We start from the raw sequence: 55645 nt of genomic DNA, 5'->3' as shown, positions 1-55645 counted from the left end.
GTGCCCGCTGCCGCCCTGAAGTCCAAGCCGTTGCCGACTCAGTCCACCGCCAAGCGCGCCGTCCGGCTCGACTCGCCCTACGCGCCGGTGGAGAAGCGTCCGCTGCCCGCCGGGCGGCCCCGCGAGTGGTACGTCACCCACAACCGGCGCCTGAAGGCCATGCGCCTCGCCATAGCCCTGCTCGACACCGGCGTCCACCTGCCGAACCAGGCCCACGACGAGGCGATCCGCGGCACCGCCGAGCGGATCGGCGTGCGCCCGCCGTCCGCCACGACGTGCCACATGGTGCGGGCGCTGATGCGTTACACCCGGTGAGAACCGGTGCCGGGTGCCCCGGGCCGGCGTGGGGCACCCGGACCGTCAGGCCGACAACTCCCGCTCCAGCGGGGTGCGGAACCGCGGGGTGACCCTCGTCGTGCCCAGCCACCCCCGCAGCCGCTCCGCCTCCACCGCCACCACCGGCTCCGCCTCCCGGCGCACGCCGGCGTCCGGGATCCGCCAGACGATCCCGCCGTCCGCGCGCTGGGCCCAGCCGCCCACCACCCGGCCGTTCCACCACACGGTCGGGCCCACGTTGCCACTGCGGTCGAAGAGCTCCGGGCGCAGCCCGTCGGGCAGGTACCAGTCGCGCCGCTGCCAGGCCATGGCCGTCGGGTCCAGCGCCGGCAGCAGGGCCGCCCACGGCCGGCCGGGAGCCGCCACCGGCTCCACGTCACCGGCCGCCACGAAACCCGTGCCCTCCTCAAGGGCGACCTCGTGCGCGCCGATCGCGGCCAGGGCGCGGCGCACCTCCGTCACCCGCCAGCCGGTCCACCACTTCAGGTCCGCCTCCGTGGCGGGCCCGCAGACCCGCAGCCAGCGCTCCAGCAGACCGGCCTGCGCCCGCGCCGGATCCAGCTCCGGGTGCGGCGGTGCCGGCGCCCAGCGGAACTGGCTGGACGTCCAGGAGCCGAGCGGGCGGCCCCGGACCACCTTGCCCTCCACGCCGAGCACCCGCAGCAGCCGAGAGGAGACCGTGTGGACCCCCTCGTAGCTCTTGCCCGCCGCGTACACGAACTGCTCGCGCAGCCGCGGCTCGTGCGCCGTCAGCTCCGCCGCCGTCGCCTGGCCGCGCCGGGCCAGCGCCGCCAGCGCGGACGCCTCGACCTCCGCCAGCCAGGCCGCGTCCGGGGCGCCCGCCCTGGCCATGTCCTTGACCAGCGAGGCGCGTTCCCGCGCCGCCACCGTGAGGCCCGTGGACGCGTGCACGACGGCGGTCAGCTCCGTGGGGAACACGAACACCGTGTGCCGCATGCCGTGCATACGGACGAGCGTCCGGTCCCCGTACAGCGCCCGCTCCGTCTCCGGCACCGCCTTCGCCGCGTCGGCGAGCCGCGCCGCCACCGCCAGATACACCGTCGCCGGGTCCGTGCCGTGCAGGGCCACCAGGGCGGCGGCCACCTCCTCGGGGGTCGCCGCCCGCGCCGTGTCCGCGAGACGGTGGCGCAGCGCCAGCCGCGCCCGCCGCTCCGCCGTACCGATGTGCCGCCGTCCGTCGCCCATGCCGACCTCCCCGTCGCTCACCGTGCCACTCCCAGCATGCTCGCCGGTACCACCGACAACCGGTGTCCGGCGCCCGAGGTTCAGCCGTACCGCTCCATCAGCCCGCCCACGTAGGCCGCCAGCCGCTCGCCCAGCACCCCGGGCGTCAGATCCGTGCGGCCCAGTTCACGCCAGGGCCCGGCCAGCTTCGCTGCGTCGGGGGAGTAGGCCAGCGCGTCGAGCAGCCGCCAGTACAGGTGGTCCGGCCCGTCCGCCAGACCGTCACCGCCGTGCCGCTCGTACCGGTCCCGGAAGGCCAGCCCGTGCTCCGGGCCGTGCAGCAGGGCCAGCGCCGTGGAGCAGTGGGCGACGTCCAGGTCGGCCGGGCCCCAGGAGGTCTCCACCCAGTCGACGACCCCGCTCACCCGGAGCCCGTCCCCGGCCCCCGTGAACAGCACGTTGCCGGGGTGGTAGTCCCGGTGCAGGAACCGGCCGCGGTACGGCGGCGGGTCGCGCCGGATGACGTCCACCGCCCGCTCCCACAACGCGCCCTCCGGCGCACGCACTCTCCCGGGCGAGGTCCACGCCTGGTACGGACGCGGGCGCTCCGCCGGCTCGACCGCGTGGATACGGACCAGCTGGGCGGCGAGCAGGTCCAGCCGCCGGTCCAGGAACTCCCCGTCCTCGTCGTCCACCCGGACCAGACCCGGCATCCGGGTCATCAGCAGGCTGGGGTGGTCGCAGTGCTCCGCGGTGGCGTCGACGGCGACCAGGGCCGGTGCCGGAACGCCCTCCTGCCCGGCGAGCAGACCGAGCACCGCCGCCTCCCGGGACAGCAGCCCCGGGGCGTGCCGCCGGAAGAACGGCCGCACGAACGTGCGCAGCACCAGCTCCTCCCCGTCGTCCAGCGTGAGCCCCCGCATCTGCGCGGACCAGCCCCCGGAGAGCGGACGGGAGTCCACGACCTCACGGCCCCGCGGCAGCCGCTCGGCCAGCCAGCCGCGCGTCGACGCCCAGGCACCGTCCTCGAGCCCGTCCAGCAGCGCGGCCGCCAGGTCCCGCCGGTCCTCGGCGTGGTCCTGGAGCCACAGGCCCAACCGGTGCCCGGCGTCCGGGAGTTCGAGCCGGGTGTACTGGGCGCGTGCCGACAGCGCGTCCTGCACGGCCTCCGTCACCTCCGGCGGGATCACGTCGTCGGTGCCCGGCACCGCCAGCACCGCCCGCCCCTCGAACGCGCGCAGCACCTCCAGCGCCGGGGAGGTCCGCCAGCTCCCGGACGTGCGGATGATCGTGCTGAACCGCCGGCTGCCGTCGTCGAAGGGCTCGTCCCAGGCCTCCGGCGCGTACACGGCGGGCGCGCACAGACCCACCGCCACCACCCGGCGCCCGTAGTGCCGGACCAGATCCGCGACCGTCTGCCCGCTCATGCTGAACCCGACCAGCACCAGCGGATCGCCCGCCGGGGCGTGCGCGTCGATCACCGCGACCGCCTGCGCGAACCGCCGTCGCAGGCTCGACTCCGCGAGCGCGCCGCTGCTCTCGCCGTGCCCGGAGAAGTCGAAGGCCAGGGCGTGCGCGCCACGGGCGGCGAACTCGGCGGCCAGCGGCAGCAGCCGTTCCTTGCTGCCGGTTCCCGCGCCGTGCAGGAGCACGGCCGTCGCCCGTCCGGGCGGACCGGCGCTCACCCCGCTGATCCGCTCGCCGTCGTACGCGTACACGAAGTCCTTGTACTCGCCTGTGGGCGCGGGGAGTTCGCTCATGAGCGCCATTCACTCACACGGGCCGGACCGCGCGGAAAACGAGGTGCGTACCGGGATGCGGCCTCTCTACGCTGAACAAACGGCGCGAAGCCGACACCCCGTCCCCACTCACCTCATGGAGGAGGTCCGTCATGCGTGGCGTCGTCAGCACCGGGACCGTCGTCCTGGTGATCCTCGGATTCGGAAACCACACCTGGTGGCTCGGCGCCGCCGTGCTGCTGTACCTGTACGCGAAGTACGGCCGGGGCTCGCCCGCCGCACCCCCGCCGGGCGGCGCGGGCCCGGTGCCCGACTCCTACCGGGCGTACCGCGAGCGCCGTGACCGCCAGGCCAAGTGGGAGCGCCGCTACCGCCGCGAGCGCCCCTTCGAGACCCGGCGCCAGGCGCGCGCGAAGAGCAGGTGAGCCGAGGCGCCCCCGGTCGTCACAGACCGGGGGCGCCCCACACCGGGAACCACCGGCCGAGGTCCGGCTCGATCCGCAGATCACTTCCGAGCGCCGCCTTCACCCGCAGCTCCAGCGCGCTGTCCCGGCGTTCGGAGCCGCCGGGCAGCGGGGCGAACGGGAAGAAGGTCCCCCGTTTGTACAGATAGACGAGGGCCAGCCGGCGGCCGGTGTCGTTCGTGAAGGTGGCCAGTGAGCACAGGAGCTGGGGGCCGAAGCCGTTGGCCTCCAGGGAGGTGTTCACCGCGTGCAGGTCGTTGACCAGCTCGGGGAGCTGCTCGGGGGGCCGGCGGGAGATCAGCCAGGAGTAGCCGTAGCCGTCCTGGGTGAGCTCCACCGGACTCCCCGCCCGGTCGGCGTCCGCGTCGAGCAGTGCCTGGATCTCGCGGTGGGTCTGCTCGAAGGCGGCGCCCTCGACCGTGGCGAAGCACACCGCGCCGACGCCGGCCGGGGTGAACCCGGCCGCCGCCTCGAGCGTGATCGCCGCCGAGGGCAGCGCGAACAGCCGGTCCAGATCGGGCGCGACCGGCTTCGTACGGCCGAGCAGGATGTCCAGCAGCCCCATGCTCAGCCCGCCTTCCCCGGCGTGGCCGCCTCGCCCAGCTCCGCGGAGATCCGCCCGAGCTGGTCGAGCCGCTGCTGCAGGGTCGGGTGGGTGGAGAAGAACCGCTCGATGCCGGGCTCCTTGCCGGTCGCCGGGGTGAAGTAGAAGGCGTTGAAGGCCTGGGCCGTACGCAGGTCCTCGGTCGGGATCCGGGCGATGTCCCCGGAGACCTTGGTGAGCGCCGACGCCAGCGCCGACGGCCGGCCGGTCAGGTGCGCGGCGGCCCGGTCGGCCGCCAGTTCCCGGTACCGGGACAGCGCCCGGATCAGCAGGAAGCTGATCGCGTACACGGCCGCGGAGACGGCCATCACGGCGGCGAAGACGGCGGCCGTGTTCTGGTCCCTGCGGCCGCCGCCGAGGACCTGCGAGTAGAAGGCGAACCGCACGATCAGTCCCGCGATCACCCCGAGGAACGACGCGATGGTGATCACGGCGACGTCCTTGTGCGCCACGTGCGACAGCTCGTGCGCGAGCACGCCCTCCAGCTCGGCGGGCTCCAGCCGGCGCAGCAGCCCGGTGGTCACGCAGACCACGGCGTGATCGGGACTGCGCCCGGTCGCGAACGCGTTCGGCATGCCCATCTCGGAGACGGCGATCACCGGCTTCGGCATGTCCGCGATCGCGCACAGCCGGTCGACCACGGCGTGCAGTTCGGGGTACTCCTCCCGCTCCACGACCCGCCCGCGCATGGCGAACATCGCGATCCGGTCGGAGAACCAGAACTGCGCGACGAACATCGCCCCGACCACCGCGACGACCAGCAGCCAGGACTTGAGCAACACGATCAACGCGGCGACGAAGGCCACGTACAGCAGTCCGAGCAGGAACAGCGTGACCGTCATCCGTACGGTCAGCCGCCGATCGCTCCGGAAGCGGCTCTGCATCTTGCACCACCCCACGGTCAGGCACTCGTCCCGCTGTCCAGTGTGCACCTGGATACCCCCGCGGGGGGCCCTGGACGGCCGTTCACGCGCAGTGGCGGGCTAGTACGGCGAGTGCATCTGCGCGTAGCCGAGCAGGACTATCACCGCGACGACGCAGCCGAGGACCACGACCGTCGATATCCACGAGGACCGGCGCGGCGCCGAGCGCTCCGGGTCGGCACGGAAGGGCGCCGGGTCCGGAGGGTTCTCCTTCCAGCGGGCGGCGAGCATACGGGCGCGGGCCGAAGGCTCCTTGTGCTCAGCCGAGTTCGCCCACCTGTGATCGAACTCTTTCTCCCAGTCGTCCTGTTCGGACATCCCCGTTGCACCTCTCTCGTCGGACAGAGCCAGGGTGATGATCTCCCGGGAATAGGAGTCATGAGAAGCGGTAAAGGTTGCCCAGGATGCTGGGTGACCGGCGGACGGCTAGCATCGAGATGAGAAGCCGCACTGCGGGCTGCGTCATGGTGACGCCCTGCTACGACATTCGTGCGGCCCCCCTACGACCGCGCCGGACTCTCGCTCCGAGACCGCGGCCATCCGACTCGTGCCCGGAAAGCCGCACGAGGGGTGGAAGGAAGGTGGATCCATGAAAGCACATCGCGCGAGGCGTCTCGCCGCAGTGTCCGCCGTCGGCGTCCTGATGGCCGGCGGAGCCGTCGTCAGCTCGGCGGCCGCGGCATCGGCGGCCACCCCGAACCACGTCACGCAGGTCAGCACCAACCGGGGCTGCGGCTGGTGGGGCAACTGCTTCGACCGCTTCGACCGGGGCGACTTCTTCCGCAACAACTTCAACAACGGCGGAGTACCGGTCGTCATCGTCGTGGTGAGCTGACGGACGCACGGCGGAGGGCCGCCACCCGGACGTGTCCGGGTGGCGGCCCTCCGCACGGAACCCCTCAGGACCGCTGATCCCGGGGGCGCCTGTCACACGTCGAAGTACAGCTCGAACTCGTGCGGGTGCGGACGCAGCTGCAGCGGCGCGATCTCGTTCGTGCGCTTGTAGTCGATCCACGTCTCGATCAGGTCCGGCGTGAAGACGTCGCCCTGGAGGAGGAACTCGTGGTCGGCCTCGAGGCGGTCGAGCACGGCACCGAGCGAGGTCGGGACCTGGGCCACGTTGGCGTGCTCCTCGGGAGCCAGCTCGTAGAGGTCCTTGTCGATCGGCTCGGCCGGCTCGATCTTGTTCTTGATGCCGTCCAGGCCCGCGAGGAGCAGCGCGGAGAACGCCAGGTACGGGTTGCCCGAGGAGTCCGGGGCGCGGAACTCGACGCGCTTGGCCTTCGGGTTGGAGCCGGTGATCGGGATGCGCATCGCGGCGGAGCGGTTGCGCTGCGAGTACACCAGGTTGATCGGCGCCTCGAAGCCCGGCACCAGGCGGTGGTAGGAGTTCACCGTCGGGTTGGTGAAGGCCAGCAGCGACGGGGCGTGCTTGAGGATGCCGCCGATGTAGTAGCGGGCGGTGTCCGACAGGCCCGCGTAACCCGCCTCGTCGTAGAACAGCGGGTCGCCGTTGCTCCACAGCGACTGGTGCACGTGCATGCCCGAGCCGTTGTCGCCGAAGATCGGCTTCGGCATGAAGGTCGCGGTCTTGCCGTTCTTCCAGGCCACGTTCTTCACGATGTACTTGAAGAGCATGAGGTCGTCGGCGGCGGCGAGCAGCGTGTTGAACTTGTAGTTGATCTCGGCCTGGCCGGCGGTGCCCACCTCGTGGTGCTGGCGCTCGACCTTCAGGCCGGACCGCTCCAGCTCCAGGGAGATCTCGGCGCGCAGGTCGGCGAAGTGGTCGACCGGCGGGACCGGGAAGTAGCCGCCCTTGTAGCGGACCTTGTAACCACGGTTGTTCTCCAGGGCGCCGGTGTTCCAGGCGCCGGCCTCGGAGTCGATGTGGTAGAAGGACTCGTTCGCGCCCGTCGCGAAGCGGACGGAGTCGAAGACGTAGAACTCGGCCTCGGGACCGAAGTACGCGGTGTCCGCGATACCGGTCGAGGCGAGGTAGGCCTCCGCCTTCTTCGCCACGTTGCGCGGGTCACGGGAGTACTGCTCGCCCGTGATCGGGTCGTGGATGAAGAAGTTGATGTTGAGCGTCTTGTCCCGGCGGAACGGGTCCACGCGCGCCGTGGACAGGTCGGGACGCAGGGACATGTCCGACTCGTGGATGGCCTGGAAGCCGCGGATCGACGACCCGTCGAAGGCCTGCTCGTCGTCGGGGTCGAACGCCTCGGCGGGCAACGTGAAGTGCTGCATGACGCCCGGCAGGTCGCAGAAACGGACGTCGACGAACTTGACGTCCTCGTCCGCGATGAACTTCTTGGCCTCGTCGGCGTTCTGGAACATCCAGCTCCTCCTACTCCCGACCATCCCGCCGGGGTGGTAGATCGTTCGTGCGGCCCGTGCGGTGGCACACGCTGCCCTCGACCCTAGGGACGGGTGATTTCTCGGGCGTGACCCATTTGTTTCGCAGAAGTTAACCGGCCACGCCTCCACCCTAGCCCCGACACACCCCTGTGCGCCCTGCCCGAATCCGGGCGCAGTACCGTGGTCGGGTGGACAACAGGCAAGCAATGGGATCGTGGCTCTCCGGGCCGCGTGCGGCGCTGGAAGACGCCGGCGCCGACTTCGGATACCGGGGCGAGCAGCTCGGTCTGCCGGAGGAGGGGCCGAACTCGATCGCCCGGCCCGGCAGGCGCCTGGGCGCGCTGGCCGTGGACTGGGGTCTGTGCGTCTTGATCGCATACGGTCTCATCACGCACGGCAACAGCCCCGCCACCAGCAACTGGGCCCTGCTCGTCTTCTTCGCGATGAGCGTCCTGACCGTCGGCACGATCGGCTTCACGCCCGGCAAGCGCCTCTTCGGCATCCGGGTCGTGGCCCTGGAGACCGGCACCGTGAACCCGGGGCGCGCGCTGCTGCGCTCGGTTCTGCTCTGTCTCGCGATCCCCGCGCTGATCTGGGACCGGGACGGCCGCGGCCTGCACGACCGGCTCGCGAAGACCGTCGAGGTCCGCCGGTAGCTCCCGCGCCCGCCCGGCGGCACGGTCACGGGGCGCGGCACACCGCCACGGGGCGGCGGGGCCCGCCCACGACGAAGACGGCGCCCGAGGCGCCGAGCACGCCACACGACGAAGGGGGCGCCCGGACCAGGTCCGGGCGCCCCCTCTCTCGTACGAGGAGTCCTAGCGGGTCTTCGGCCCGCCCTTCGGCATCCGCATGCCCTTCGGCATCGGGCCCTTGGGCAGCGGCATGTTGCTCATCAGGTCGCCGAGGGCGCGCAGCCGGTCGTTGGTGGCGGTGACCTGCGGGCCGGTCAGCACGCGCGGGTACTTCAGCATGGTCGTGCGCAGCTTCTTGAGCTCGACCTGACCCTCGCCGGTGCCGACGATCAGGTCGTGCACCGGGATGTCCGCGACGATGCGGTTCATCTTCTTCTTCTCGGCGGCCAGCAGGCTCTTCACCCGGTTCGGGTTGCCCTCCGCGACCAGCACGATGCCCGCCTTGCCGACCGCCCGGTGCACCACGTCCTGGCTGCGGTTCATCGCCACCGCCGGAGTCGTCGTCCAGCCCCGGCCGATGTTGTCCAGCACGGCCGCTGCGGCGCCCGGCTGGCCCTCCATCTGCCCGAAGGCGGCCCGCTCGGCCCGGCGGCCGAACACGATCGCCGTGGCCAGGAACCCGAGCAGCAGGCCCAGGATCGCCAGGTAGTACGGGTGGCCGATCAAGAAACCGATCGCGAGGAAGACACCGAAGGTGCCGATACCGACAGCCGCGAGTACAAGACCGAGCTTTTTGTCGGCCTTGCGGGTCATCTTGTACGTGAGGGCGATCTGCTTCAGTCGCCCTGCGTTCGCGGCGTCCGCCGCGTTTTCCTTCCTCGCCATGCCACGAAGTCTACGTGGCCCCGGGAGCGCCCACGACGGCAGTGCCCGTGGGGGACGAGGTTCAGGGGCGGCCGGCGGCCTGCTCGAGCACGCGCTGCGCCTCGACCCGGTCCTTGGCGCGGCGGCGGTCCTCCAGGACGGAGTTCCAGGCGTTGCGGCGGGCGGTGCGCTGCCCACTGCTCATGAGCAGGGACTCGACGGCGCGGAGCGCGTCGGTGAAGGACGGAATCGGTGTGGCGCGAACGGGCGCGGCCTGCATGATCGGGGTCCCCTTCGTCACTGGTGGGATACGGGGCGTGATACCAGAGTCACTGAATGGTGTTACCAGGGCATGACCGGCCGGTCAAACGCCCGTGAAGCCTCGATGTGGAACCCCGGAACGCCGACGCGGCCCCGGCGGCGTCCTCATCAGCGAGGACGGCCGGGACCGCGTCGACTCGGCCATTACTGGCCAGTAGTAACTTGTGCGTGAATTCACACGCTCGGCTCACACGGCCTGGGCGGCGATGTAGGAGCCCCGCTTCTCGACGGCCATCTGGTAGAGGCGCCCCGCGCGGTACGACGACCGCACCAGCGGGCCGGACATCACGCCGGAGAAGCCGATCTGCTCGGCCTCCTCCTTCAGCTCCACGAACTCGTGCGGCTTCACCCAGCGCTCCACCGGGTGGTGGCGCACGGAGGGGCGCAGGTACTGGGTGATGGTGACCAGCTCGCAGCCGGCGTCGTGGAGCTGCTTCAGCGCCTCGCCGACCTCCTCGCGGGTCTCACCCATGCCGAGGATCAGGTTGGACTTGGTGACCAGGCCGAAGTCGCGGGCCTCGGTGATGACCTTCAGGGAGCGCTCGTAGCGGAAGCCGGGGCGGATGCGCTTGAAGATCCGCGGCACCGTCTCGACGTTGTGCGCGAACACCTCGGGCCGGGACCCGAAGACCTCGGCGAGCTGTTCCGGGACCGCGTTGAAGTCGGGGGCGAGCAGCTCGACCTTGGTCCGGCCGCCCTCGCGCTCCGCCGTCTGCGCGTGGATCTGGCGCACGGTCTCCGCGTACAGCCAGGCGCCGCCGTCCTCCAGGTCGTCGCGGGCGACGCCGGTGATGGTGGCGTAGTTCAGGTCCATGGTGACCACGGACTCACCCACGCGGCGCGGCTCGTCACGGTCGAGCGCCTCGGGCCTGCCGGTGTCGATCTGGCAGAAGTCGCAGCGCCGCGTGCACTGGTCGCCGCCGATGAGGAAGGTCGCCTCGCGGTCCTCCCAGCACTCGTAGATGTTCGGGCAGCCGGCTTCCTGGCAGACCGTGTGCAGGCCCTCGCTCTTCACGAGGTTCTGCATCTTCGTGTACTCGGGACCCATTTTCGCCCGGGTCTTGATCCACTCGGGCTTGCGCTCGATGGGGGTCTGGCTGTTGCGGACCTCCAGGCGCAGCATCTTGCGTCCGTCGGGTGCGACTGCGGACACGACCGGCTCCCTGTGACTTCGATTCCTCGGCGTACACCAGGGTACGCCCGTATTTACTGAGCCCTACCGCGGAGCCCAACCCCGGGGCCGCAGGGCGCATTCCTGGATCAGGCGGAGGCCTTCTCCACGACGCGCGGCTTGAGGTCCGCGTTCTGCAGCACGTCCCGCAGGTGCCGTTCGACCACCGGCAGGACGTCCTCGACGGTGATGTCCCGGCCCAGTTCGGCGGCGAGCGAGTCCACGCCCGCGTCGCGGATGCCGCACGGGATGATCCGGTCGAACCACTTGTTGTCGGGGTTCACGTTCAGCGCGAACCCGTGCATCGTGACGCCCTTGGCCACGCGGATGCCGATGGCGGCGATCTTGCGGTCCTCGCGGCGCTGGCCGGCGTTGGAGGGAGCGTACTCGGGGCCGTTCAGCCGGGGGTCGAACTCCTCGTCCGTCAGCCTCGGGTCGAAGTCGAGGGAGAGCCCTCCGAGCGCCGGCCGCTGTTCGACCGGGTCGCCGAGCACCCACACCCCGCTGCGGCCCTCGACCCGCGTGGTCTCCAGGCCGAACTCGGCGCAGGTGCGGATCAGGGCCTCCTCGAGACGGCGCACATGGGCGACGACGTCCACCGGGCGGGGCAGCTTCTGGATCGGGTAGCCCACGAGCTGGCCGGGTCCGTGCCAGGTGATCTTGCCGCCGCGGTCCACGTCGACGACCGGGGTCCCGTCCAGCGGGCGCTCGCTGTCCTCGGTGCGGCGGCCCGCCGTGTAGACCGGGGGGTGCTCCAGCAGGATGACGGTGTCCGGGACCTCGTCGGCGAACCGGGCCGCGTGCACCCGGCGCTGCTCGTCCCACGCCTCCCGGTACTCGACGGCGTCCGCGCCGAACCCCATGTGGACGAACCGCAACTCACTCACGGCAAGCGCCTCCCTCAGCGAACCGGTGTCAGGCGCGTGACGCGCCCACGCCACTGTACGACCGTCCGGCGTACGTCAGCCCTGAGGGCAATCCTCACACGATCGGATGAATGAATGGGGAACTGTGCGATCGTCTGCTCACTCTCCGCTACATTCGCGCCGTCCAACGAGGCCATAAGGGCTGCTCACCGGCAATCCGGGTACTTCAGCAGAGCCGTAAGGCAGGAGAACGCACCGCAGATGACGGACCGACCCGCGCAGCGCACCCCCAACCGCCAGCTCGCCGCGCTCATCGCAGAAGCGGGGTTCTCCAACGCGGGTCTGGCCCGTCGCGTCGACCAGCTCGGCCTGGAGCACGGGCTGGACCTCAGATACGACAAGACCTCGGTCACCCGCTGGCTGCGCGGCCAGCAGCCCCGGGGGACCACGCCCGCGCTGATCGCCGAGGTGTTCACACGCCGGCTCGGGCGCCGGCTCACGGCCCAGGATCTCGGTCTGGACGCGTGTGCGCCGGTGTACGCCGGGCTCGAGTTCGCGGCCACCCCGGAGGAGGCCGTCGACATCGTCAGCGGGCTGTGGCGCAAGGACTCCGGCAGCCACGCCGAGCTGCGCAAGATCGCCTTCACCCCGGCCGGCCTCGTCGTGCCCAGCCGGGACTGGCTGATCGGCAAGGCCGACGACCGGGTGGCCCGCGAGCCGGTGGCCCGGGTGCCCGCCCAGGGCCGCCCGGCCGCCGTCAGGAGCCGGCTGGAGGCGGTGACCGCCCCGGCCCGGCCGCGCGGCCAGGCCGAGCGGGCGCCCGGCCACCGGGTCACCGGCGGTGACATCGCCGCGCTGCGCTCGGTCGGCGAGCTGTTCCGCACCCTCGACGACGCCTACGGCGGCGGTCACGCCCGGCAGGCCCTCGTGCGCTACCTGGAGCACGAGTGCGAGCCGCTGCTGCGCGGCGCCTACGACGAGCAGACCGGGCGGCGCCTGTTCGCGGCGTCCGCCGACCTCACCCGGCTCGCCGGCTGGACCTCGTACGACATCGGGGCGCACGGGCTCGCCCAGCGCTACTTCGTGCAGGCCCTGCGGCTCGCCCAGGCGGCCGGCGACCGGGCCTACGGCTCCTACGTGCTCGTCACCATGAGCCGCCAGGCCGTCTACCTCGGGCACGGCAGGGAGGCCGTGCAGCTCGCGCGGGTGGCGCAGCAGGGCGTCGGTTCCGGCGCCCCGTCGGTCGTGCAGGCGCTGCTGCACGCCGCCGAGGCCCGTGCGCACGGGGTCCTGGGCGAGGTGCGGGCGTGCACCGGGGCGCTTGTGCGGGCCGAGCGCGCCCTGGAGGCGGCCCGGCCCGGGGACGAGGTGCCGTACTGGGCCCGGTTCTTCGACGAGGCGCAGCTCGCCGACGAGTTCGGGCACTGCCACCGCGATCTCCAGCAGTTCCGGGCGGCGGCGCAGCACGCCGAGCGCTCCCTGCAACTGCGCGCCCCCGCCTACGCCCGCAGCCGCCTGTTCTGCCGGGTCGTCCTCGCCACCGCCCGGCTCGGCCTCGGCGAGCTCGACCAGGCGTGCGCGCTGGCCGCGGAGGCCGCCGGCCAGGCGGCCCAGATGCGGTCCGTGCGGGCCGTCGAGTACGTCAAGGACTTCGAGCGGCGCCTGGAGCCGTACCGGGACGCGGCTCCCGTGCGCGGCTACCGCGAGAAGGTGGCCGCGCTCGGCTAGGCCGGATCCGCGAAGTCGCGTCGCAGGCGTGACTTCGCGGACCCGGCCCAGGGGCCGCCCGGCGGATCAGGCGGCCCTCGGCAGGGTGGGCGCGGGATCCGAACGGTGCATCGACCCCGCCGCGCCCAGGTCCGCGAGGACGGCGGCCGCCGCCCGGTGGGCCGAGTGCAGGGCGCCCTGGACGGTGCTGGTGTCGCGGTGGTCGCCGCAGACGTAGAGGCCGGCCAGCAGCCGTACCGGGCGGCGCAGGTCGTGCGGGGGGCGCATGGCCGGCACCGCCTCCGGGGTGTGGTGCACCGCCAGCGTCTCCCAGCGCCGGGTCGAGGTGCCGTACAGCCGGGACAGATGGATGCGCACGGCCGTGTCGATCCCGTCGGGCGGGGTGCCCAGCACGGTCGAGGAGATCAGCACCCGGCCGGCCGGTGCCCGGCTCGGATCGACGTTGCTGAGCACCGCCGTGTGCGCGACCGGTCCGCCGCGGTCGGCGTCCAGCAGCAGCGAGGTGCCGGTCGCCAGGGCCGGCGCCGGATCGTCCGTGGTGTGGTGCAGAACCGTCACCGGGTGGAAGTCCGGGACCCTCAGGCCCGGCAGCAGCTCCGCCGCGGCCCGCGCGTCGGTCGCCAGCAGCACCGCGCGGCAGTGGATCTCGCCGTGCTCGGCGGTGGTCACCGACGTCGTGGACACCGAGGTGACCCGCACCCCGGTGTGCACGGTGCCGGGCGGCAGCGTCTGGGCCAGCGACTCGGGCAGTGCCTCGGCGCCGCCCTCCGGCACGCACAGCCGGCCGCTCGCGAAGGCGCGCAGCGCCAGGTCCGCGCACCGGCTGGACGTGGACAGTTCCGGGTCGCACAGCAGCGCGGCGAGCAGCGGACGCAGGAAACCCTCGATGGTGCGCGCCGGCACTCCCCGGGCCGCGAGCGCCTGCGCCGCGGGCAGCTCGGGCCGGGACAGCAGGCGTTCGACCGGGGTGGCGGCGATCCGGCCCAGTGCGGTGCCGAGCCGGGCCTGGTCGACCGCGCCTCCGGCCGGCGCGCCGCCCCGGCCGGGTGAGGCCGCCGGACCGCGGGGGGCGCTCGCCAGGGCGCGCACCACGTGAAGTGCGCCCCTTGCGCTCCCTGTGGCCGCCGGTGCGCCCGCGTGGTGCGTGCGCCCGTCGCGATGCAGCAGCACGCCCGGCGCGAACCGGCGCAGGGCGAGCGCGCCGAGCCCCGGCGTCAGGCGGAGTTCGGGGTACGACGTGGACAGCAGCTGTCCTATGCGGTCGAGCCGGAAGCCGTCGACCTTCTCGGTCGACATACGGCCGCCCGCACAAGGGGCGGCCTCCAGGACTGCGGTGGTTACTCCTGCGCTGGTGAGCCGGTGAGCCGCCGAGAGTCCGGCGATCCCGGCTCCCACGATGACGACGTCCACCTGGTACGCGGGCTCAAGCACGAGGCCCCTCCTGTGGTTGCGCGGCCGGTGGAGACGTCATGCCCCCAACTGGCTCCAGGGATACCCGAGTTCGGGTCGAGGTTAGGTCCCTGACCGATCAGGGGCAGTCGCGCATCAGCAGGGCACGGTCGCACGGCGGTCGCATTCGGTCACAAGAGGACTCAACAGATCACACGAGACCTCAGGAGACGCCGACGGGCCCTGACCGCCGGTCAGGCCGCGCGGATCGCGTCCTCGATGCCCGGGAACGCGAACGTGAACCCCGATTCCAGCAGCCGCTTCGGCAGCACCCGCTGACTGCCCAGCACGTCCCCGGCCATCTCGCCCAGCGCCGCCCGCAGCACCGGCTCCGGCACCGCGAACACCGTCGGCCGGTGCAGCACCCGTCCCATCGCCTCCGTGATCTCACGGTTCGTCAGCGGCCGCGGCGCGGTCAGGTTGAACGGCCCGGACGCGGTGTCGTGGTCGATGAGATGCCGGATCGCGGCGACCTCGTCGTGCAGCGCGATGTACGACCAGTACTGCCGCCCGCTCCCCAAACGCCCCCCGAGCCCCGCCTTGAACAGCGGGAACAGCCGGCCCCAGGCCCCGCCGCCCCGCGCGACCACCAGACCGGTGCGCAGGAACACCGTCCGCACCCCCGCCTCCTGCACGGGCGCCGCGGCCTCCTCCCACTCCACGCACAGCGAGGGCAGGAAGCCGTCACCGGGCGGCGCGTCCTCGTCCACCGCACGGTCACCGGTGTCGCCGTAGATGCCCATCGCGCTGCCGTTCACATAGACCCGCGGCGGGGTGTCCAGCGAGGCCACCGCCTCCGCCAGCGCGGCCGTGCCGAGCACCCGGCTGTCCCGGATCAGCCGCTTGTACTCCGGCGTCCAGCGGCGGTCGCCGATGCCCGCCCCGGCGAGGTTGACCACCGCGTCACAGCCGGCCAGCCCGGCCGCGTCCACCTGCTGTCGCTCCGGGTCCCAGCGGACCTCGCCTCCGTCCCGGGGCGCGCGGCGGACCAGGCGCACCACCTCGTGCCCGTCCGCGGTCAGGGACCGCACCAGGGCGCTGCCGATGAGACCGGACGCACCGGCCACCGCGATTCGCGAACGTTCCATGCGCCCATCCTTCCCCGCCCGGCCCGTTCCTCCCCGGTCTGCTTAAGGTGACCCCCATGCCGTCCATACGCATCGCCCTGCCCGCCGACGAGGAGGAGCTGGCCCTCCTCGACCGGGCCGCCTGGTCCCCGCTGCACGCCGTACTGCCCGCACCGAGGCCGCCGTACCCGCCCTTCTTCGACGAGCGTCACCGGCCGCAGGACTACCTCGTCGCCGAACTGGACGGACGCATCGCCGGCTACATCCGCCTCGTCCTGCCCACCGCGCTGGCCGCCAACGCGCACGTCCGCCAGATCCAGGGGCTGGTCGTCTCCGACGCGGCCCGCGGCAAGGGCGTCGGCGGCGCGCTGGTCCGGGCCGCCGTCGAGGAGGCGCGGACGCGGGGCGCGCGCCGCCTCACCCTGCGGGTGCTCGGGCACAACACCCCGGCCCGGCGGCTCTACGAGTCCCAGGGCTTCGCGGTCGAGGGCGTGCTGCCCGGTGAGTGGCTGATCGAGGGCGCCTTCGTCGACGACGTGCTCATGGGACGCGCCCTCTGAGGCCCCTGCCCCCCGAACGCGTCCGGGCCGTGCGACCTACGACGTGACGATGTGGCCGGTGTCGACCGGCGCCGTCGCCGTGGCCGCCGCCGAGGCGTCGCGCGCCACCTCGTCCGCCGTCAGCGCGTAACCCGTCTCGGCGTCCGAGGTGGAGCGGGCGAAGACCATGCCGAACACCCGGCCGCCGGCCGACAGCAGCGGGCCGCCGGAGTTGCCCGGCCGGACCGTCGAGCGGACCGAGTAGATCTCCCGGGTGACCGTACGGGTGCCGTAGATGTTCTGGCCCCGTGCCCGCACCCGGTTCGCCACCGTGGCCGCCTGCAGATCGAGGCCGCCGTCCTGCGGATAGCCCGCGACCACCGCCGGCTCGCCGCGCACCGCGCTGTAGTCGAACCGCAGCACCGGGGCGCGCAGCCGGGGCACGTAGAGGACCGCCACGTCCCGGTCCGGGTCGAAGAGCACCACCCGGGCCCGGTACGCCGGCCCGACCCCGCCCACCCGCACGCCCGGGTGGTCGATGCCCGCCACCACGTGCGCGTTGGTCATCACATGCCGGGCCGCGAACACGAAGCCGCTGCCCTCCCGGCCCTCGGTGCCGAAGGCGCCCTCGATCTTCACCGAGCTGCGTCTGGCCGCGTTCGCCGCCGCGGACGTCACGCTGTCGCCGGTGGGCCGGGCCACCTGGGCCGTCGACTCGTTCTCGAACGGGTTGAAGACCTGCGGGAAACCCGCTTCCGTCAGCGCGGAGGTGGCCCGCGAGAACCACACCGGGGTGGTCCGCGGCATCGCCTGCTGCACCGCGCCCAGCACCGCCGAGTTCCGGATCGCCGTGGTCACGGTCTGGGAGGAGGAGGCGCCCAGCACACTCGCCGCGACCCAGGCCACGGTCAGCACGGCGACCGAGTTCGCCAGCGCGCCCCCCGCGCCGTCCGCCACCCGCAGCGGGCCCCGGCCCTCCTGGTCCAGCCGACGCCGCAGCCGCAGCGCCGGCCGGGCCGCCAGCTCGTGCCCCACCACGCCCGGCACCAGCACGGTCAGCACCGCCAGCACGGTCGCCGTCGCCGATCCGCGTTCGGCGAGCCCGGTCACCCACGGCAGCGCCCACACCCCGACCGCCGCGCCGCCCACGAACCCGGCCAGGGACAGGCAGCCGGCCACCAAGCCGCGCCGGTAACCGGACGCCGCGTAGACGACCACCACCAGCGCGAGCACCAGGTCGAGCAGGTCCACGGAGCCGCCTTTCTCTCGGACCCCCTGAGATACGGGCCGGGCGGCCCCGGTGATCAGTCACGCGCGCGCGTGAGCGGCCACCCGGGCCGCCGACCGGCCACGTGTGCGTATATCCCCAGAAACGGCCTGGACAAGGACGATGGTTCCACCAGGTGGCACACCCCACATCGCGAGCACGGCGCGGCGAGCCGACAGTGGGACCATGCGCGTCCCCCGAAGAACGCCGGGAACACGCGGCGGACGGCGGCCCGCCCGCGTCCCCGGCGCCCTGCTGGTGCTGCTCGGCTGCCTCCCCGGCCTGACCGCCGTGCTGGCGCTGGCCCTGTGCGCCCGTGGCGTCGAGAGCGCCGCCCCGGTCCGCCTCGCCCGGCCCGGCGCGGACCGTGCCGCCCCGGCCCACCACGCCGCCCGGCCGCGCATACTGTCCCGCTCCGTCTGGCTGGACCAGGCCGCCGCCCCGCCCGGCCAGCCGCCCCCGCGCTACGACGACAAGGTGGTCGCCGTCTTCGTCCACCACACCGACTCGCCCAACCGGTACGACTGCGCCGACGCGCCGCGCATCATCCGTGCCCTGTACGCCGGCCAGACCGGCGGCCGGAGCTGGGACGACATCGGCTACAACTTCCTCGTCGACCGCTGCGGCACCATCTACGAGGGCCGCGCCGGAGGCGTGGACCGGCCGGTCACCGGCGCCCACACCCAGGGCTTCAACCACCGCACCGCGGGCATCGCCGCCCTCGGCACCTTCACCGCCGGCGTGCCCGTGCCGCGGGCCATGACCGACGCGATCGCCGCCCTCGCCGCCTGGAAGCTCGGCCTCGCCGACGTCGACCCGCGCGCCGGGGCCCACCTGGTCTCCAGCAACGGGCACAGCCGCTTCAAGGCGGGCACCGCCACCACCCTGCCCGCCGTGGCCGGCCACAACGAGGGCTTCATGACCAGCTGCCCCGGCGCCGCCCTGACCGCCCGGCTGCCGGAGATTAGGCAGACGGCGGCCCGGCTCCAGGGCAGGACGCCCACAGCGAGGCCATAGCCGGCCCGCAGCCCGCTCCGAGCCGCGCGCCCTACCGTCGGGCCACGGCGCGGGACGACGCGCCGCGCACCGCGCGGCACGACCCGCCGGGCAGGGCAAAGGACGGGACGCCGGGCACGGCGCCCCACGAGCGGAGGCGGGGCCATGAGCGGCGGGCGCGGGCGGTGCACCGAGCGGGCGGAGCGGGCGGGACGAGCCCGGGCGACGCGCGGGCCCTGGGCGGTGGTCCGCGCCGTCGCGACCGTCGTCCTCGGCCCGGCCGCCGTCACCGCCTCCGCCCTCGACCAGGCCAACGCCGCGCCCCCGCACCACCCCGTCAGGGCCGACACGGCCGCCCGGCAGCCCTCGGACGCCGCCCGCGGGCGGCGTCGGCGCGTGAGGCGGCCCCGGGCCGCCCGCGCCGGCACCGCTACTCCTTGAAGCGCTCCCACAGCAGGGGATAGCGCTCGGCGAGCACCCGCTCGTTCTCGAAGGTGATCGCGGTGCCCTCCGGCTCGGCCGGCGCCGGGGCGATGCCGAGGTCCGGGGCGACGGTGCCGGTGAGCTGCTCGTACGCCTCGTCCGCGGCGTAGCCCAGCTCCTCGCCGTCCCCGTCGATCTCCTCGTCGAAGTCCTCCAGCAGGTCGGCCAGGGAGTCCGGGTCGTGCAGGGCGCCCTCGAAGACCTCCCGGCCCTGGCCGATCAGCCAGCACCGGAAGTAGTCGAACGCGTCGTCGCTCGCCCCGTCCAGCAGGACCCAGGCGGCACCCCACAGGTCCCAGTGGTAGGCCCGGTTGTACCGGGCCTCGAAGTGACGGGCGAAGTCCAGGACCAGCTCCGGGTCCAACTGGAGCAGCCGTTCCACGAGCAGGTCCGCCTGCTCCTCCGGATCGCCCTCGGCGGCCTCGCGGGCCGCGTCGATCAGCTCCCAGAACTCCGTCTCGTCCATCACGGCACCAGCATCGGGCCTCCACCGGTGGGGCGCACGTGGAGTGTGGCGGATCGTTATCCGCCGTCCGCACGCCCGTAGCACGCGGCGAGCCGGGCCGCGTCCGCCGCGAACCGCTCCCGCAGACCCGCCGGCGCCAGCACCTCGGCCTCCGGACCCAGCGCCGTCAGCTGCTCGTGGGCGACCTCCTCGGACTCCACCGGCACGGTCACCGTCACCCACCCCTCGCCGTCCGGCCCGCCCGCGCCCGCGAGCGCCTCGCGCGCGGCCGCCGGGTCCACGGCGTACGGCAGCCTGCGCGCGCCCTCGGGGGACAGCCGTACGACGACCGCGGCGCGCAGGATCGACCGGGCGAACCGCTCGGCCTGTTCGGACCAGAAGGCCGCCAGATCGAAGTCCGGCACCCGCTCGAAGCGCTCGTCCAGGGCGTCGACGACGACGAACCGGTCGATCCGGTACGTCCGGAAGGCACCGCCAACGGCCACGCGCGCGCACAGGTACCAGACACCGGCCTTCAGCACGAGCCCGTACGGCTCCAGCTCCCGCTCCACCGGCCGCTCCCCGCGCCGGTACACCGTGCCGATCCGCCGGTCGGCCCACACCGCCTCGGCGATCACCGGCAGTGGCGCGGGTGTCTCCGGCTCCCGGAACCAGGCGGGCGCGTCCAGGTGGAACCGCCGGGCGGCGCTGTCCGGGGCGTCCCGCAGGGAGGGCAGCAGCGCGGCCGACACCTTCAGCCGGGCCGCGGAGGCGGCGTCCTGCAGCCCCATCTCCCGCAGCGCGCCCGGCACCCCGCTCAGGAACAGCGCCTCGGCCTCGGTGCGCGCCAGCCCCGTCAGCCGCGTCCGGTACCCGCCGACCAGCCGGTACCCGCCGGCCCGCCCCCGGTCCGCGTACACCGGCACGCCCGCCTCCGACAGCGCCTGCGCGTCCCGGGTGACCGTCCGCTCCGACACCTCCAGCTCCCGCGCCAGCTCGGCGGCGGTCATGGAGGGCCGGGACTGGAGGAGGAGCACCATCTTGATGAGGCGGGCGGCGCGCATGGCCTCATGATGCCGGGGGCCACTGACAGCGGAAGGGGTACGGCGGTCGCCGTACCCCTTCCGGAAGATGCCGGTGCCTACAGGCCGTACTTCGCCCGGGCCTCCTTCACCGCCGTCGCCTGCACCTCGCCGCGCTTGGCGAGCTGGGCGAGCGCGGCGACGACGATCGACCGGGCGTCGACGCCGAAGTGGCGGCGGGCCGCCTCACGGGTGTCGGAGAGGCCGAAGCCGTCCGCGCCCAGCGAGGACCAGTCCTGCTCCACCCACTGCGCGATCTGGTCCGGGACCTGGCGCATGTAGTCGGAGACGGCCAGCACCGGGCCCTCGGCGCCCTGCAGCGCCTGCCGGACGTACGGCACCCGCTCCTCGCCGCGCAGCAGGGCCGCGTCGGCGTCGAGCGCGTCGCGGCGCAGCTCGCCCCAGGAGGTCGCGGACCACACGTCGGCGGCCACGCCCCACTCCTCGGCCAGCAGCTTCTGCGCGTCGAGGGCCCAGTGGATCGCCGTGCCCGAGCCGAGCAGCTGGATGCGCGGGGCGTTGGCCGGGACGGTCACGCCCGCGGACTCCGCCGTGTTGAAGCGGTACAGGCCCTTGACGATGCCCTCGTCGATACCCGGAGCGGCCGGCTTGGCCGGCTGCGGCAGCGGCTCGTTGTAGACCGTGAGGTAGTAGAAGACGTTCTGGTCCTCGCCCGGCTTCGCCTCGCCGTACATCCGGCGCAGACCCTCGCGGACGACCACCGCGACCTCGTAGGCGAAGGCCGGGTCGTAGCTGAGCGCGGCCGGGTTGGTGGCCGCGATCACCGGGGAGTGGCCGTCGGCGTGCTGAAGGCCCTCGCCGGTCAGCGTCGTACGGCCCGCCGTGGCGCCCACCAGGAAGCCGCGGCCGAGCTGGTCGCCGAGCTGCCACATCTGGTCGGCGGTGCGCTGCCAGCCGAACATCGAGTAGAAGATGTAGAACGGGATCATCGCCTCGCCGTGCGTCGCGTACGCGCTGGACGCGGCGATGAAGTCGGCCATCGAACCGGCCTCGGTGATCCCCTCGTTGAGGATCTGGCCGTTCTTGGCCTCCTTGTAGTACATCAGCTGGTCGCGGTCGACCGGCTCGTACGTCTGGCCCTTCGGCGAGTAGATGCCGAGGGAGGGGAAGAGGCTCTCCATGCCGAAGGTGCGCGCCTCGTCCGGGACGATCGGCACCCAGCGCCTACCGGTCTCCTTGTCGCGGACCAGGTCCTTGACCAGGCGGACGAACGCCATGGTGGTGGCGACGTTCTGGGAGCCGGACCCCTTGTCGAAGGCGGCGAAGGCCTTGTCGGCGGGGGCGGGCAGCGGCGCCAGCGGGTGGACACGGCGGGCCGGGGCCGGACCGCCGAGGGCCGCGCGGCGCTCCTGGAGGTAGCGGACCTCGGGGGAGTCGGCACCCGGGTGGCCGTAGGGGACGACGCCGTCGGCGAAGTCGCTGTCCTTGATCGGCAGGCCGAGCAGGTCGCGCATCGTCTTGAACTCGTCCACCGAGAGCTTCTTCATCTGGTGGTTGGCGTTCTTCGACGCGAAGCCGCTGCCGAGGGTGTGGCCCTTGACCGTCTGGGCCAGGATCACGGTCGGCGCGCCCTTGTGCTCGACGGCCGCCTTGTACGCGGCGTAGACCTTGCGGGCCTCGTGACCGCCGCGGGACAGGTGGAAGCACTCGAGGATCTTGTCGTCGCTCAGCAGCTTCGCCATCTCCGCCAGCGCCGGGTCGGCGCCGAAGAAGTCCTGGCGGATGTAGGCGGCGTCGCGGGTCTGGTACGTCTGCACCTGCGCGTCCGGCACCTGGCGCAGCCGGCGTACCAGCGCGCCCGTGGTGTCGAGGGCGAACAGCTCGTCCCAGGCCGAGCCCCACAGCGTCTTGACGACGTTCCAGCCGGCGCCGCGGAACTGGGCCTCCAGCTCCTGCACGATCTTGAAGTTGGCGCGGACCGGGCCGTCGAGGCGCTGCAGGTTGCAGTTGATGACGAAGGTGAGGTTGTCCAGTTCCTCACGGGCGGCCAGCGCGAGCGCGGCCGTCGACTCGGGCTCGTCCATCTCGCCGTCGCCCAGGAAGGCCCAGACGTGGGAGGCGGAGACGTCCTTGATGCCGCGGTTGGTCAGGTACCGGTTGAAGCGCGCCTGGTAGATCGCGGAGAGCGGGCCGAGGCCCATCGACACCGTCGGGAACTCCCACAGCCAGGGCAGCCGGCGCGGGTGCGGGTACGACGGCAGGCCGTTGCCGCCGGACTCCTGGCGGAAGTTGTCGAGGTGCGCCTCGTCCAGCCGGCCGTCGAGGAAGGCGCGGGCGTAGATGCCGGGGGAGGCGTGGCCCTGGATGTAGAGCTGGTCGCCGGAGCCGTCCTGCTCCTTGCCCCGGAAGAAGTGGTTGAAGCCGGTCTCGTAGAGCCAGGCCGCGGAGGCGAAGGTGGCGATGTGGCCGCCGACGCCGTGCTTCGCGCCGCGGGTCACCATGGCGGCCGCGTTCCAGCGGTTCCAGGCGGTGATCCGGGCCTCCATCTCCGGGTCACCGGGCAGGCCCGGCTCGGCGGAGGTGGGGATGGTGTTGACGTAGTCCGTCTCGAGGAGCTTCGGCAGCGCGACGCCGCCCGCCTCGGCACGCTCCAGCGTGCGCCGCATCAGGTAGGCGGCGCGATGCGGCCCGGCCTCCCTGGCCACGGCGTCCAGGGAGGCCTGCCATTCGGCGGTCTCCTCCGGGTCGCGGTCCGGGAGCTGGTCGAGCGCGCTCGGCTGGATGGCGTTGGGGTCGGTCATGTCGCCGCCTTCCTCAGTCGAAGGGGGTTCCCTCATCGTTAAGGGTTCGGGGTTGCCCTTGGTCTTTGGCAGGACAGGGCAGGCGGACCTCGGTGGAGGTCCGCCCGAGACTCTAACTCCGTGATCGATGATCGATCAAAGGTTGGAAGGGGAAAACTTCTCGATATCGAGAAAGTCGGCACGCGGTGCCTCGCGCGGGGGCACCGAGTGTCGTGATCGAAGGGGGTTTTCGCAGGTCGGACGGCGATTGAGCGAGGCTGCGCTCGACTGCGTCAGGCGCGCGGAGCGCAGCCCAGGACGTGGGCCTTCACCAGCTCGGCGATCCGGGGATCACGGCGCTTGAACGCCTGCACCAGCTCCTCGTGCTCCTCCGCGTAGCTCTGCTGGACCGTGCCCAGCCAGCGGATGGACAGCGCCGTGAACACCTCGATGCCCAGGCCCTCCCAGGTGTGCAGCAGCACCGAGTTGTCCGCCGCGCGGACCAGCTCCCGGTGGAAGCCGACCGTGTGGCGCACCTGGGCCGTGCCGTCGGCCCCGCGGTCGGCCTCGTACAGGGCCAGGACGTGCGGCTCCAGGGCCGAGCAGTCCCCGGCGAGGCGCTCGGCCGCCAGCTCCGCCGCGATGGCCTCCAGACCGGCCCGGACGGGGTAGCTCTCCTCGAGGTCGGCGGCGGTGAGGTTGCGGACCCGCACGCCCTTGTTGGGGGCCGACTCGATCAGGCGGAGGGACTCCAGCTCGCGCAGGGCCTCCCGGACCGGCGTCTGGCTGACCTCCAGCTCGGTGGCGATCCGTCGCTCCACGATGCGCTCGCCCGGCTGCCAGCGCCCGCTGACGATTCCCTCCACGATGTGCTCGCGGATCTGTTCGCGCAGCGAGTGGACGACGGGCGCGGTCATGGGGGGCTCCTCCCAGGGGCTGACGTTTAGACAATACGGCGGGTTCGCGCCGCGCAGAGGGTGCGCGGGGTGCTTTCACGCAGGTGAGACGAGGCTTACACGGCGCGCACCCCGACAAACGCGAACACCCCGCCCGGAACGCTCCGGACGGGGTGCCGCACTGCCTGATCAGGGAGGTCAGAGGCCGAGTTCGACCTCGAACTCGCCCGCCTCCAGGATCGCCTTGACCGCCGACAGGTAGCGGGCCGCGTCGGCGCCGTCCACCAGACGGTGGTCGTACGAGAGGGTCAGGTAGGTCATGTCGCGGACGCCGATGACCGTGCCCTCCTCGGTCTCGATGACGGCCGGACGCTTGACCGTGGCACCGATGCCGAGGATCGCGACCTGGTTCGGCGGCACGATGATCGTGTCGAACAGCGCGCCGCGCGAACCGGTGTTGGAGATGGTGAAGGTCGCGCCGGACAGCTCGTCCGGGGTGATCTTGTTGGCGCGGACCTTGCCCGCCAGGTCGGCCGTGGCCTTGGCGATACCCGCGATGTTGAGGTCGCCGGCGCCCTTGATGACCGGGGTCATCAGGCCCTTCTCCGAGTCCACCGCGATGCCGATGTTCTCGGCGTCGAAGTAGGTGATGGTGCCCTCGACCTCGTTGATCCGGGCGTTGATGACCGGGTGGGCCTTCAGCGCCTGGGCGGCGGCCTTGACGAAGAACGGCATCGGGGAGAGCTTGACGCCCTCACGGGCGGCGAAGGAGTCCTTCGCCTTGCCGCGCAGCTTCATCAGACGGGTGACGTCGACCTCGACGACCGAGGAGAGCTGGGCCTGCTCGTGCAGGGCCTTGACCATGTTGTCGCCGATGACCTTGCGGATGCGGGTCATCTTGACGGTCTGGCCGCGCAGCGGGGAGACCTCGAGCGCCGGGGCCTTCCTGGCGGCGGCCGGGGCGGCGGCGGGGGCCGGCGCGGCGGCGGCCTTCGCGGCCTCGGCGGCGGCGAGGACGTCCTGCTTGCGGATACGGCCGCCGACGCCGGTGCCCTTGACGTCGGCCAGGTCGACACCGTTCTCGGCGGCGAGCTTGCGCACCAGCGGGGTCACGTACGCGCCCTCGTCGGTCGCCTGGGTGGCGGTCGGCGCGGTCGGCGCGGTCGCCGGGGTGACCGGAGCCGGGGCCGGGGCGGCCGGCGCGGGGGCCGGAGCCGCGGGCTGGGCCGGGGCCGGAGCGGCAGCGGCCGGAGCCGCCGGGGCGGCGGGGGCCGGAGCCGGGGCGGCGGGAGCGGCCGGGGCCGGGGCAGCGGCGGCGGGCGCCGGGGCGGCCGGAGCCGGAGCGGCGGCCGGGGCGGCACCCGGGGCGCCGATGACGGCGAGCTTGGCGCCGACCTCGGCGGTCTCGTCCTCGTTCACGACGATCTCGAGCAGCACGCCGGAGGCGGGCGCCGGGATCTCGGTGTCGACCTTGTCCGTGGAGACCTCGAGCAGCGGCTCGTCGGCCTCGACGGAGTCGCCGACCGACTTCAGCCAGCGGGTGACGGTGCCCTCGGTGACGGACTCACCGAGCGCGGGCAGGACCACGTCGGTGCCCTCGGCGCCACCGGCCGGAGCGGCGGGGGCCTCGGGGGCCGGGGCGGGGGCCTCGGCCGCCGGAGCGGCGGGGACCTCGGGGGCGGGGGCCTCGGCGGCGGCCGGGGCCGGAGCCGCGGCGGGGGCGCCGGAACCGTCGTCGATGACGGCCAGCTCGGCGCCGACCTCGACGGTCTCGTCCTCGGCGACCTTGATGGAGGCCAGCACGCCGGCGGCGGGCGAGGGGATCTCGGTGTCGACCTTGTCGGTCGAGACCTCGAGCAGCGGCTCGTCGGCCTCGACGCGCTCGCCCTCGGCCTTCAGCCAGCGGGTGACAGTGCCCTCGGTGACGCTCTCACCGAGCGCCGGAAGGGTTACGGAAACCGCCATGGTTTCGGTTGCTCCTTACGAATTGCGGAAAGTCTGTGTCGTCGCGCCCGTTGACCGAAGGCTCAGTCGTGGGAGTGCAGCGGCTTGCCGGCCAGCGCCAGGTGCGCCTCGCCGAGGGCCTCGTTCTGCGTCGGGTGGGCGTGGATGAGCTGGGCGACCTCGGCCGGCAGCGCCTCCCAGTTGTAGATCAGCTGGGCCTCGCCGACCTGCTCACCCATGCGGTCGCCGACCATGTGGACGCCGACGACGGCACCGTCCTTCACCTGGACGAGCTTGATCTCGCCCGCGGTGTTGAGGATCTTGCTCTTTCCGTTGCCCGCCAGGTTGTACTTCAGAGCGACGACCTTGTCCGCGCCGTAGATCTCCTTGGCCTTGGCCTCGGTGATACCGACGGAGGCGACCTCCGGGTGGCAGTACGTCACCCGCGGGACACCGTCGTAGTCGATCGGGACGGTCTTCAGACCGGCCAGACGCTCCGCCACCAGGATGCCCTCGGCGAAGCCGACGTGCGCGAGCTGGAGCGTCGGGACCAGGTCACCGACGGCGGAGATGGTCGGAACGTTGGTGCGCATGTACTCGTCGACCAGGACGTAGCCGCGGTCCATGGCGACGCCCTGCTCCTCGTAGCCCAGGCCCTGGGAGACCGGGCCGCGGCCGACGGCGACGAGCAGGACCTCGGCCTCGAACTCCTTGCCGTCGGCGAGGGTGATCTTCACGCCGTCCTGGGTGTACTCGGCCTTCTGGAAGAAGGTGCCCAGGTTGAACTTGATGCCGCGCTTGCGGAAGGCGCGCTCGAGCAGCTTCGAGCTGTTCTCGTCCTCGACCGGGACGAGGTGCTTCAGGCCCTCGACGACCGTGACGTCGGCGCCGAAGGACTTCCACGCCGAGGCGAACTCGACACCGATGACACCGCCGCCCAGGATGATCGCGGACTTCGGCACGCGGTCCAGGACGAGGGCGTGGTCGGAGGAGATGATCCGGTCGCCGTCGATCTCCAGGCCCGGCAGCGACTTCGGCACGGAGCCGGTCGCCAGCAGGACGTGGCGGCCCTGGATCCGCTGGCCGTTCACGTCGACGGAGGTGGGGGAGGACAGCCGGCCCTCACCCTCGATGTACGTCACCTTGCGGGAGGCGACGAGACCCTGCAGGCCCTTGTACAGGCCGGAGATGACACCGTCCTTGTACTTGTGGACCCCGGCGATGTCGATGCCCTCGAAGGTGGCCTTGACGCCGAACTGCGCGCTCTCGCGGGCCTGGTCGGCGACCTCGCCCGCGTGCAGCAGGGCCTTGGTGGGGATGCAACCCCGGTGCAGGCAGGTGCCGCCGACCTTGTCCTTCTCGATCAGGGCGACGTCCAGGCCCAGCTGCGCCCCGCGCAGGGCCGCGGCGTAACCACCGCTACCACCGCCGAGGATCACTAGGTCGAAAACGGTGCTGGCGTCGTTCGCCACGTCACGTCCTCCATGCATGTGCGCCTTGCGCCGATCTCCGATGACCGGCGGGCGGCTGGTGTCCGGCCGCTTGATGCTTCGGCCCTTCGGTGGGGGCCCTGTCCTGCCGGGCTCCATCTTTGCACTTGTTCGAGGCGGACGAGACGCGGGGCCTGAGTGTGAGACACCCCACGTACCCCCGCAATCGAAGGCGAGCGGGGGCGCGGGCGTGGGGACCGGGCGACCGGTCCCCACGCCCCCGCGGCCGCCCCGCGAGGGGGCGGCCCGGGCTACCGGGCGCTCATCAGCCCAGGTCACCCGCTGCGGTCAGCTCGGCGAGCCGCACCAGCGTGCGGACGGCGGAACCGGTGCCGCCCTTCGGGGTGTAGCCGAACGGGCCGCCCTCGTTGAACGCGGGACCCGCGATGTCGAGGTGCGCCCAGGTGATCCCCTCGCCCACGAACTCGCGCAGGAAGAGGCCGGCGACCAGTCCGCCGCCCATGCGCTCACCCATGTTGGCGATGTCGGCGACGGACGAGTCCATGCCCTTGCGCAGGTGCTCGGGCAGCGGCATCTGCCACGCGGGCTCGCCGACCTCCTCGGCCGCCTCGTGCAGCGCGGAGCGGAACGCGTCGTCGTTGGCCATGATGCCGAAGGTCCGGCTGCCCAGCGCCAGCACCATCGCGCCGGTCAGCGTGGCGACGTCCACGATTGCGTCCGGCGCCTCCTGCGAGGCCGCCCACAGCGCGTCGGCGAGCACCAGCCGGCCCTCGGCGTCGGTGTTGAGCACCTCGACCGTCTTGCCGCTGTACATGTTCAGCACGTCGCCGGGGCGGACGGCGGTACCCGAGGGCATGTTCTCGGCCAGCGCCAGCCAGCCGGTGACGTTGACCCTGAGGCCCAGCCGGGCGGCGGCGACGACCGCGGCGAACACGGCGGCGGCACCGCTCATGTCGCACTTCATCGTCTCGTTGTGGCCGGCCGGCTTCAGCGAGATGCCGCCCGAGTCGTAGGTGATGCCCTTGCCGACGAGGGCGAGGTGCTTGTCCGCCTTCGGGTGCGAGTAGGACAGCTTGACCAGGCGCGGGGTGGCCGCCGAGCCGCCGCCGACGCCCAGGATGCCGCCGTAGCCGCCCTTGACGAGGGCCTTCTCGTCGAGCACCTGGATCTTCAGGCCGTGCTCCTTGGCCGCGCTCTGCGCGACCCCGGCGAACGCCTGCGGGGTGAGGTCGTTCGGCGGCATGTTGATCAGGTCGCGGGCGCGGTTCAGCTCCTCGCAGACCGCGACGGCACGGGCCACGGCGCCCTTGTGGGCGGCGTCGCGCGGCTTGCCGCCGAGCACCACGGCCTCGGCCAGCGGGGCCTTGCCGTTCTTGGCCCGCGCGTCCTTGGCGCTCTCCTTGTACGTGTCGAAGGCGTACGCGCCGAGCAGCACGCCCTCGCCGATCGCGCCGATGGCACCGGGGCCGTCGACGGGCAGCGCGAACGCGGCCTTGCGGGCCCCGGTCAGGGTCCGGGCGGCCACGCCGGCGGCCTTGCGCAGGGCCTCCGCGTCGTATCCGGCGTCCTTCTCGGGCTCCGCGCCCAGGCCCACCGCCACCACGAGCGGCGACTTGAAGCCGGCGGGGGCGGGCAGCTTCGTCAGCTCGCCCTCGGCACCCGAGGCGCCGAGGGTCTCCAGGACGCCGGCCAGCTTGCCGTCGTAAGCCTTGTCCACGGCCTCGGCGCCCGGCGCGACGACGGGCCCCTTGGCACCCTTGGCGACACCGATCACGATCGCGTCGGCCCGCAGGCCGGGCGCCGCGGAGGTGCTGAGAGTCAGAGCAGTCACGGTGGTGAGATCTCGCTTCCGATGTGAAGTTGCTGTGGCCGAAAAGGGGTGGGTCGACCGGGCCCGACAGCCGACCCTAGGCCCAGGCCTGGAGGCAGGCGGCAACCGGGGCCTTCACCCTGCCGGCGAACACCCGCAACGAGACTACGCGCGTACGCCCGTTCCCTCAGCCCTGTGGGTGGTCCCCGGGCCATGCCCTGGGGTAATCCCTCGGCCATGCCGTCGGGTAATCCCTATCCCCGAGATCCCCGGCGCGGAGGGCCACCGCGGCGACCGACGTGCCGGCCAGCCGGTCGGCGAGGGAGCGGCGGCCGGGGGAGAGCACCGGCAGCGCGTTCACCAGGAAGAGCGTCACGGCGGCCGCCCACACCAGCACGGACAGCAGGAACTGACCCTCGATCAGCAGCACGCAGGCCAGGGCGTACACGGCGACGTCGGCGGCGGTGGTGACGGCGGCCCGGCGCAGCGCCCGGCGGGACAGGCGCGGGGTGACCCGCAGGCCGAGCAGGCCCTTGCCGAGGGTGCGGCCGAGCAGCGCGAGACAGGCCCACTGGTAGAGGAAGGCGGCGAGCACGAGCGCCCCGAAGGCCTCCTCGACGTCCAGCACCGCCTCGTTCCACAGCGAGAGGCCGACCGTCTCGGAGGCGTCGAGGACGTCACCGCGCGAGGTCAGCAGGTCGAAGCCGCCGCGTGTGGCCAGCTCCGGCACGTCGGTGACGAGCGCGGTGATCCGGTGGAAGGTGAGCGCGGCCAGCAGCCAGGCCGCCGTCAGTACCAGCGCGAAGTCGATGAACCAGGCCAGGGCGCGGCGCATGGTCAGCACGGATGATCCCCCCGATCGATCCTGTCCGTCCGTGTACGGACGAAGAGACTAGCGACCGAAGGACAGCACCACGAGGGCGCTCGTCGCGGCCGTCTCCGCGAGCGCGCCGAACACGTCGCCGGTGACCCCGCCGAAGCGCCGGACGCAGTGGCGCGACAGGAGTTCGGCGGCGGCCAGGGAGAGCGCCACGGCGGCCGCGGCGCGCAGGGCCCCGTACGGACCGAGGGCCGCGCCCCACGCGGCCGAGGCGACCGTGACGGCGGCCGCCACGGCCAGCGCGCCCGGCACCGGAACCACCCCGGCGACCGCCGCGCCCAGCCCCTCCGGGCGGGCGGCGGGCACCCCGGTGCGTGCGGCCAGGGTGAGCGCCAGCCTGGCCGCGACCGCCGAGGTCAGCGCGGCGGTGGCGCCCCGGGTCCAGGAGTCGCCGTAGAGCTGAGCCAGCGCGGCGACCTGGGCCAGCAGGACGAGCAGGAGGGTGATGACGCCGAACGGCCCGATGTCCGACCGCTTCATGATCCGCAGCGCGTCCTCGGCCGGCTTGCCGCTGCCCAGTCCGTCGGCGGTGTCGGCGAGCCCGTCGAGGTGCAGTCCACGGGTCAGCGCGGCCGGTACGGCCACCGAGGCCACGGCGGCGAGCAGCGGGCCGGCGCCCAGCAGGAGCAGCAGCAGTCCGAGCCCGGCCGCGCAGACGCCGACGGCCAGTCCGGCCACGGGGGCGTTCAGCATGCCCCCGCGGGCGGCCTCCCGGTCCCAGCGGTGCACCCGGACGGGCAGCACGGTGAGCGTGCCGAAGGCGAAGCGGAGGCCGTGGAGAGCGGGGGTCCTGGACACCGGCGCAGGGTACCGGGCGCCGGCCCGGCTCCCGGCGGGTGATCGGACGAACGGCACTGAGGGTCGGGGCAATTCCGGGTAATGTGCGCACATGGGGCACTGGTGGGAGCGGAACATCCTGGAGCCGGGCAAGCTCCCGCTGCTGCTCGCCCTCGCCGCCTTCGTGCTGACCTTCGTCGTCACCCGGGTCATCACCCGGCTGATCCGGGCCGGCAAGGGCCCGTTCGGGAACGTCGAGGCGGGCGGGCTGCACATCCACCACGTGGTCCCGGGGGTGGTGCTCACCGTCGTCGGCGGGTTCGGCGCGGTCGCCAGTGGCCGCAACGGCGTCGGCGGGACCGTCGCGGCCGTGGTCTTCGGAATGGGCGCGGGCCTCGTCCTGGACGAGTTCGCGCTGATCCTGCACCTCGACGACGTCTACTGGACCGCGCAGGGCCGCAAGAGCGTCGAGGCGGTCGTCCTCACCGCCGCCCTGGTGGGCCTGCTGCTGGCCGGCTTCGTGCCGTTCGGCGTCAACGACCTGTCCGAACAGGAACTGCAGGACCGCGGGAGCGTCATCAGCACCATCGCCGTGAACTTCCTCTTCGCGCTGATCGCCCTGAGCAAGGGCAAGGCCCGCCTCGCGGTCTTCGGCGCGGTCGTGCCGCTGGTCGCGCTCGTCGGCGCGATCCGGCTGGCCCGCCCCGGCTCCCTGTGGGCCCGCCGCTTCTACGGCCGCCGCCCCCGCGCCCGTGCCAAGGCCGCCCTGCGCGCCTACCGCCACGACCGCCGCTGGTCCGGCCCCCGCCGCGCCGTCCAGGACTGGATCGGCGGCAAACCCGACCCCCGCCCGACCCGACTGCCGGGGCCCCACTGACGCTCCGCGCGAGGGCGGGACGCGGCCCGGCGTTCGTCGCCGGGCCGGGATCGACGCGGTGCTCAGGGGCGGACGGCGGGTGGGGTGGCGCTCGGCTCGGCAGGCGCGACGGCGAGGGTGGGGTGGGTGCGGCGGTGGCGCAGGGCTGCGGACAGACAGAGGGTGCCGACGCCCATCAGGGCGGCCAGGTGCTCCTTGCCGGCCAGGTTCTCCTTCAGCAGCACCTCGACCACCATCGCCGTGGTCACCGCGCCCACCGTGACATGGGCGCCGTAGCGCCAGGCCACGTACACGGCGAGGCCGACCACGGCCGCCGAGGGGCCGGTGTCCACCACCCGGGCGTCCGAGGCGGGCAGACCGAACGGGGCGTGCGGGCCGAGGGCGATGCCGATCCGCGCGTACAGCGTCCCGGCTAGCGTGGCGACGTACGCGACCGCCAGCGTGCGCCACCGGCCCAGACAGATCTCGGCGATCCCGAACACGAACAGGATCTGCGCGAGCGCCCCCCACACGGGCAGGTCCAGCGCCGGCACGAACAGCGACAGCGGTGTGCGTAACAGCGCCTGCCACAGCGGGTCCTCCGCCCGCACCGCGCCCGCGTCCTGCACGAGCCGGTAACCCCACGGCTGGTTCTGCGCGTACTGCAGCAGCGCGGTCAGGCACACCGCCCCGGCCGCCATCGGCGCCGCCCGCAGCCGCCGTTCGCGCAAGGGGTCGCGCACGGCGACGTACAAGGGCCCCCACTCGGCGCGGACCCAGCGGGCGAGCCTCTCCATCAGGCGTTCCTCATCTGTGCGTCTCCAAGTGCCTGCGATGCAGCCACTTGGGCAGTCCAGGGGCTTCCAGGAACCCCTCCGCCCGCGCCGACGCGAGGCCGATGCGCAGCAGGTCCGCGCTCTTCTCGAAGAGCAGGAACCGCGGTTCCCAGATGGGCCGGTACTTGGCGTTGGCGCGGTACAGCGACTCGATCTGCCACCAGCGGGAGAAGAAGCTGAGCAGTGACCGCCACAGCCTCAGCACCGGACCGGCACCGAGGCGCGCGCCACGTTCGAAGACCGAGCGGAACATCGCGAAGTTCAGTGAGACCTGCGTGATCCCGATCTCCCGGGACCGCCGCAGCAGCTCGATGACCATGAACTCCATCAGCCCGTTGTCGGAGTCCCGGTCCCGCCGCATGAGGTCGAGGGACAGCCCGTGCGGCCCCCAGGGCACGAAGGAGAGCAGCGCCCGCAGCCTGCCCTCGGCGTCCGTGCACTCCAGCATCACGCACCGGCCGTCCTCGGGGTCCGCGAGCCGCCCCAGCGCCATGCTGAAGCCGCGCTCGGTGGCCCCGTCGCGCCAGTCGTCGGCGCGCTCCACGAGGTACGCCGTCTCCGCCGCCGGGATGTCCTCGTGCCGCCGGATCCGCACCCGGTACCCGGCCCGCCGCACCCGGTTGTACGCCTGCCGGACGGTCCGCATCGCCCGCCCCTCGAGGGTGAACTCGGCGACCTCCACGATCGCCTCGTCACCGAGTTCCAGCGCGTCCAGGCCGTGCCGGGCGTAGACCGTCCCCGCCTCCTCGCTCGCCCCCATCACGGCCGGGATCCACCCGTGCGCCCGCGCCTCGGTCAGCCACGGCGCGATGGCCCCGGGCCACGCCTCCGGATCGCCGAGCGGATCGCCGGAGGCGAGGCTCACCCCGCCGACGACGCGATAGGCCACGGCCGCCTTCCCGGTCGGCGACCAGACCACGCTCTTCTCCCGGCGCAGCGCGAAGTAGCCGAGCGAGTCCCGCTCCCCGTGCCGCTCCAGCAGCGCCCGCAGCCGCTTCTCGTCGTCCTCGGTGAGCGGGTCCACGGCGCGCCGGGAGCGGAAGGCGGCGTAGAACACGGCCAGGACGAGCGCCGTGCTGAGCACGTTGACGGCCACGTTGGCCCAGTTGGGCGGGTCGATCCCGGGGAAGCGGCTCTCGTCCGCGGCCACCGAGATCAGCCGCAGCGTGCCGTAGTGCCAGCGCTCCAGGAACGTCGAACGGGCCGCGTCCGGCGCCTGGTTGGTGACGGTGACCAGCACTCCGGCCAGCAGCGAGGCGAGCAGACCGCCGCCCACCGCCACGGTCGCGGCCAGCCGCGGGTTCGACCGGTCACCCTTGGCGTAGAACTCCCGCCGGCCGGCCAGCAGCGCCCCGGTGAAGACGGCCGTGAGCGCCAGGGAGACCCAGTTCTGCGTGTACTGCCGGATCTCCGGGAACGCCATGGCGAAGGCGAACAGGGCGAGGAACGACCCGCTCAGCACCAGGTTCAGGATCCATGCGGCCCGCTTGCGCCGCCGCATGGTGATCGCCAGGAACGTGGTGAACACGCCCGAGGCGAAGCCGGCGGTGAGCAGATACGGCGTGAAGAAGTTCTCCTGGTTGTGCCGGCGCACGTCCTGCCCCAGCGAAACCCACACCGCGCTCAGGAAGTTGACGAAGGCGACGGCCCGCAGGTACCAGACGGCGAAGGCGGCGGCCCGGCGGGAGGCACCGCCGGACCGCCGCCCCGGTTCGGCCTGCTGCTCCACGGCATTTCGGGCATCTCCCATGAGAGGGGATCATATGTGCGCCCTTGCCGCGAAACGCGCAGCCGACCACGACCGGCTACTCCGTCTCCGGCCCCGCCTTCTCGTCCGTCTCCGGCTCCGCCTTCTCGTCCGTCTCCGGCCCCGCCTTCTCCGGCAGCTCCGCGGCCAGCGCGGCGGCGGCCCGGACCAGCGGCAGCGCCAGCAGCGCCCCCACTCCCTCGCCGACCTTCACGCCCTGCTCCAGCAGCGGTTCCAGTGCCATCCGGTCCAGCGCCTTGGCCTGCCCCGGCTCCCCGCTGTCGTGCCCGGCCAGCCACCAGTCCGGGGCCCGGAACGCGACCCGCTGGGCGACCAGCGCGCACGCGGCGGCCACCACGCCGTCCAGGATCACCGGCAGCTTGCGCACGGCGCTCTGCAGCAGGAACCCGGTCATCGCGGCCAGGTCGGCACCGCCCACGGTGGCGAGCAGCTGCAACTGGTCCCCGAGGACCGGCCGCGCCCGCCGCAGCGCGTCCCGGATCGCCGCGCACTTGCGCATCCACGCCAGGTCGTCGATCGGCAGCCCGCCCCGCCCGGTCACCACGGAGGCGTCGGTCCCGCACAGCGCCGCGATCAGCGCCGCGGCGGCCGTGGTCCCGCCCACGCTCACGTCGCCGAGCACCACCAGGTCCGTTCCCGAGTCGGCCTCCTCGTCGGCGACCGCCACACCGGCCCGGAACGCAGCCTCGGCCTCGTCCGCGGTGAGCGCGTCCTCGATGTCGATACGGCCGCTGCCGCGCCGCACCCGGTGCCGCACGACGTCCTCCGGGAAGGCCTCCGGCGGGCAGTCCAGCGCCATGTCCACCACCCGCACCGGGACGTCCAGCCGGCGCGCGAGCACCGCCACCGGGCTGCCGCCCTCGAGCACCGCCCGCACCAGCCGCTCGGCGCCGCCCGCCGGGCGTGCGGAGACACCGAGCTCCGCGACACCGTGATCACCGGCGAAGAGCACCACGCGCGGCCGTTCGACCGGCCGCACCGGTACGGCGCCCTGCGCGGCGGACAGCCACTCGCCCAGCTCGTCCAGCCGCCCGAGCGACCCGGGCGGCACGATCTGGCGCTCGCGCCGGGCCTCGGCGTCACGGCGAACGCCCCCGTCCGGGCGCTCGATCAGATCGGTGAAGTCGTCCAGTTCAAGGCTGCTCATTCGCCGAACAGTACCGGCAGCGGACGAACGCTCCGGCGCCACATCGCCACCCCACGGTGGCGACGTCTTTGCACCTGGGATCGGTATCCCATACGTTCCGGTTTGCCGCGGAATGTCGCCCTGGGAGCCGTCCATGCAGCCCTCGCTCTCCACCACGCAGGTCACCGAGCCCTACGACCCCTTCCTGGAACCGCGCCGCGAGGACTGCCCCTGGTGCGGTTCCCGGCACCTGCGGACCCGGGTGCGCGCCCCCGACCCGCTGCGGCACCGGCCGGGCAGTCACGTCCTCGACGAGTGCGGCGACTGCGCCCACGTCTTCCAGAACCCCCGGCTCACGGCGGAGGGCTTCGCCTTCTACCACCGGGACTCCTACGAGAGAGAGCTGGCGGAGTTCGCCGAGCGGCTCCGCTCCGCCCGCACGGTCCGCCGCCGCCACCGCGCCGCCGCCCACGCGCTGTCGGCGCTGCCCGACCCCGAGAGCTGGCTGGACGTGGGCACGGGACACGCCCACTTCCCCGAGGCGGCGAAGGAGTTCTTCCCGTACACCAGCTTCGACGGCCTGGACCCGACCGCCCGCGTCGAACAGGCCCTGCTGGACGGCCGCGTCGAGGAGGCCCACCGCGGCTACCTGAGCACCCCCGGCACGGCGGCCCGCCTGCGCGCCCGCTACGACGTGGTCAGCATGTTCCACCACCTGCAGCACGCCCCGGAGCCGCGCGCCGAACTCCGCGCCGCCCTCACCGTCCTGCGCCCCGGCGGCCACCTCGTCGTCGAAGTCCCCGACCCGCGCTGCGCGTTCGCCCCGCTCCTCGGCCGGTGGTGGTGGCCCTACGGCCAGCCCCGCCATCTGCACCTGATGCCCCTGGCCAACCTCCGCGCGGAGCTGGAACGGCAGGGCTGCGCGATCCTCGTCACCGACCGCAGCGCCCCCCACGCCCCCTACGACCTGTCGGCGGCCCTCACCCTGGCCCTGTCCCGCACCCACCCCCTCCTGCGAGCCGCGGCAGCCCCCCTGACCGACCTGGCCTGGGCCCTGGACCACACCCTGGCCCCCCTGACCCGGCACACCCCCTTCTCCAACGCCTACCGCCTCGTGGCCCGCAAGATCACGCCGTAGCCGCGTCCCCGCACGGCCCGGCACGGCACCGGGCAGCCACTCAGCCCCGCAGCACCAGAGCCTGGCCCGCCACGACCAGCAGGACCTGCTCGCACTCACCCGCGAACCCCGCGTTCAGCCGCCCCAGCTCATCCCGGTACCGCCGCCCGGAGGCGGTCGCGGGCACGATCCCCGACCCCACCTCGTTGGACACCGCGACCACGGTCCGCCGAGCGCCCCGCACCGCCTGCGTCAACTCCCGCACCCGCGCGCGCAGCGCCTTCTCACCGCCCCCCGCCCACTCCGCGTCGTCCCACGCCCCCGCGGAGTCCATGACGTCCGTCAGCCACAGCGACAGACAGTCGATCAGCACCGGCGGCCCGTCCTCGGCCAGCAGCGGCACCAGGTCCGTCGTCTCCGTCGTACGCCAGGACCCCGGCCGCCGCTCCCGGTGCGCGGCCACCCGCGCCGTCCACTCGGTGTCCCCGCCGCGCGTCCCGCCCGTGGCCACGTACAGCACGTCCGGGAACGCCTCCAGACGCCGTTCGGCCTCCACCGACTTGCCCGAGCGCGCCCCGCCGAGCACCAGCGTCCGGCGCGGCACGTCCGGCACGTCCTCGTACGCCCCGACCATCAGCGTCGTACCGTCCGGGACCGCCCGCGCACCCGCCGCCGCGAGCCGCCGCCGCAGCTCCGCGCCCTGCGGCACGTCGTGGTCGAGGTGCACGGCGACGACGTCCGTCGTCGGGTCCACGGATCCCACCGCCCGCAGCCGGGCCAGCGCGTCCGGGCGTCCCACGACGTCGGCGAGGACCATCTGGTACGACTCCGCCGTCGCCTCCTCCAGTCCGGCCGGCGCCCCGCCCGGCGGCAGGTACAGCAGCCGCTGCCCGTCCGGACCGGTCACCGCGTACCCGGTGCCGCCCGCGTCCATCGCCACCGCCCGCACCCGATGCCCCGTCAGCAGCGCCAACTCCCGCCCGTCCGGCACCCGGCCGGGCTGCGGCACCCCGGCGGGCACCTCCACCGCCGGCCCGTCGTGCGGATGCGACAGCAGCACCTGCCGTACCCCGCCCAGCGAATGCCCGGACCGCGCGGCCGCGAACGCCGCGCCCGGCGTCAGATCGAGCAGCAGGGCCCCGTCCACGAGCAGCGCGGTGGCCGCCCGCGCCTCGGGGCCCAGCGCGGTCGCGCAGACGGCGCAGGGACAGTCGGGGCGGGGCAGTCCCGCGGGGGCACCGGTGCCGAGCAGAGTGACTTCCACGGACCGATTTTCACCCGTCCCAGCAGGTCTTGCGCTTCCGGCTAGTCTTCCGGGGCAGAGTTGGATCAGAGGAGGCCCATATGACGGCATGGACGTGGCGGTTCGAGAAGGCCGACGGGACGGAGGTCCAGCCCGCGGTGCAGCCGGAGGAGTTCACCACCCAGGGGGACGCGGAGTCCTGGATCGGTGAGCACTGGAAGGCGCTGGAGGAGGGCGGCGCCGACCAGGTGCGCCTGTTCGAGGAGACCAGCGAGATCTACGGCCCGATGAGCCTGCACGCCGAGGCGTCGTAATCCGGCCGGGGAGTGAGGAGGGGTTCGCCACCACCCTCCTCACTGCCACCGCGCCCCGCCCGCTGATCACTGCTCACCCAGTGTCACCTCCACCGTCTTCGCCGCGCCGTCGCGCTGGAAGGAGACCGGGATCCGCTGCCCCGGCCGCCGGGTCGCCAGCGCCTCGGAGAGCGCGGTGGCGGAGGTGGCCGGCGTGCGGTCCACCCTGGTGATCACATCGCCGGGCCGCAGTCCGGCCCGCTCGGCCGCGCCGCCGCCGACGGCGGTCACCACCGCGACCCCGGCGGGCCGGTAGCCGTCGTCCACGACGCCCCGCACGGTGACGCCGAGCGCGGCCCGCCCCGAGTCGACGACCTTGCCCTGCCTGACGATCTGGTCGGCGATCTTCCGCACCATCGACGCCGGGATGGCGAAGCCGATGCCGGGCGCCGCGCCGCCCCCGAGGCCGGGATCGGAAGCGGCGAGCGTCGGGATGCCGATGACCTGCCCGTCGAGGTTCACCAGCGCCCCGCCGCTGTTGCCCGGGTTGATGGCGGCCGACGTCTGCACCATGTCCGCCATGGTGGCGCCCGTGCCCCCGTCCGCGCCCCCCTCGCTGACGGTCCGTCCGGTCGCCGAGACGATGCCCTGGGTCACGCTGGACGACAGCCCGAGCGGCGATCCCATGGCCAGCACCATATGGCCGACCTGCACCGTCCCGGAGTCCCCGAACACCGCCGCCCGCAGCCCGGCCGGCACCCGGTCCAGCTTGATCACCGCGAGGTCCTGCTCGGGGTACGAGTACACCAGGCTCGCGGTGAGCGGCTCCTCGCTATTGGCCGTGGTCACCCGGAAGGTCCTCTCGGACCCGACCACGTGCGCGTTGGTGACGATGTGTCCCTGGCCGTCGTACACCACCCCGGAACCCAGATCACGGCTCGCCCGGATCTGCACGACCGACGGCAGGACCTCCCTGATCACCTTCAGGTACCGGCCCTGCACGTCGTCCAGTGCCAGCGGGAGCGCCGCCCGGTCGGACGCGCCGGGCCGCTGCACCGGCTTCGCCGACGCCGTGCAGCCGGCCACGAGCAGCACCGCACAGACCAGCGCGGGGACACGTGCGCCCGTTCGGCGGGCACGGGCAAGGGAACCGTCCATGCCCCGAGTGTTTCCACGGGGAACGCCCCGGGCCCGCCCGATACGCCCGAACGGACCCGCACACCGCCGGTGGTGACGGCCGTGTGCGGCCCTAGCCGCGCACCCCGCACAGGTGCAGCAGCGCCGCGACCGAGCGGTAGGGGTCCGTGCGGCCGGCCCGCTCCTCGGCCGCCAGCAGGGTTTGCAGGTCGTCCGGGATCTCCGCGTCGTCCGCCGCCGTGTCGGTGAAGACCCGTACGCCGTACCAGGCGTGCAGCGGGGCGGCGATGCCGGCCAGGGTGGCGGTGAGGGCCGACAGCCGGTCGGCCCTCACGTCGAGGCCGAGGCGGATGGGAGTCTCCCCGTTCGAGGCTGCTCGAGAACGGGGGCGGTAGGAGGTGGCGCCGAAGGCGGCCACCGCGCCCGCCCAGTCGCCGGACAGTCCCGGCCGCATGGCGAGCGCGTCGCCGTTGCGCACCAGGAGGGACAGCAGTCCGCCGGGCGCGAGCATCCGGGCCAGGCCGGCCACCAGCGGGTCGGGCTCCTCCACGTACATCAGTACGCCGTGGCACAGCACCACGTCGAAGCTGCCGGGCAGGAAGTGCACCCCGGTGTCCCGGCCGTCGCCCTGCACCAGCCGGACCCGCTCGCGGATGCCCTCGGGCTCACCGGCAAGGGCCCGGCGCGCGGTCGCGATCATCGTCGCGTCCTGCTCGACACCGGTCACCTGGTGACCGAGCCGGGCCAGCCGCAACGCCTGCGTGCCCTGGCCCATCCCCACGTCGAGCACCCGCAGCCGCTGCCCGACCGGGAACCGCCCGGCTATCTGCTCGTCGAGCTGCCGGGCGACCAGCTCCTGTCGTACGACATCACGCAGTCCGCCCGGCTTGTTCAGCCAGGCATCGGCCGCACCCCCGGTGAAAGCGTCTGCGCTCAGGGCCGCTCTCCGCGCTTGACCTGCGGCTTCGGCAGCCGGAGCCGGCGCATCTGCAGCGAGCGCATCAGACCGTAGGCGACCGCGCCCCGGCGGTTCTGGTCAGGGAAGCGCTCGGCCAGCCGCTTCTTCAGCCGGAAGCCGCTGATCACCGCGTCCACCACGATCAGCACGATCACCACGGCCCACAGCCACAGCGCCAGCGCCTGGATCGACGGCACCCGCACCACGCTCAGCACCAGGATCACCACGGCGAAGGGCAGGAAGAACTCCGCCATGTTGAACCGCGAGTCCACCCAGTCGCGCGCGAACCTGCGGACCGGGCCCTTGTCGCGGGCCGGCAGATAGCGCTCGTCGCCGCCGGCCAGCGCCTGGCGCTGCCGGTCCAGCGCCTGACGGCGCTCCTCGCGCTGACGCTTGGAGGCGTCCTTGCGGGTCGTCGGCGTACTGGCGACGCTGCGGCGCTGGGACTGGGCCTCACTGCGCTTGGGAGTGGGCCTGCCCTTGGGGGCCTGCGGGTCACGGGTCTGCTTGGAGAAGTTCACGGCCGCCTTGTCGGCGGACGCCTTCTCTTCCTTGGCGCGGCTACGGAACACAAAACCCAAGGGTACGGGCTGCACCGGCATGGACCCCAGCCCGGCCGGGAACGATCCGGCAACACCGGACGTCTGTAGGGGGACAGAGGGGACGTCGCGGACGTCGCACAGGGAGGTCACCGGAAGGGCCCGAGCGGCCCGCCCCGGGGATCACCTACTCCTCACGCCGGAGTGGTGGGGCCCGCAGTCGTCCTTGGGGATGAGCGCATCGGTCCCCGAACAGTGCGGTAATGGAGTCAGGGCCCGTACTGTGGGTTCTGTCGCTGGATCGGTGAGCCGGAGTCCGTCAGAAGGGGGCGCGCGAAGCCCATGAGCGGTGTCATGAAGCGTATGGGGATGATCTTCCGCGCGAAGGCGAACAAGGCCCTTGACCGGGCCGAGGACCCTCGCGAGACCCTCGATTACTCGTATCAGAAGCAGCTCGAGCTGCTCCAGAAGGTGCGCCGCGGGGTCGCCGACGTGGCGACGTCCCGCAAGCGCCTGGAACTCCAGCTCAACCAGTTGCAGCAGCAGTCCACCAAGCTGGAGGACCAGGGCCGCAAGGCGCTCGCGCTGGGCCGTGAGGACCTGGCCCGCGAGGCGCTGTCCCGCCGCGCCGCCCTCCAGCAGCAGGTCACCGACCTCGAGACGCAGCACTCCACTCTCCAGGGCGAGGAGGAGAAGCTCACCCTCGCGGCCCAGCGGCTGCAGGCCAAGGTGGACGCCTTCCGGACGAAGAAGGAGACCATCAAGGCCACCTACACCGCCGCCCAGGCCCAGACCCGCATCGGGGAGGCCTTCTCCGGCATCTCCGAGGAGATGGGCGACGTCGGCCTCGCCATCCAGCGCGCCGAGGACAAGACCGCCCAGCTCCAGGCCCGGGCCGGCGCCATCGACGAACTGCTCGCCTCGGGCGCCCTCGACGACCCCTCCGGCATGGCCAAGGACGAAATCCAGGCCGAGCTGGACCGGCTCTCGGGTGGTACGGATGTAGAGCTGGAACTGCAGCGCATGAAGGCCGAGCTGGCCGGTGGCTCCCCGCAGCAGGCCATCGAGGGCGGCACCGGTCAGGCACAGTCCCAGCAGCAGCCGCAGGACACCCCGCGCTTCGACAAGCAGTAGTCCGGCGCCGGGTCCCCGAGCCGAGGAGGCCGACGTGATCGTACGGATCATGGGGGAGGGGCAGGTGAAGCTGGGCGACGCCCACTTCACCGAGCTGAACAAGCTGGACGACGAACTGCTCGCGGAGATGGAGAGCGGCGACGAGGCGGGCTTCCGCCGCACGCTCTCCACCCTGCTGGGCGCCGTCCGCCGCCTCGGCACCTCGCTCCCGGACGACGCCCTGGAGCCCTCGGACCTGATCCTCCCGTCCCCGGACGCGACGCTGGAGGAGGTCCGGGAACTGCTCGGCGACGACGGCCTGATCCCCGGCTGAGCCCGGGGCAGCGGGTAGCCCGGGGCCGGTCGGCCCCGGGGACCTGACCGGTCGGCGGCCGGCGGCGGGTGCCCCGCGCCTCGCCGTGTTCCGGCCCCCTGTCCGGCCCCGTACTGTTCAGCGGGTGAGCACTCTCGAACGCGCCCGGTGCGGCCTCAAGGCCCACCCCCTCGCGCTGGACGCGGCCATCGCGGCGGGCGTACTGGCGTGCATGGTCGCCGGCTCCTTCGCGGTGCCGCACGGCGCGAACGGTGTCACCTGGGGCGTCCCCACCCCGGACCCGCTCGGCCTCGTCCTGATGGTGCTCGCCGCCGCCGCGCTGGTCCTGCGCCGCCGCTTCCCGAAGGGCGTCCTCGCCGTCACCGGCACCTGCTCCCTGATCGAGTGCCTCACCGGAGACCCGCGCGCCCCGGTCGCGATGGCCGCCGTGGTCGCCCTGTACACCGTCGCCGCGACCACCGACCGCACCACCACCTGGCGGGTCGGCCTGCTCACCATGACCGTGCTGACCGCCGCCGCGATGCTCGCCGGCCCCCTGCCCTGGTACGCCCAGGAGAACCTGGGCCTGCTCGCCTGGACCGGCATCGGCGCCACCGCCGGGGACGCGGTGCGCAGCCGCCGCGCCGTCGTGCAGGCCATCCGGGAGCGCGCCGAACGCGCCGAGCGGACCCGTGAGGAGGAGGCCCGCCGCCGCGTCGCCGAGGAGCGGCTGCGCATCGCCCGTGATCTGCACGACGTCGTCGCCCACCACATCGCGCTGGTCAACGTGCAGGCCGGCGTCGCCGCGCACGTCATGGACCGGCGGCCCGACCAGGCCAAGGAGGCGCTCGCCCACGTCCGCGAGGCCAGCCGCAGCGCGCTCGACGAACTGCGCGCCACCGTCGGCCTGCTGCGCCAGTCCGGTGACCCGGAGGCGCCCACCGAACCCGCCCCGGGCCTCAGCCGCCTCGACGAACTCGCCGGCACCTTCCGCAGCGCCGGACTCCCGGTCGAGGTGGCCCGCACCGACCACGGCACCGAACTCCCGGCCGCCGTGGACCTGGCCGCCTACCGGTGCATCCAGGAGGCCCTGACCAACGTCCGCAAGCACGCGGGCACCGAGGCCAGGGCCGAGGTGAGCGTCGTACGCGTCGGCGGGAACATCGAGGTCACCGTGGTCGACGACGGCGCGGGCGCGGGCGGTGCGCCCGGGGACGGCGGCGGGCACGGGCTGCTCGGCATGCGGGAGCGGGTCACCGCCGTCGGCGGCACCCTGAGCACCGGGCCCCGCTACGGCGGCGGCTTCCGCGTCCATGCGATCCTGCCGGTCACGACCCGTACGACGGCTCCGGGGGAGACCGCATGACGATCCGTGTCCTGCTCGCCGACGACCAGGCGCTGCTGCGCAGCGCGTTCCGGGTGCTGGTCGACTCCGAGCCCGACATGGAAGTGGTGGGCGAGGCGTCCGACGGCGAGGAGGCGGTGCGGCTGGCCAAGGAGAGGGGCCCCGACGTCGTCCTCATGGACATCCGCATGCCCGGCACCGACGGCCTCACCGCCACCCGCCTGATCAGCGCCGACCCCGGCCTCGCCCAGGTCCACGTGGTCATACTGACCACCTTCGAGGTCGACGACTACGTGGTGCGGTCGCTGCGCGCCGGCGCCTCCGGCTTCCTCGGCAAGGGCAGCGAACCCGAGGAACTGCTGAACGCGATCCGGGTCGCCGCCGGCGGCGAGGCGCTGCTCTCCCCGGCCGCCACCAAGGGCCTGATCGCCCGCTTCCTCGCCCAGGGCGACGACGAGGGCCGCGACCCGGCCCGCTCCGAGCGGCTCGGCGCCCTCACCGGCCGGGAGCGCGAGGTCCTCGTGCAGGTCGCGGCCGGCCATTCCAACGACGAGATCGCCGAGCGCCTCGAGGTCAGCCCGCTGACCGTGAAGACGCACGTCAACCGGGCCATGGCCAAGCTGGGCGCGCGGGACCGGGCGCAGCTCGTCGTCATCGCGTACGAGTCGGGCCTGGTACGTCCGAGGATGGACTGATCTCCACCCGCGTGTACTGCGCGCGGAGTAGGCACCGGATAAGGGAATGTACCTGGGGGCTACGGAACCGGCGTCCGGCATGGCCCAAGGTGGTGGGGTGGGCGCTCACCGCGCCCCGCAGCAGCTTCTGCCGCTCACAGAAGAGAGACCCCTGACCCATGTCCTGGCTGTCGAGATTCAGCCTCGCGCAACGGGCCCTGATCGGCCTGATGTCCCTCATCGCGCTCGTCTTCGGGCTGATCGCGATACCGCAGATCAAGCAGCAACTGCTGCCCACCATCGAACTGCCCATGGTGTCGGTCGTCGCGCCGTACCAGGGGGCCTCGCCCGACGTCGTCGAGAAGCAGGTCGTCGAGCCCATCGAGAACAACCTCCAGGGCGTCGACGGCGTCACCGGGGTGACCTCCACCGCTAGCGAGGGCAACGCCGTGATCATGGCGTCCTTCGACTACGGCAACGACACCAAGCGGCTCGTCTCCGACGTCCAGCAGGCCGTCAACCGGGCCCGCAACCAGCTTCCGGACGACGTCGACCCGCAGGTCGTCTCCGGCTCCACGGACGACATGCCGACCGTGGTCCTCGCCGTCACCTCCGACAAGGACCAGCAGGCCCTCGCCGACCAGCTCGACACCACCGTCGTACCGGCCCTGAAGGACATCGACGGCGTCGGCCGCGTCCAGATCACCGGCGCACGGGACCTGCAGGTCGCCGTCACCCCGAACGACGCGAAGCTGGCGCAGGCTGGGCTCACCTCCGCCGCCCTCGGCCAGGCCCTGCAGGCGGGCGGCGCGACCGTGCCGGCCGGCTCCTTCGACGAGGACGGCGCCAACCGCACCGTCCAGGTCGGCGGCGGCTTCACCTCGCTGAAGCAGATCCAGGACCTCAGGGTCACCGGCGAGGGCGTGGACGAGCCCGTGCGCCTCGGTTCCGTGGCCACCGTGAAGCAGCGGCTGGCCCCGGCGGACTCCATCACCCGCACCGACGGCCGGCCCAGCCTCGCCGTCAACGTCACCATGGACCACGACGGCAGCGCGGTCTCCATCTCCGACGCGGTCCAGGACAAGCTGCCCGGCCTGCGGGCCGACCTCGGCTCGGGTGCCGAGCTCACGGTCGTCAGCGACCAGGGGCCGGCCGTGTCCAAGTCCATCAAGGGCCTGACGACGGAGGGCGCGCTCGGTCTGCTCTTCGCGGTCCTGATCATCCTGGTGTTCCTGGCCTCGGTCCGCTCGACGCTGGTCACGGCGGTGTCCATCCCGCTGTCGGTGGTCCTCGCGCTCATCGTGCTGTGGACCCGCGGCCTGTCGCTGAACATGCTCACGCTCGGCGCGCTGACCATCGCCATCGGCCGGGTCGTCGACGACTCGATCGTGGTCCTGGAGAACATCAAGCGGCACCTCGGCTACGGCGAGGAGCGCCGCGAGGCCATTCTCGAAGCGGTGCGCGAGGTGGCCGGCGCGGTCACCTCCTCGACCCTCACCACGGTCGCCGTGTTCCTGCCGATCGGCCTGGTCGGCGGCATGGTGGGCGCCCTCTTCGGCTCGTTCAGCATCACCGTGACGGCGGCCCTGCTGGCCTCCCTGCTGGTGTCGCTGACGGTCGTGCCGGTCCTGTCGTACTGGTTCCTGCGCGCGCCCAAGGGCACCCCCGAGGACGCCGACGAGGCGCGCCGGCTGGCCGAGGAGAAGGAGGCGAAGAGCCGCCTCCAGCGCTTCTACGTCCCCGTCCTGCGCTTCGCCACCCGCCGCCGGCTCACCAGCGTGCTGATCGCGGTGGCCGTCCTGGCCGTCACGTTCGGCATGTCCGGACTGCTGAAGACGAACTTCTTCGACCAGGGCGAGCAGGAGGTGCTCACGGTCAAGCAGAAGCTCAGGCCCGGCACCAGCCTCGCGGCCACGGACGCGCAGGCGAAGAAGGTGGAGAAGCTGCTCGCCTCCACCGAGGGCGTCAAGGACTACCAGGTCACCGTCGGCTCCTCCGGCTTCATGGCGGCCTTCGGCGGCGGCACCGACACCAACCAGGCGTCGTACCAGGTCATGCTGAAGGACTCGGCGTCCTACGACGACGTGCAGAAGCACCTCGAGGACGGCCTGAAGAAGCTCGACGGCATCGGTACGACCACGGTCTCCGCCGGTGACGGCTTCGGCAGCCAGGACCTCAGCGTCGTGGTGAAGGCCTCCGACGCCGGGGCGCTGCGCGAGGCCGCCGAGCGGGTCCGCTCCACCGTGGCCGGCCTGGACGACGTCACCGACGTCACCAGCGACCTGGCCCAGAGCGTGCCGCGGATCTCGGTCAAGGCCAACTCCGAGGCGGCCGCGGCCGGGTTCGACGACCAGAAGCTGGGCGCCGCGGTCACGCAGGCCGTGCGCGGCACGACGGCCGCGAAGGCGGTCCTCGACGACACCGAGCGCGACGTCGTCGTGAGGTCGGCCAAGCCCGCCACCACCCTCGCCCAGCTCAGGGCGCTGCGCCTCGGCCCGGTGAAGCTCGGTGACATCGCCACCGTCAAGGTGGTGGACGGCCCGGTGTCGATGACCCGCATCGACGGTCAGCGCGCCGCGACCGTCACGGCCCGGCCGACCGGTGACAACACCGGCGCGGTCAGCACCCAGCTCCAGTCGCGGATCAAGGACCTGAAGCTCCCGGCGGGCGCGCGGGCCGAGATCGGCGGTGTCTCCTCCGACCAGGACGACGCGTTCAAGAACCTGGGTCTGGCCATGCTGGCGGCGATCGCGATCGTCTTCATGCTGCTGGTGGCGACGTTCCGCTCGCTGGTCCAGCCGCTGATCCTGCTGGTGTCCGTCCCGTTCGCGGCCACGGGCGCGATCGGCCTGCTGGTCCTCACGGGCACCCCGATGGGCGTCCCGGCCATGATCGGCATGCTGATGCTGATCGGCATCGTGGTCACCAACGCGATCGTGCTGATCGACCTGATCAACCAGTACCGCAGGCAGGGCCACGGCGTCGTGGAGGCCGTGATCGAGGGTGGCCGGCACCGGCTGCGCCCGATCCTCATGACGGCGCTGGCGACCATCTTCGCCCTGCTCCCGATGGCCCTGGGCGTCACCGGCGAGGGCGGCTTCATCGCCCAGCCGCTGGCGGTGGTCGTCATCGGCGGCCTGATCAGCTCGACGCTGCTGACCCTCCTCCTGGTCCCGACGCTCTACGCGATGCTGGAGCTCCGCAAGGAGCGGCGCGCGCGGAAGAAGGCGGCCGAGCGGGAGCCCGAGCCCGAGGTGCTGGAGACCGCGGGCGTCTGAGCGAACGACAGGGCCCGGTCCACGGATTGCGTGGACCGGGCCCTGCTGTGTGCCGGTGAACCGTTACGGCAGCGCCAGCATCCGCTCCAGGGCGAGCTTGGCGAACGCCTCGGTCTCCTTGTCGACCTCGATCCGGTTGACCAGGTTGCCCTCGGCCAGTGACTCCAGCGCCCAGACGAGGTGGGGCAGGTCGATGCGGTTCATGGTCGAGCAGAAGCAGACCGTCCGGTCGAGGAAGACGATCTCCTTGCCCTCGGGAGCGAAACGGTTCGCCAGGCGGCGGACCAGGTTCAGCTCCGTACCGATGGCCCACTTGGAACCGGCGGGCGCGGCCTCCAGGGCCTTGATGATGTACTCCGTCGAGCCGACGTGGTCCGCCGCGGCCACGACCTCGTGCCGGCACTCGGGGTGGACCAGGACGTTCACGCCCGGGATGCGCTCGCGCACGTCGTTCACCGAGTCCAGGCTGAAGCGGCCGTGCACCGAGCAGTGACCGCGCCACAGGATCATCTTCGCGGCGCGCAGCTCCTCGGCGGTCAGCCCGCCGTTGGGCTTGTGCGGGTTGTAGAGCACGCAGTCGTCCAGGGACATGCCCATGTCCCGCACCGCGGTGTTGCGGCCCAGGTGCTGGTCAGGCAGGAAGAGGACCTTCTCGCCCTGCTCGAAGGCCCAGTCCAGGGCCCGCTTCGCGTTGGACGAGGTACAGATGGTGCCGCCGTGCTTGCCGGTGAACGCCTTGATGTCCGCCGAGGAGTTCATGTACGAGACGGGCACCACCTGGCCGGCCACGCCGGCCTCGGTCAGCACGTCCCAGCACTCGGCGACCTGCTCGGCGGTGGCCATGTCGGCCATGGAGCAGCCGGCCGCCAGGTCGGGCAGGACCACCTTCTGGTTCTCGGACGTCAGGATGTCCGCCGACTCGGCCATGAAGTGCACACCGCAGAAGACGATGTACTCGGCCTCCGGGCGCGCGGCCGCATCCCGGGCCAGCTTGAAGGAGTCGCCCGTGACGTCCGCGAACTGGATGACCTCGTCGCGCTGGTAGTGGTGGCCGAGCACGAAGACCTTGCTGCCGAGCTTCTCCTTGGCCGCACGGGCGCGTGCCACCAGGTCGGGGTCGGACGGCGAGGGCAGGTCGCCGGGGCACTCGACACCCCGCTCGCTCTTCGGATCGGCCTCACGGCCGAGCAGCAGCAGGGCGAGCGGAGACGGCTGTACGTCGAGCTCCGGGGTCTGGGCGGTGGTCACGACACGCACCCTTTCTACTTTTCGTCTAACTGACGCTATCTATCATAGCCGCTTCACGTCACTTTGACGACGGCCATAGTGTCCATGTGACGTGAATCCCGCCCGGGTCGGCCCGGGTCGCTCCACGGGCCGCTGTCCGTGTCCACGCGCGTGTGCGAGCATGAAGAGACACCAAAAACGCGACCACGCGAATGCCCGGCCCGGAATGAATCCGCGGAAGCGCCGGTTGCACTCGTCGGCAAGCAGTCTCCGTACAACCCGGGAGAGATGTAGATGTCCGTATCGGACGAGACCACCACCGTCACCGACGGCATCATCCTGACCGACGCCGCCGCGTCGAAGGTCAAGGCCCTACTCGACCAGGAAGGCCGCGACGACCTCGCCCTGCGTGTCGCCGTCCAGCCCGGCGGCTGCTCCGGCCTGCGCTACCAGCTCTTCTTCGACGAGCGCTCGCTCGATGGCGACGTCGTGAAGGACTTCGGCGGGGTCAAGGTCGTCACCGACCGCATGAGCGCTCCGTACCTCGGTGGCGCCACCGTCGACTTCGTGGACACGATCGAGAAGCAGGGCTTCACGATCGACAACCCGAACGCGACGGGCTCCTGCGCCTGCGGCGACTCCTTCAGCTGAACCGGCCAAGGCCACGGCCTGACGGACGAAGCGGCGGCCCCCCTTCTGGGGGGGCCGCCGCTTCGTGCGTAGCCGTGGTGTGGCGTGCGGGGCCTAGCGGGCGGAGGTCCGCGGCCGCGGCTCCGCCCGCTTCACCTCGGGGAGCCGCCGGCCGTCGCTGTCGACCACCCGGCGGCCGTCGAGCGGCGCGTCGAGGCGCACGGTCTTCGCGTACAGCTTGCCCATGGCGACGCACATCTCGCCCTTGCGCGACCTCTCCGTCACCGTCACCGTCACCCGGCCGGCGCTCTCCTTCGCCGCCGCCCGGTACTCCGAGCACACCCCGCCCGTGAAGCTCACACTCAGCTCACGGCCGTCGGCGCTGTAACCGTCCGCCTTCACCGTCCTGGTCGTCGCGGTCGGCTTCGAGGGCGCCGGCCCGCCCGGCGCGGTCAGCGCGCCCGGGTCGATGGCCGGGGACCGCTCCACCAGGTACTTCGGGTCGACGGCCGGGTACGCCACCGTGAAGCCGCCGCCCGGCGTCGAGCCCCGCACCTCGAACAGCCACGATGGCACCAGCACCTGACGGCCGCCGGACGAGCGGGCGGCCAGTCCGAACACCGCCTTCTCCACCTCGACCCGGTCCGACGCCTTCGGCACCGACGTCGATCCGCCGCACGACCCTTCGTCACGGTCCTTCAGCGGCACCGGACTGGCGCAGCCGCCGATCCCCATGCGGTGCGTGCTCTTCGGGCCCTTGTTCATCAGCTCCAGCGTCCTGGCCGCGCTCAGCACCGGGTACGTGTCGCCCTTGACCGGCGCCGCGAGCTGCCCGTGGCCGCCGGCCGGTTCGCCCGTCGAGTCCACGGTCAGGCCGGTCGTCAGGCCGTAGGTGGGCAGACCGCCCACCACCGGGTCGGCGTCGACCACCCGCTGCGCGCCCATGACCCGGCTCGCGTCGATCCTGGCGTCGTCCTGGCCGAGCGCCTTCAGCACCGGCGCCGCCGCCTTCTCGGCGGCGGCCACGCTCACCGGGTCGGCGGCCGGAGCGGCCGGGTCGTGCGCGCAGACGGTCACCTTCCGGCAGTCGTCGGTGCCGGGCGAGTACCGGCTGAAGGTCCAGTCGCCCGGCGCGGCCCGGTTCACCCGCAGGACCGGCCCGGATCCGTCCTTCCCGCCGACCCGCCAGCCGGGCCCCTCGGCCACCGGCGCCCCGTCGACACCGAGCGCCTCGGCCAGCCGGGCCACCCGCTCCCTGCCGACCTCGCCCCCGGGTACGTACACCGGTGCCGAGCCCGGGCCGTCCGGCAGCTCGCCCACCGCCACATAGGTCGCGCCGTACGGATCCGGCTCCCCGGGCGCGATGCCCTCCGTACCGCCCCGCGTCCACCCGTCCAGGCGGAGCGGCGAGGGAGTCGCGCCCCCACCGGACGCGCCCGCGTCCGCGCGGTGACCGGAATCCCCACCGGCGGCGGCGAGGTACGCGCCCCCGCCACCCACCAGCAGAACGGCCGCGGCGACCGAGACGATCACCACCCGCGAGCGGCTCCGCCGGGCCCAGTCACCGCCGTCCCCGTCGGCCGCCGGGCCGAGGCCACCGGCGTCCTCGCCGGCCCTCGCACGGGTGTCACCAGCATCTTCGCCGGCCGCCGTGCGGGCCACACCGGCCGCGCCGTCCGCCGCCTCACCGGCCCCGGCCGTCCCGCCGCCGGAGACCTCCGGCTCGGCGGAGTCCCTCGGATCCTCGGGGTTCTCGGGTCGCTCGGTGTTCACCGCATCGCTCCTCGCTGGCTCGTGTCCCGCGTCCCCCACAGGGGGAACGCCGATGGGACGCGCCAGGGGAGCGCACGGTTCCCGCCCGCGCGCCCCGGCTCAGTCGCCGTAGTCCGACATCGCGTCCAGCAGCCGCGCGGACCGCGCCGGCACCGTCACCCCGTGGATCAGCGACGGCGGCACCGGACGGGAGCCGGCGTGCCGCGGCGGCGCCCAGTGCGGGGCCATCCGGGCGCAGTCCCCGCGCAGCGAGGCGAGATCGCCTTCGAGATCGGCCGGAGCGGACGTGTGGACCTTGAGGTTCGTCATGGCGGCACCGTATGCATGGGGGAGCGACGAAGAAAGACCTACTATCAGGTAGTTTTGCCTGCTTCAGCGTCCCGTGCCAACCGGGTAGCGTGAACTGTCAGCCTCTTCCAACGAGCGCTCTCGCGCGCCCCCTCTTAACTCCACAGGAGAGTTCACGCCGTGCGCATCGCAGTCACCGGCTCCATCGCCACCGACCACCTCATGACCTTCCCCGGCCGTTTCGCCGACCAGTTCGTCGCGGACCAGCTGCACACGGTCTCGCTCTCCTTCCTGGTCGACAACCTGGACGTCCGCCGGGGCGGCGTCGGCGCCAACATCGCCTTCGGCATGGGTCAGCTCGGCACGAAGCCGATCCTCGCCGGTGCCGCCGGCTTCGACTTCGACGAGTACCGGGCCTGGCTGGACCGCCACGGCGTGGACACCGAATCGGTCCGGATCTCCGAGACCCTGCACACCGCCCGCTTCGTGTGCACCACCGACGCCGACCACAACCAGATCGGCTCCTTCTACACCGGCGCGATGAGCGAGGCCCGCCTCATCGAGCTCAAGACCGTCGCCGACCGCGTCGGCGGCCTCGACCTGGTCCTGATCGGCGCCGACGACCCGGAGGCCATGCTCCGCCACACGGAGGAGTGCCGCTCCCGGAACATCCCCTTCGCCGCCGACTTCTCCCAGCAGATCGCCCGCATGGAGGGCGAGGAGATCCGGATACTGCTGGACGGCGCGACGTACCTGTTCTCCAACGAGTACGAGAAGGGCCTGATCGAGTCCAAGACCGGCTGGTCGGACGCGGAGATCCTGGCCAAGGTCGGCCACCGGATCACCACCCTCGGCTCGCGCGGCGTCCGCGTCGAACGCTCCGGCGAGGACCCGATCGAGGTCGGCTGCGCGGAGGAGGAGCGCAAGGCCGACCCCACGGGCGTCGGCGACGCCTTCCGGGCCGGTTTCCTCTCCGGTCTGGCCTGGGGTGTCTCCCTGGAGCGCGCGGCCCAGGTCGGCTGCATGCTGGCCACGCTCGTCATCGAGACGGTCGGCACCCAGGAGTACCAGCTGCGCCGGGGCCACTTCATGGACCGGTTCACCAAGGCGTACGGGCACGACGCGGCCGAAGAGGTACGCGCCCACCTGAGCTGAGCGCTCACCGGAACGAGGGGGCGGGCCCTGCCCGCCCCCTCGTCAGCTCACCCGGCGGACCAGATAGGCCGAGCCCCGCTCCGCGGGCTCCTCGCCCACGTACTCCTGGCCCCGCATCTCGCACCACGCCGGAATGTCCAGACGGGCCGCCTCGTCGTCCGACAGGACCCGGACCGTCCCGCCCACCGGCACGTCCCCGAAGGCCCTGGCCAGCTCGATGACCGGGATCGGGCAGCGCTTGCCGAGGGAGTCGACGAGCAGCTCCTCCGCCCGTACGGCCGTCGCGGGTGCGGCCGCCGGCGCGCCCAGCTTCTCCCGGACGCCCGCCACCACCCCGGGCAGCACCTCCAGGAACCGCTCCACGTCGTCCTCCGGCGTCCCCGTCGGCAGCGACACCCGCACGTTCCCCTCGCTCAGCACGCCCATCGCCCTCAGCACATGGCTGGGCGTCAGTGTGCCGCTGGTGCAGGAGGACCCGGACGACACAGAGAAGCCCTCCCGGTCCAACTCGTGCAGCAGGGCCTCTCCGTCGACATAGAGACAGGAGAAGGTGACGATCCCGGGCAGCCGCCGCTCCGGATCACCCACCACCTCCACATCCGGCACCAGCCGCGGCACCCGGGCCCGGATCCGCTCCGTCAGCTCCCGCAGCCGCAGCGCCTCCTGAGCCGCCTCGGCCCGCACCGCCCGCAGGGAGGCGGCTGCCGCCACGATCGCCGGCAGGTTCTCGAACCCGGGCGCCCGCCTCGATTCCCGCTCGTCCACCGGACCTTGCGGCGCGAACCGCACCCCCTTGCGCACGGCCAGCACTCCGACGCCCGAGGGGCCGCCCCACTTGTGCGCGCTGCCCGCCAGCAGCGACCAGTCGCCCTCGACCGGCCCCCACGCCAGCGACTGCGCCGCGTCCACCAGCAACGGCACCCCGGCCGCCCGGCACGCCTCGGCCACCTCCGCCACCGGCTGCACGGTCCCGACCTCGTGATTGGCCGACTGCAGGCACGCCAGCGCGGTGTCCGGCCGGAGCGCGGCGGCGTAGGCCGACGGATCCACCGCCCCGGCCCGGTTCACGGCCACCCGGTGGACCGAACCACCCTCCGCCTCGAACGCTTCAGCCGAATGGAGGACCGAAGAGTGTTCGACGGCTGACACGATCAGGTGGCGCCCCACGCGCCGCCGCCCGGCCAACGCCCCGGCGACACCCGTGTGTACGGCCCACGTCCCGGAGGAGCCGAACACCACCTCGTCCGCCCGGCACCCCACGGCCTCGGCCACCGCCTCCCGGGCCGCGTCGAGCAGCATCCGGGCCTTGCGCCCCTCCCGGTAGAGACGGGCGGGATCGGCCCACCCGTCATCGAGCGAGGCCGACAACGCCTGCCGGGCGACGGGATGGAGGGGAGCGGCGGACGCCGCGTCGAAGTAAGCCACACGGCAACGGTAAGACTTCGCCAGGTCGAGTGACCCAAGGGGCGCGAGGAACGGCGCGACCAGCAACGACGCGTGCCCAGCAGCCGCAAACGCACCGAAACCGCCCGGGCTGCCGGGCGCTTTCGAGTGACCCGCAGCGCGTATGGCACCCTCCCCGCGAACCCTCGGAGAGCGTCGGCTAGGGTTTGGTCCGCATAAACATCCAAACCCCTGCCCGACGCAGGGCGGCGACCGACCAGCGAGAAGGCCGCAGCCGTACAGCGCGGGCGAGACTCTCGGGAAGGCGCTACGTGAGTCCCAACGGCTCCGACCGCTCGCCGCGGCGCCCGATGCGGCGGAAGCTGCTGCAGGCACTGACCGCGGGCCTGGTCCTGGCGACAGCCACCGGTTGCTCGTACAACTGGGAAGACTTCCCCCGCCTTGGTATGCCCACCCCGACCACGGAAGAGGCTCCGCGGATCCTCTCCCTGTGGCAGGGGTCCTGGGCGGCTGCGCTCGCCGTCGGCGTGCTGGTGTGGGGCCTGATCCTGTGGAGCGCCATGTTCCACCGGCGCAGCCGCACCAAGGTCGAGGTTCCTCCGCAGACCCGGTACAACATGCCGATCGAGGCCCTGTACACGGTGGTCCCGATCATCATCATCTCGGTGCTGTTCTACTTCACGGCCCGGGACGAGACGAAGCTCCTGAGCCTCTCCAAGAAGCCCGACGTCACGGTCAACGTGGTCGGCTTCCAGTGGAGCTGGGGCTTCAACTACATCGAGAGCGTTCCCGGCTCGTCCGGCAACGCCAAGACCGACCCGAACCTGTCCGCCATCCCGGACCGGTACAAGGACGCCTTCCCGGCCAACGCCGGCGGTGTCTACGACGTCGGTACCCCGGGCACCCGGAACCCGCAGACGGGCAACCCCGGGCCGACCCTCTGGCTCCCCAAGGGCCAGAAGGTTCGCTTCGTCCTGACCTCGCGTGACGTCATCCACTCGTTCTGGGTGGTGCCGTTCCTGATGAAGCAGGACGTCATCCCGGGCCACACCAACGCCTTCGAGGTGACCCCCAACAAGGAGGGCACCTTCCTCGGCAAGTGCGCGGAGCTCTGCGGCGTCGACCACTCCCGGATGCTGTTCAACGTGAAGGTCGTCTCCCCCGAGCGATACCAGCAGCACCTCAAGGACCTCGCCAAGAAGGGGCAGACCGGTTACATTCCCGCCGGCATCGCGCAGACGAGCCACGAGAAGAACCGGGAGACGAACAACCTGTGAGCATCCTCAACGAACCCCAGGGTGCCGCGGCAGCTGAGGACTCGTACGAGAACGAGCTGCCGGTCAGGCGCAAGCAGCCGGGAAACGTCGTGGTCAAGTGGCTGACGACCACCGACCACAAGACGATCGGCACGCTCTATCTGGTCACCTCGTTCGCGTTCTTCCTGATCGGTGGCGTCATGGCGCTGCTGATGCGCGCCGAGCTGGCCCGTCCGGGCCTGCAGATCATGTCGAACGAGCAGTTCAACCAGGCGTTCACGATGCACGGCACGAT

The 55645-nt window shown here is 72.8% G+C and carries 53 protein-coding genes; 20 read left to right on the top strand and 33 right to left on the bottom strand.

The window, feature by feature from the left end; all coding sequences use genetic code 11:
• On the top strand, positions 1-315 hold the full coding sequence (locus ABZ478_RS29090) for a hypothetical protein (RefSeq protein WP_359553796.1): 315 nt from the start codon (positions 1-3) through the stop codon (positions 313-315).
• A gap of 45 nt (positions 316-360) precedes the next feature.
• Here ABZ478_RS29090 and ABZ478_RS29085 read toward each other — a convergent pair whose 3' ends face one another.
• Together ABZ478_RS29085 and ABZ478_RS29080 are read right to left on the bottom strand one after the other, a co-directional pair.
• The gene (locus ABZ478_RS29085; protein ID WP_359553883.1) at positions 361-1542 is read right to left on the bottom strand and encodes a winged helix DNA-binding domain-containing protein; all 1182 of its coding nucleotides are present in this window, start codon (positions 1540-1542) and stop codon (positions 361-363) included.
• Between the two features lie 80 nt (positions 1543-1622).
• Positions 1623-3281, bottom strand: a complete 1659-nt coding sequence (locus ABZ478_RS29080) for an alpha/beta fold hydrolase (RefSeq protein WP_359553795.1) — start codon at positions 3279-3281, stop codon at positions 1623-1625.
• A gap of 131 nt (positions 3282-3412) precedes the next feature.
• On the opposite strand from ABZ478_RS29080, the gene ABZ478_RS29075 reads away from it, so the two are divergent.
• Complete coding sequence (locus tag ABZ478_RS29075) at positions 3413-3685, top strand: hypothetical protein (RefSeq protein WP_359553793.1); 273 nt, start codon at positions 3413-3415, stop codon at positions 3683-3685.
• 19 nt (positions 3686-3704) lie between these two features.
• On the opposite strand, the gene ABZ478_RS29070 is transcribed toward ABZ478_RS29075, so the two are convergent.
• The 3 genes from ABZ478_RS29070 to ABZ478_RS29060 all read right to left on the bottom strand — a co-directional run bounded on the left by ABZ478_RS29070 (position 3705) and on the right by ABZ478_RS29060 (position 5569).
• Positions 3705-4289, bottom strand: a complete 585-nt coding sequence (locus ABZ478_RS29070) for a hypothetical protein (RefSeq protein ID WP_359553792.1) — start codon at positions 4287-4289, stop codon at positions 3705-3707.
• Between the two features lie 2 nt (positions 4290-4291).
• Complete coding sequence (gene htpX / locus ABZ478_RS29065) at positions 4292-5212, bottom strand: zinc metalloprotease HtpX (RefSeq protein ID WP_359553791.1); 921 nt, start codon at positions 5210-5212, stop codon at positions 4292-4294.
• Between the two features lie 99 nt (positions 5213-5311).
• Positions 5312-5569 carry a hypothetical protein gene (locus tag ABZ478_RS29060; RefSeq protein WP_359553790.1) on the bottom strand — a complete coding sequence of 86 codons (258 nt, stop codon included), beginning with the start codon at positions 5567-5569 and terminating at the stop codon, positions 5312-5314.
• A gap of 271 nt (positions 5570-5840) precedes the next feature.
• Here ABZ478_RS29060 and ABZ478_RS29055 point away from each other — a divergent pair, with 271 nt between their 5' ends.
• Complete coding sequence (locus ABZ478_RS29055) at positions 5841-6086, top strand: hypothetical protein (RefSeq protein WP_359553788.1); 246 nt, start codon at positions 5841-5843, stop codon at positions 6084-6086.
• Between the two features lie 92 nt (positions 6087-6178).
• Here the strand turns inward: ABZ478_RS29055 and glnA are convergent, their stop codons facing one another.
• Positions 6179-7588, bottom strand: a complete 1410-nt coding sequence (gene glnA, locus ABZ478_RS29050; protein WP_199210275.1) for a type I glutamate--ammonia ligase — start codon at positions 7586-7588, stop codon at positions 6179-6181.
• Positions 7589-7797: 209 nt separating this feature from the next.
• Between glnA and ABZ478_RS29045 the strand changes: the two genes are divergently transcribed.
• Positions 7798-8265, top strand: coding sequence for an RDD family protein (locus ABZ478_RS29045; protein WP_351670665.1), 468 nt, complete (start codon positions 7798-7800; stop codon positions 8263-8265).
• Positions 8266-8427: 162 nt separating this feature from the next.
• Here ABZ478_RS29045 and ABZ478_RS29040 read toward each other — a convergent pair whose 3' ends face one another.
• The 4 genes from ABZ478_RS29040 to lipB form a co-directional block, all read right to left on the bottom strand.
• Positions 8428-9129 carry a DUF4191 domain-containing protein gene (locus ABZ478_RS29040; RefSeq protein WP_359553787.1) on the bottom strand — a complete coding sequence of 234 codons (702 nt, stop codon included), beginning with the start codon at positions 9127-9129 and terminating at the stop codon, positions 8428-8430.
• A gap of 61 nt (positions 9130-9190) precedes the next feature.
• The gene (locus ABZ478_RS29035) at positions 9191-9388 is read right to left on the bottom strand and encodes a hypothetical protein (protein ID WP_358939120.1); all 198 of its coding nucleotides are present in this window, start codon (positions 9386-9388) and stop codon (positions 9191-9193) included.
• Between the two features lie 228 nt (positions 9389-9616).
• A complete protein-coding gene (gene lipA / locus ABZ478_RS29030) occupies positions 9617-10582 on the bottom strand; it encodes a lipoyl synthase (RefSeq protein WP_358939118.1) in 966 nt (321 codons plus the stop codon).
• A 107-nt stretch (positions 10583-10689) separates the two neighbouring features.
• On the bottom strand, positions 10690-11487 hold the full coding sequence (lipB, locus tag ABZ478_RS29025) for a lipoyl(octanoyl) transferase LipB (protein ID WP_359553783.1): 798 nt from the start codon (positions 11485-11487) through the stop codon (positions 10690-10692).
• A 240-nt stretch (positions 11488-11727) separates the two neighbouring features.
• Here lipB and ABZ478_RS29020 point away from each other — a divergent pair, with 240 nt between their 5' ends.
• Positions 11728-13194, top strand: coding sequence for a regulator (locus tag ABZ478_RS29020; protein ID WP_359553782.1), 1467 nt, complete (start codon positions 11728-11730; stop codon positions 13192-13194).
• A gap of 66 nt (positions 13195-13260) precedes the next feature.
• Here the strand turns inward: ABZ478_RS29020 and ABZ478_RS29015 are convergent, their stop codons facing one another.
• Both ABZ478_RS29015 and ABZ478_RS29010 read right to left on the bottom strand, forming a co-directional pair.
• On the bottom strand, positions 13261-14625 hold the full coding sequence (locus ABZ478_RS29015) for an NAD(P)/FAD-dependent oxidoreductase (RefSeq protein WP_359553780.1): 1365 nt from the start codon (positions 14623-14625) through the stop codon (positions 13261-13263).
• A 212-nt stretch (positions 14626-14837) separates the two neighbouring features.
• On the bottom strand, positions 14838-15731 hold the full coding sequence (locus ABZ478_RS29010) for a TIGR01777 family oxidoreductase (protein WP_359553779.1): 894 nt from the start codon (positions 15729-15731) through the stop codon (positions 14838-14840).
• A 56-nt stretch (positions 15732-15787) separates the two neighbouring features.
• Here ABZ478_RS29010 and ABZ478_RS29005 point away from each other — a divergent pair, with 56 nt between their 5' ends.
• Entirely contained in the window at positions 15788-16270 is a 483-nt protein-coding gene (locus tag ABZ478_RS29005) for a GNAT family N-acetyltransferase (protein WP_359553777.1), read from the top strand.
• Positions 16271-16306: 36 nt separating this feature from the next.
• Here the strand turns inward: ABZ478_RS29005 and ABZ478_RS29000 are convergent, their stop codons facing one another.
• The gene (locus ABZ478_RS29000; RefSeq protein WP_359553775.1) at positions 16307-17500 is read right to left on the bottom strand and encodes a MarP family serine protease; all 1194 of its coding nucleotides are present in this window, start codon (positions 17498-17500) and stop codon (positions 16307-16309) included.
• Positions 17501-17702: 202 nt separating this feature from the next.
• On the opposite strand from ABZ478_RS29000, the gene ABZ478_RS28995 reads away from it, so the two are divergent.
• Complete coding sequence (locus ABZ478_RS28995; protein WP_359553773.1) at positions 17703-18533, top strand: peptidoglycan recognition protein; 831 nt, start codon at positions 17703-17705, stop codon at positions 18531-18533.
• Positions 18534-18677: 144 nt separating this feature from the next.
• Entirely contained in the window at positions 18678-18953 is a 276-nt protein-coding gene (locus tag ABZ478_RS28990) for a hypothetical protein (RefSeq protein WP_359553772.1), read from the top strand.
• Here the strand turns inward: ABZ478_RS28990 and ABZ478_RS28985 are convergent.
• The 9 genes from ABZ478_RS28985 to ABZ478_RS28945 all read right to left on the bottom strand — a co-directional run bounded on the left by ABZ478_RS28985 (position 18943) and on the right by ABZ478_RS28945 (position 31042).
• Positions 18943-19461: a DUF4240 domain-containing protein gene (locus ABZ478_RS28985; protein ID WP_359553882.1), complete on the bottom strand. Its 519-nt coding sequence runs from the start codon at positions 19459-19461 to the stop codon at positions 18943-18945. The two genes, ABZ478_RS28990 and ABZ478_RS28985, sit on opposite strands and share 11 nt — an antisense overlap.
• A gap of 56 nt (positions 19462-19517) precedes the next feature.
• Positions 19518-20504 carry a WYL domain-containing protein gene (locus ABZ478_RS28980; protein ID WP_359553770.1) on the bottom strand — a complete coding sequence of 329 codons (987 nt, stop codon included), beginning with the start codon at positions 20502-20504 and terminating at the stop codon, positions 19518-19520.
• 77 nt (positions 20505-20581) lie between these two features.
• Entirely contained in the window at positions 20582-23284 is a 2703-nt protein-coding gene (gene aceE, locus ABZ478_RS28975; protein WP_359553768.1) for a pyruvate dehydrogenase (acetyl-transferring), homodimeric type, read from the bottom strand.
• Between the two features lie 272 nt (positions 23285-23556).
• Positions 23557-24180 carry a GntR family transcriptional regulator gene (locus tag ABZ478_RS28970; RefSeq protein ID WP_359553767.1) on the bottom strand — a complete coding sequence of 208 codons (624 nt, stop codon included), beginning with the start codon at positions 24178-24180 and terminating at the stop codon, positions 23557-23559.
• 177 nt (positions 24181-24357) lie between these two features.
• On the bottom strand, positions 24358-26124 hold the full coding sequence (gene sucB / locus ABZ478_RS28965) for a 2-oxoglutarate dehydrogenase, E2 component, dihydrolipoamide succinyltransferase (RefSeq protein WP_359553766.1): 1767 nt from the start codon (positions 26122-26124) through the stop codon (positions 24358-24360).
• A gap of 62 nt (positions 26125-26186) precedes the next feature.
• Entirely contained in the window at positions 26187-27575 is a 1389-nt protein-coding gene (lpdA, locus tag ABZ478_RS28960) for a dihydrolipoyl dehydrogenase (RefSeq protein ID WP_199210267.1), read from the bottom strand.
• Between the two features lie 283 nt (positions 27576-27858).
• Positions 27859-29385: a leucyl aminopeptidase gene (locus ABZ478_RS28955; protein ID WP_359553764.1), complete on the bottom strand. Its 1527-nt coding sequence runs from the start codon at positions 29383-29385 to the stop codon at positions 27859-27861.
• A 166-nt stretch (positions 29386-29551) separates the two neighbouring features.
• Positions 29552-30199, bottom strand: a complete 648-nt coding sequence (locus ABZ478_RS28950) for an RDD family protein (protein ID WP_359553880.1) — start codon at positions 30197-30199, stop codon at positions 29552-29554.
• A gap of 57 nt (positions 30200-30256) precedes the next feature.
• Entirely contained in the window at positions 30257-31042 is a 786-nt protein-coding gene (locus ABZ478_RS28945) for an adenosylcobinamide-GDP ribazoletransferase (protein WP_359553762.1), read from the bottom strand.
• A gap of 91 nt (positions 31043-31133) precedes the next feature.
• Between ABZ478_RS28945 and ABZ478_RS28940 the strand changes: the two genes are divergently transcribed.
• Positions 31134-31898 (top strand): hypothetical protein, encoded by a 765-nt coding sequence (locus ABZ478_RS28940; RefSeq protein WP_359553760.1) that lies wholly within the window; start codon positions 31134-31136, stop codon positions 31896-31898.
• A gap of 62 nt (positions 31899-31960) precedes the next feature.
• Here the strand turns inward: ABZ478_RS28940 and ABZ478_RS28935 are convergent, their stop codons facing one another.
• From ABZ478_RS28935 to cobT, 3 genes are read right to left on the bottom strand one after another with little or no spacing between them, the layout of a single operon-like run.
• Positions 31961-32674, bottom strand: coding sequence for a hypothetical protein (locus ABZ478_RS28935; protein ID WP_359553758.1), 714 nt, complete (start codon positions 32672-32674; stop codon positions 31961-31963).
• A gap of 10 nt (positions 32675-32684) precedes the next feature.
• Complete coding sequence (locus ABZ478_RS28930) at positions 32685-34463, bottom strand: phosphatidylglycerol lysyltransferase domain-containing protein (protein ID WP_359553756.1); 1779 nt, start codon at positions 34461-34463, stop codon at positions 32685-32687.
• Between the two features lie 55 nt (positions 34464-34518).
• Complete coding sequence (gene cobT, locus ABZ478_RS28925; protein WP_359553755.1) at positions 34519-35628, bottom strand: nicotinate-nucleotide--dimethylbenzimidazole phosphoribosyltransferase; 1110 nt, start codon at positions 35626-35628, stop codon at positions 34519-34521.
• A 133-nt stretch (positions 35629-35761) separates the two neighbouring features.
• Here cobT and ABZ478_RS28920 point away from each other — a divergent pair, with 133 nt between their 5' ends.
• A complete protein-coding gene (locus ABZ478_RS28920) occupies positions 35762-36745 on the top strand; it encodes a class I SAM-dependent methyltransferase (RefSeq protein WP_359553754.1) in 984 nt (327 codons plus the stop codon).
• 40 nt (positions 36746-36785) lie between these two features.
• Here ABZ478_RS28920 and ABZ478_RS28915 read toward each other — a convergent pair whose 3' ends face one another.
• The gene (locus ABZ478_RS28915) at positions 36786-37988 is read right to left on the bottom strand and encodes a bifunctional adenosylcobinamide kinase/adenosylcobinamide-phosphate guanylyltransferase (RefSeq protein ID WP_359553753.1); all 1203 of its coding nucleotides are present in this window, start codon (positions 37986-37988) and stop codon (positions 36786-36788) included.
• An 80-nt stretch (positions 37989-38068) separates the two neighbouring features.
• Between ABZ478_RS28915 and ABZ478_RS28910 the strand changes: the two genes are divergently transcribed.
• Complete coding sequence (locus ABZ478_RS28910; RefSeq protein WP_199210263.1) at positions 38069-38281, top strand: hypothetical protein; 213 nt, start codon at positions 38069-38071, stop codon at positions 38279-38281.
• A gap of 66 nt (positions 38282-38347) precedes the next feature.
• Here ABZ478_RS28910 and ABZ478_RS28905 read toward each other — a convergent pair whose 3' ends face one another.
• The 3 genes from ABZ478_RS28905 to ABZ478_RS28895 form a co-directional block, all read right to left on the bottom strand.
• Positions 38348-39418 carry a trypsin-like peptidase domain-containing protein gene (locus ABZ478_RS28905; protein ID WP_359553752.1) on the bottom strand — a complete coding sequence of 357 codons (1071 nt, stop codon included), beginning with the start codon at positions 39416-39418 and terminating at the stop codon, positions 38348-38350.
• A gap of 91 nt (positions 39419-39509) precedes the next feature.
• Entirely contained in the window at positions 39510-40250 is a 741-nt protein-coding gene (locus ABZ478_RS28900) for a methyltransferase domain-containing protein (protein WP_359553879.1), read from the bottom strand.
• An 80-nt stretch (positions 40251-40330) separates the two neighbouring features.
• Positions 40331-40957: a DUF3043 domain-containing protein gene (locus tag ABZ478_RS28895; protein ID WP_359553750.1), complete on the bottom strand. Its 627-nt coding sequence runs from the start codon at positions 40955-40957 to the stop codon at positions 40331-40333.
• A 279-nt stretch (positions 40958-41236) separates the two neighbouring features.
• Between ABZ478_RS28895 and ABZ478_RS28890 the strand changes: the two genes are divergently transcribed.
• From ABZ478_RS28890 to ABZ478_RS28870, 5 genes are all read left to right on the top strand, one after another.
• Positions 41237-42028 (top strand): PspA/IM30 family protein, encoded by a 792-nt coding sequence (locus ABZ478_RS28890; protein ID WP_359553748.1) that lies wholly within the window; start codon positions 41237-41239, stop codon positions 42026-42028.
• A 34-nt stretch (positions 42029-42062) separates the two neighbouring features.
• Positions 42063-42341 (top strand): hypothetical protein, encoded by a 279-nt coding sequence (locus ABZ478_RS28885; protein ID WP_359553746.1) that lies wholly within the window; start codon positions 42063-42065, stop codon positions 42339-42341.
• A 124-nt stretch (positions 42342-42465) separates the two neighbouring features.
• On the top strand, positions 42466-43686 hold the full coding sequence (locus ABZ478_RS28880) for a histidine kinase (RefSeq protein WP_359553745.1): 1221 nt from the start codon (positions 42466-42468) through the stop codon (positions 43684-43686).
• Entirely contained in the window at positions 43683-44360 is a 678-nt protein-coding gene (locus tag ABZ478_RS28875) for a response regulator transcription factor (protein ID WP_359553743.1), read from the top strand. The genes ABZ478_RS28880 and ABZ478_RS28875 overlap by 4 nt, the downstream gene beginning before the upstream one ends.
• Positions 44361-44518: 158 nt before the next feature.
• A complete protein-coding gene (locus ABZ478_RS28870) occupies positions 44519-47617 on the top strand; it encodes an efflux RND transporter permease subunit (RefSeq protein WP_359553741.1) in 3099 nt (1032 codons plus the stop codon).
• 63 nt (positions 47618-47680) lie between these two features.
• On the opposite strand, the gene nadA is transcribed toward ABZ478_RS28870, so the two are convergent.
• Positions 47681-48865 (bottom strand): quinolinate synthase NadA, encoded by a 1185-nt coding sequence (nadA, locus tag ABZ478_RS28865; RefSeq protein ID WP_359553739.1) that lies wholly within the window; start codon positions 48863-48865, stop codon positions 47681-47683.
• Positions 48866-49138: 273 nt separating this feature from the next.
• Here nadA and ABZ478_RS28860 point away from each other — a divergent pair, with 273 nt between their 5' ends.
• On the top strand, positions 49139-49495 hold the full coding sequence (locus ABZ478_RS28860; protein ID WP_061919812.1) for an iron-sulfur cluster assembly accessory protein: 357 nt from the start codon (positions 49139-49141) through the stop codon (positions 49493-49495).
• A gap of 93 nt (positions 49496-49588) precedes the next feature.
• On the opposite strand, the gene ABZ478_RS28855 is transcribed toward ABZ478_RS28860, so the two are convergent.
• Positions 49589-51247, bottom strand: coding sequence for a hypothetical protein (locus ABZ478_RS28855; protein WP_359553738.1), 1659 nt, complete (start codon positions 51245-51247; stop codon positions 49589-49591).
• Positions 51248-51346: 99 nt separating this feature from the next.
• A complete protein-coding gene (locus ABZ478_RS28850; protein WP_359553736.1) occupies positions 51347-51556 on the bottom strand; it encodes a hypothetical protein in 210 nt (69 codons plus the stop codon).
• A gap of 159 nt (positions 51557-51715) precedes the next feature.
• Between ABZ478_RS28850 and ABZ478_RS28845 the strand changes: the two genes are divergently transcribed.
• A complete protein-coding gene (locus ABZ478_RS28845) occupies positions 51716-52690 on the top strand; it encodes a carbohydrate kinase family protein (RefSeq protein ID WP_359553735.1) in 975 nt (324 codons plus the stop codon).
• A 42-nt stretch (positions 52691-52732) separates the two neighbouring features.
• Here the strand turns inward: ABZ478_RS28845 and ABZ478_RS28840 are convergent, their stop codons facing one another.
• Positions 52733-54115, bottom strand: a complete 1383-nt coding sequence (locus tag ABZ478_RS28840; protein WP_359553733.1) for an aminotransferase class V-fold PLP-dependent enzyme — start codon at positions 54113-54115, stop codon at positions 52733-52735.
• Positions 54116-54405: 290 nt separating this feature from the next.
• Between ABZ478_RS28840 and coxB the strand changes: the two genes are divergently transcribed.
• On the top strand, positions 54406-55371 hold the full coding sequence (coxB, locus tag ABZ478_RS28835) for a cytochrome c oxidase subunit II (protein ID WP_358939052.1): 966 nt from the start codon (positions 54406-54408) through the stop codon (positions 55369-55371).
• The coding region (locus tag ABZ478_RS28830) for a cbb3-type cytochrome c oxidase subunit I (RefSeq protein ID WP_359553731.1) at positions 55368-55645 on the top strand (278 nt) is incomplete at its 3' end. The genes coxB and ABZ478_RS28830, both read left to right, overlap by 4 nt.

The sequence above is a fragment of the Streptomyces sp. NPDC005706 genome, assembly GCF_040631045.1.
Classification (GTDB): Bacteria; Actinomycetota; Actinomycetes; order Streptomycetales; family Streptomycetaceae; genus Streptomyces.
This window is presented reverse-complemented; position numbering and strand designations above follow the sequence as displayed.

Excerpts from the sequence above, each read along its gene's own strand:
- htpX (WP_359553791.1), bottom strand. The coding sequence starts at position 5,212 with ATGCAGAGCCGCTTCCGGAGCGATCGGCGGCTGACCGTACGGATGACG.
- ABZ478_RS28930 (WP_359553756.1), bottom strand. The coding sequence starts at position 34,463 with ATGGGAGATGCCCGAAATGCCGTGGAGCAGCAGGCCGAACCGGGGCGG.
- aceE (WP_359553768.1), bottom strand. The coding sequence starts at position 23,284 with ATGACCGACCCCAACGCCATCCAGCCGAGCGCGCTCGACCAGCTCCCG.
- ABZ478_RS29005 (WP_359553777.1), top strand. The coding sequence starts at position 15,788 with ATGCCGTCCATACGCATCGCCCTGCCCGCCGACGAGGAGGAGCTGGCC.
- ABZ478_RS28970 (WP_359553767.1), bottom strand. The coding sequence starts at position 24,180 with ATGACCGCGCCCGTCGTCCACTCGCTGCGCGAACAGATCCGCGAGCAC.
- ABZ478_RS28980 (WP_359553770.1), bottom strand. The coding sequence starts at position 20,504 with ATGCGCGCCGCCCGCCTCATCAAGATGGTGCTCCTCCTCCAGTCCCGG.
- ABZ478_RS28995 (WP_359553773.1), top strand. The coding sequence starts at position 17,703 with ATGCGCGTCCCCCGAAGAACGCCGGGAACACGCGGCGGACGGCGGCCC.
- ABZ478_RS29085 (WP_359553883.1), bottom strand. The coding sequence starts at position 1,542 with ATGGGCGACGGACGGCGGCACATCGGTACGGCGGAGCGGCGGGCGCGG.
- ABZ478_RS28920 (WP_359553754.1), top strand. The coding sequence starts at position 35,762 with ATGCAGCCCTCGCTCTCCACCACGCAGGTCACCGAGCCCTACGACCCC.
- ABZ478_RS28940 (WP_359553760.1), top strand. The coding sequence starts at position 31,134 with ATGGGGCACTGGTGGGAGCGGAACATCCTGGAGCCGGGCAAGCTCCCG.
- glnA (WP_199210275.1), bottom strand. The coding sequence starts at position 7,588 with ATGTTCCAGAACGCCGACGAGGCCAAGAAGTTCATCGCGGACGAGGAC.
- ABZ478_RS29075 (WP_359553793.1), top strand. The coding sequence starts at position 3,413 with ATGCGTGGCGTCGTCAGCACCGGGACCGTCGTCCTGGTGATCCTCGGA.
- ABZ478_RS28850 (WP_359553736.1), bottom strand. The coding sequence starts at position 51,556 with ATGACGAACCTCAAGGTCCACACGTCCGCTCCGGCCGATCTCGAAGGC.
- ABZ478_RS28890 (WP_359553748.1), top strand. The coding sequence starts at position 41,237 with ATGAGCGGTGTCATGAAGCGTATGGGGATGATCTTCCGCGCGAAGGCG.
- ABZ478_RS29055 (WP_359553788.1), top strand. The coding sequence starts at position 5,841 with ATGAAAGCACATCGCGCGAGGCGTCTCGCCGCAGTGTCCGCCGTCGGC.
- ABZ478_RS29040 (WP_359553787.1), bottom strand. The coding sequence starts at position 9,129 with ATGGCGAGGAAGGAAAACGCGGCGGACGCCGCGAACGCAGGGCGACTG.
- ABZ478_RS28910 (WP_199210263.1), top strand. The coding sequence starts at position 38,069 with ATGACGGCATGGACGTGGCGGTTCGAGAAGGCCGACGGGACGGAGGTC.
- ABZ478_RS28990 (WP_359553772.1), top strand. The coding sequence starts at position 18,678 with ATGAGCGGCGGGCGCGGGCGGTGCACCGAGCGGGCGGAGCGGGCGGGA.
- sucB (WP_359553766.1), bottom strand. The coding sequence starts at position 26,124 with ATGGCGGTTTCCGTAACCCTTCCGGCGCTCGGTGAGAGCGTCACCGAG.
- ABZ478_RS28875 (WP_359553743.1), top strand. The coding sequence starts at position 43,683 with ATGACGATCCGTGTCCTGCTCGCCGACGACCAGGCGCTGCTGCGCAGC.
- ABZ478_RS28905 (WP_359553752.1), bottom strand. The coding sequence starts at position 39,418 with ATGGACGGTTCCCTTGCCCGTGCCCGCCGAACGGGCGCACGTGTCCCC.
- ABZ478_RS29020 (WP_359553782.1), top strand. The coding sequence starts at position 11,728 with ATGACGGACCGACCCGCGCAGCGCACCCCCAACCGCCAGCTCGCCGCG.
- ABZ478_RS29010 (WP_359553779.1), bottom strand. The coding sequence starts at position 15,731 with ATGGAACGTTCGCGAATCGCGGTGGCCGGTGCGTCCGGTCTCATCGGC.
- ABZ478_RS29080 (WP_359553795.1), bottom strand. The coding sequence starts at position 3,281 with ATGAGCGAACTCCCCGCGCCCACAGGCGAGTACAAGGACTTCGTGTAC.
- ABZ478_RS29035 (WP_358939120.1), bottom strand. The coding sequence starts at position 9,388 with ATGCAGGCCGCGCCCGTTCGCGCCACACCGATTCCGTCCTTCACCGAC.
- ABZ478_RS28860 (WP_061919812.1), top strand. The coding sequence starts at position 49,139 with ATGTCCGTATCGGACGAGACCACCACCGTCACCGACGGCATCATCCTG.
- ABZ478_RS28935 (WP_359553758.1), bottom strand. The coding sequence starts at position 32,674 with ATGGAGAGGCTCGCCCGCTGGGTCCGCGCCGAGTGGGGGCCCTTGTAC.
- ABZ478_RS28870 (WP_359553741.1), top strand. The coding sequence starts at position 44,519 with ATGTCCTGGCTGTCGAGATTCAGCCTCGCGCAACGGGCCCTGATCGGC.
- cobT (WP_359553755.1), bottom strand. The coding sequence starts at position 35,628 with ATGAGCAGCCTTGAACTGGACGACTTCACCGATCTGATCGAGCGCCCG.
- ABZ478_RS29070 (WP_359553792.1), bottom strand. The coding sequence starts at position 4,289 with ATGGGGCTGCTGGACATCCTGCTCGGCCGTACGAAGCCGGTCGCGCCC.
- ABZ478_RS28985 (WP_359553882.1), bottom strand. The coding sequence starts at position 19,461 with ATGGACGAGACGGAGTTCTGGGAGCTGATCGACGCGGCCCGCGAGGCC.
- ABZ478_RS29060 (WP_359553790.1), bottom strand. The coding sequence starts at position 5,569 with ATGTCCGAACAGGACGACTGGGAGAAAGAGTTCGATCACAGGTGGGCG.
- ABZ478_RS28950 (WP_359553880.1), bottom strand. The coding sequence starts at position 30,199 with ATGCGCCGCGCCCTGGCCTGGTTCATCGACTTCGCGCTGGTACTGACG.
- ABZ478_RS28895 (WP_359553750.1), bottom strand. The coding sequence starts at position 40,957 with ATGCCGGTGCAGCCCGTACCCTTGGGTTTTGTGTTCCGTAGCCGCGCC.